Origin of the sequence: Nostoc sp., assembly GCF_036917555.1 — a bacterium.
GTDB lineage: Bacteria > Cyanobacteriota > Cyanobacteriia > Cyanobacteriales > Nostocaceae > Nostoc.
In genome coordinates, this window is sequence record NZ_JBALDD010000011.1 from 1 (window position 1) to 52,487 (window position 52,487).

The 52,487-nt window shown below is 41.8% G+C and carries 47 protein-coding genes and 1 pseudogene; 28 read left to right on the forward strand and 20 right to left on the reverse strand.

Features of this window, described 5'->3' with window-relative positions; all coding sequences use genetic code 11:
• The 8 genes from V7K60_RS04170 to V7K60_RS04205 form a co-directional block, all read left to right on the forward strand.
• Window positions 1–181 (forward strand): hypothetical protein (locus V7K60_RS04170; protein ID WP_334923178.1); only part of this gene is annotated, 181 nt, incomplete at its 5' end.
• 94 nt (window positions 182–275) lie between these two features.
• Complete coding sequence (locus V7K60_RS04175; protein WP_334923180.1) at window positions 276–494, forward strand: hypothetical protein; 219 nt, start codon at window positions 276–278, stop codon at window positions 492–494.
• Window positions 495–818: 324 nt separating this feature from the next.
• Window positions 819–1,043, forward strand: a complete 225-nt coding sequence (locus V7K60_RS04180) for a hypothetical protein (RefSeq protein ID WP_334923182.1) — start codon at window positions 819–821, stop codon at window positions 1,041–1,043.
• Window positions 1,044–1,475: 432 nt separating this feature from the next.
• A complete protein-coding gene (locus V7K60_RS04185; RefSeq protein ID WP_334923184.1) occupies window positions 1,476–1,733 on the forward strand; it encodes a bacteriocin in 258 nt (85 codons plus the stop codon).
• A gap of 79 nt (window positions 1,734–1,812) precedes the next feature.
• The gene (locus V7K60_RS04190; RefSeq protein ID WP_334923186.1) at window positions 1,813–2,976 is read left to right on the forward strand and encodes a phosphotransferase; all 1,164 of its coding nucleotides are present in this window, start codon (window positions 1,813–1,815) and stop codon (window positions 2,974–2,976) included.
• A 568-nt stretch (window positions 2,977–3,544) separates the two neighbouring features.
• Window positions 3,545–4,645 carry a T3SS effector HopA1 family protein gene (locus V7K60_RS04195; RefSeq protein WP_334923188.1) on the forward strand — a complete coding sequence of 367 codons (1,101 nt, stop codon included), beginning with the start codon at window positions 3,545–3,547 and terminating at the stop codon, window positions 4,643–4,645.
• A complete protein-coding gene (locus tag V7K60_RS04200) occupies window positions 4,642–5,682 on the forward strand; it encodes an aldo/keto reductase (RefSeq protein ID WP_334923190.1) in 1,041 nt (346 codons plus the stop codon). Before V7K60_RS04195 ends, V7K60_RS04200 begins: the two co-directional genes overlap by 4 nt.
• A gap of 33 nt (window positions 5,683–5,715) precedes the next feature.
• Window positions 5,716–6,492, forward strand: a complete 777-nt coding sequence (locus V7K60_RS04205; protein ID WP_334923192.1) for a peptidylprolyl isomerase — start codon at window positions 5,716–5,718, stop codon at window positions 6,490–6,492.
• A 444-nt stretch (window positions 6,493–6,936) separates the two neighbouring features.
• Here the strand turns inward: V7K60_RS04205 and V7K60_RS04210 are convergent, their stop codons facing one another.
• Together V7K60_RS04210 and trmB are read right to left on the reverse strand one after the other, a co-directional pair.
• Entirely contained in the window at window positions 6,937–7,119 is a 183-nt protein-coding gene (locus tag V7K60_RS04210; RefSeq protein ID WP_334923194.1) for a hypothetical protein, read from the reverse strand.
• Between the two features lie 405 nt (window positions 7,120–7,524).
• Window positions 7,525–8,160 carry a tRNA (guanosine(46)-N7)-methyltransferase TrmB gene (gene trmB / locus V7K60_RS04215; RefSeq protein ID WP_334923196.1) on the reverse strand — a complete coding sequence of 212 codons (636 nt, stop codon included), beginning with the start codon at window positions 8,158–8,160 and terminating at the stop codon, window positions 7,525–7,527.
• 400 nt (window positions 8,161–8,560) lie between these two features.
• Here trmB and V7K60_RS04220 point away from each other — a divergent pair, with 400 nt between their 5' ends.
• The 3 genes from V7K60_RS04220 to V7K60_RS04230 all read left to right on the forward strand — a co-directional run bounded on the left by V7K60_RS04220 (window position 8,561) and on the right by V7K60_RS04230 (window position 10,739).
• Window positions 8,561–9,289, forward strand: coding sequence for a MotA/TolQ/ExbB proton channel family protein (locus V7K60_RS04220; protein ID WP_334923198.1), 729 nt, complete (start codon window positions 8,561–8,563; stop codon window positions 9,287–9,289).
• 42 nt (window positions 9,290–9,331) lie between these two features.
• Window positions 9,332–10,024, forward strand: coding sequence for an ExbD/TolR family protein (locus V7K60_RS04225; RefSeq protein ID WP_334923200.1), 693 nt, complete (start codon window positions 9,332–9,334; stop codon window positions 10,022–10,024).
• Between the two features lie 352 nt (window positions 10,025–10,376).
• Entirely contained in the window at window positions 10,377–10,739 is a 363-nt protein-coding gene (locus V7K60_RS04230) for a phage holin family protein (RefSeq protein ID WP_334923256.1), read from the forward strand.
• A 132-nt stretch (window positions 10,740–10,871) separates the two neighbouring features.
• Here the strand turns inward: V7K60_RS04230 and psb29 are convergent, their stop codons facing one another.
• The gene (gene psb29, locus V7K60_RS04235; protein ID WP_334923202.1) at window positions 10,872–11,579 is read right to left on the reverse strand and encodes a photosystem II biogenesis protein Psp29; all 708 of its coding nucleotides are present in this window, start codon (window positions 11,577–11,579) and stop codon (window positions 10,872–10,874) included.
• Between the two features lie 209 nt (window positions 11,580–11,788).
• Here psb29 and V7K60_RS04240 point away from each other — a divergent pair, with 209 nt between their 5' ends.
• Complete coding sequence (locus V7K60_RS04240) at window positions 11,789–12,394, forward strand: chromophore lyase CpcT/CpeT (protein ID WP_334923204.1); 606 nt, start codon at window positions 11,789–11,791, stop codon at window positions 12,392–12,394.
• Window positions 12,395–12,482: 88 nt separating this feature from the next.
• Here V7K60_RS04240 and V7K60_RS04245 read toward each other — a convergent pair whose 3' ends face one another.
• Window positions 12,483–12,851 carry an STAS domain-containing protein gene (locus V7K60_RS04245; protein WP_334923206.1) on the reverse strand — a complete coding sequence of 123 codons (369 nt, stop codon included), beginning with the start codon at window positions 12,849–12,851 and terminating at the stop codon, window positions 12,483–12,485.
• A gap of 266 nt (window positions 12,852–13,117) precedes the next feature.
• On the reverse strand, window positions 13,118–14,164 hold the full coding sequence (gene hemF, locus V7K60_RS04250) for an oxygen-dependent coproporphyrinogen oxidase (protein ID WP_334923208.1): 1,047 nt from the start codon (window positions 14,162–14,164) through the stop codon (window positions 13,118–13,120).
• Window positions 14,165–14,613: 449 nt separating this feature from the next.
• On the opposite strand from hemF, the gene V7K60_RS04255 reads away from it, so the two are divergent.
• The 8 genes from V7K60_RS04255 to V7K60_RS04290 all read left to right on the forward strand — a co-directional run bounded on the left by V7K60_RS04255 (window position 14,614) and on the right by V7K60_RS04290 (window position 24,320).
• Window positions 14,614–15,138, forward strand: a complete 525-nt coding sequence (locus V7K60_RS04255) for an SRPBCC family protein (RefSeq protein WP_334923209.1) — start codon at window positions 14,614–14,616, stop codon at window positions 15,136–15,138.
• A 272-nt stretch (window positions 15,139–15,410) separates the two neighbouring features.
• Entirely contained in the window at window positions 15,411–16,481 is a 1,071-nt protein-coding gene (locus V7K60_RS04260; RefSeq protein ID WP_334923211.1) for an Mrp/NBP35 family ATP-binding protein, read from the forward strand.
• A gap of 160 nt (window positions 16,482–16,641) precedes the next feature.
• The gene (gene rodA, locus V7K60_RS04265) at window positions 16,642–17,955 is read left to right on the forward strand and encodes a rod shape-determining protein RodA (protein ID WP_334923213.1); all 1,314 of its coding nucleotides are present in this window, start codon (window positions 16,642–16,644) and stop codon (window positions 17,953–17,955) included.
• Window positions 17,956–18,057: 102 nt separating this feature from the next.
• Window positions 18,058–18,255, forward strand: coding sequence for an NAD(P)H dehydrogenase subunit NdhS (locus tag V7K60_RS04270; RefSeq protein ID WP_100898602.1), 198 nt, complete (start codon window positions 18,058–18,060; stop codon window positions 18,253–18,255).
• Window positions 18,256–18,418: 163 nt separating this feature from the next.
• A complete protein-coding gene (locus tag V7K60_RS04275; protein WP_334923215.1) occupies window positions 18,419–19,075 on the forward strand; it encodes an HAS-barrel domain-containing protein in 657 nt (218 codons plus the stop codon).
• Between the two features lie 145 nt (window positions 19,076–19,220).
• Window positions 19,221–21,359 (forward strand): cation:proton antiporter domain-containing protein, encoded by a 2,139-nt coding sequence (locus V7K60_RS04280; RefSeq protein ID WP_334923217.1) that lies wholly within the window; start codon window positions 19,221–19,223, stop codon window positions 21,357–21,359.
• A 469-nt stretch (window positions 21,360–21,828) separates the two neighbouring features.
• The gene (locus V7K60_RS04285) at window positions 21,829–22,779 is read left to right on the forward strand and encodes a UDP-glucuronic acid decarboxylase family protein (protein ID WP_334923219.1); all 951 of its coding nucleotides are present in this window, start codon (window positions 21,829–21,831) and stop codon (window positions 22,777–22,779) included.
• 149 nt (window positions 22,780–22,928) lie between these two features.
• The gene (locus tag V7K60_RS04290; protein ID WP_334923221.1) at window positions 22,929–24,320 is read left to right on the forward strand and encodes a UDP-glucose dehydrogenase family protein; all 1,392 of its coding nucleotides are present in this window, start codon (window positions 22,929–22,931) and stop codon (window positions 24,318–24,320) included.
• Window positions 24,321–24,488: 168 nt separating this feature from the next.
• Here V7K60_RS04290 and V7K60_RS04295 read toward each other — a convergent pair whose 3' ends face one another.
• On the reverse strand, window positions 24,489–25,283 hold the full coding sequence (locus V7K60_RS04295; protein WP_334923258.1) for an LmeA family phospholipid-binding protein: 795 nt from the start codon (window positions 25,281–25,283) through the stop codon (window positions 24,489–24,491).
• Between the two features lie 202 nt (window positions 25,284–25,485).
• Here V7K60_RS04295 and V7K60_RS04300 point away from each other — a divergent pair, with 202 nt between their 5' ends.
• The 4 genes from V7K60_RS04300 to V7K60_RS04315 all read left to right on the forward strand — a co-directional run bounded on the left by V7K60_RS04300 (window position 25,486) and on the right by V7K60_RS04315 (window position 28,546).
• Window positions 25,486–26,949 carry a hypothetical protein gene (locus tag V7K60_RS04300; RefSeq protein ID WP_334923223.1) on the forward strand — a complete coding sequence of 488 codons (1,464 nt, stop codon included), beginning with the start codon at window positions 25,486–25,488 and terminating at the stop codon, window positions 26,947–26,949.
• Window positions 26,950–27,119: 170 nt separating this feature from the next.
• Window positions 27,120–27,722, forward strand: coding sequence for a Uma2 family endonuclease (locus tag V7K60_RS04305; protein WP_334923225.1), 603 nt, complete (start codon window positions 27,120–27,122; stop codon window positions 27,720–27,722).
• A gap of 289 nt (window positions 27,723–28,011) precedes the next feature.
• Window positions 28,012–28,176: a hypothetical protein gene (locus tag V7K60_RS04310; protein ID WP_334923227.1), complete on the forward strand. Its 165-nt coding sequence runs from the start codon at window positions 28,012–28,014 to the stop codon at window positions 28,174–28,176.
• Window positions 28,177–28,291: 115 nt separating this feature from the next.
• Complete coding sequence (locus V7K60_RS04315; RefSeq protein WP_334923228.1) at window positions 28,292–28,546, forward strand: hypothetical protein; 255 nt, start codon at window positions 28,292–28,294, stop codon at window positions 28,544–28,546.
• A 65-nt stretch (window positions 28,547–28,611) separates the two neighbouring features.
• Here the strand turns inward: V7K60_RS04315 and V7K60_RS04320 are convergent, their stop codons facing one another.
• From V7K60_RS04320 to V7K60_RS04345, 6 genes are all read right to left on the reverse strand, one after another.
• Window positions 28,612–29,862, reverse strand: coding sequence for a competence/damage-inducible protein A (locus V7K60_RS04320; RefSeq protein WP_334923230.1), 1,251 nt, complete (start codon window positions 29,860–29,862; stop codon window positions 28,612–28,614).
• A 172-nt stretch (window positions 29,863–30,034) separates the two neighbouring features.
• Window positions 30,035–31,318, reverse strand: coding sequence for a serine hydroxymethyltransferase (glyA, locus tag V7K60_RS04325; RefSeq protein ID WP_334923232.1), 1,284 nt, complete (start codon window positions 31,316–31,318; stop codon window positions 30,035–30,037).
• 387 nt (window positions 31,319–31,705) lie between these two features.
• Window positions 31,706–31,957 (reverse strand): hypothetical protein, encoded by a 252-nt coding sequence (locus tag V7K60_RS04330; RefSeq protein ID WP_334923234.1) that lies wholly within the window; start codon window positions 31,955–31,957, stop codon window positions 31,706–31,708.
• 2 nt (window positions 31,958–31,959) lie between these two features.
• A complete protein-coding gene (locus tag V7K60_RS04335) occupies window positions 31,960–32,835 on the reverse strand; it encodes a hypothetical protein (RefSeq protein WP_334923260.1) in 876 nt (291 codons plus the stop codon).
• Window positions 32,836–33,001: 166 nt separating this feature from the next.
• On the reverse strand, window positions 33,002–33,778 hold the full coding sequence (locus V7K60_RS04340; RefSeq protein WP_334923236.1) for an RNA polymerase sigma factor SigF: 777 nt from the start codon (window positions 33,776–33,778) through the stop codon (window positions 33,002–33,004).
• A gap of 750 nt (window positions 33,779–34,528) precedes the next feature.
• Entirely contained in the window at window positions 34,529–35,362 is an 834-nt protein-coding gene (locus V7K60_RS04345; RefSeq protein WP_334923238.1) for a photosystem II manganese-stabilizing polypeptide, read from the reverse strand.
• Window positions 35,363–36,147: 785 nt separating this feature from the next.
• On the opposite strand from V7K60_RS04345, the gene V7K60_RS04350 reads away from it, so the two are divergent.
• Window positions 36,148–36,495, forward strand: a complete 348-nt coding sequence (locus V7K60_RS04350; protein WP_334923240.1) for a hypothetical protein — start codon at window positions 36,148–36,150, stop codon at window positions 36,493–36,495.
• Between the two features lie 110 nt (window positions 36,496–36,605).
• Here the strand turns inward: V7K60_RS04350 and V7K60_RS04355 are convergent, their stop codons facing one another.
• The gene (locus tag V7K60_RS04355) at window positions 36,606–41,654 is read right to left on the reverse strand and encodes an nSTAND1 domain-containing NTPase (RefSeq protein WP_334923241.1); all 5,049 of its coding nucleotides are present in this window, start codon (window positions 41,652–41,654) and stop codon (window positions 36,606–36,608) included.
• A 103-nt stretch (window positions 41,655–41,757) separates the two neighbouring features.
• Window positions 41,758–43,089, reverse strand: coding sequence for a P-loop NTPase fold protein (locus V7K60_RS04360; protein ID WP_292778960.1), 1,332 nt, complete (start codon window positions 43,087–43,089; stop codon window positions 41,758–41,760).
• Window positions 43,090–43,994: 905 nt separating this feature from the next.
• Between V7K60_RS04360 and V7K60_RS04365 the strand changes: the two genes are divergently transcribed.
• The 3 genes from V7K60_RS04365 (at window position 43,995) to ftsZ (ending at window position 47,223) form a co-directional block, all read left to right on the forward strand.
• Window positions 43,995–44,828, forward strand: a complete 834-nt coding sequence (locus V7K60_RS04365; RefSeq protein WP_334923243.1) for a cell division protein FtsQ/DivIB — start codon at window positions 43,995–43,997, stop codon at window positions 44,826–44,828.
• A 730-nt stretch (window positions 44,829–45,558) separates the two neighbouring features.
• The gene (locus V7K60_RS04370; RefSeq protein WP_334923245.1) at window positions 45,559–45,846 is read left to right on the forward strand and encodes a hypothetical protein; all 288 of its coding nucleotides are present in this window, start codon (window positions 45,559–45,561) and stop codon (window positions 45,844–45,846) included.
• A gap of 60 nt (window positions 45,847–45,906) precedes the next feature.
• Window positions 45,907–47,223 carry a cell division protein FtsZ gene (gene ftsZ, locus V7K60_RS04375; protein WP_334923247.1) on the forward strand — a complete coding sequence of 439 codons (1,317 nt, stop codon included), beginning with the start codon at window positions 45,907–45,909 and terminating at the stop codon, window positions 47,221–47,223.
• A gap of 618 nt (window positions 47,224–47,841) precedes the next feature.
• Here ftsZ and gshB read toward each other — a convergent pair.
• From gshB to V7K60_RS04405, 6 genes and pseudogenes are all read right to left on the reverse strand, one after another.
• Window positions 47,842–48,816, reverse strand: a complete 975-nt coding sequence (gene gshB, locus V7K60_RS04380; protein WP_334923249.1) for a glutathione synthase — start codon at window positions 48,814–48,816, stop codon at window positions 47,842–47,844.
• 231 nt (window positions 48,817–49,047) lie between these two features.
• A complete protein-coding gene (grxC, locus tag V7K60_RS04385) occupies window positions 49,048–49,320 on the reverse strand; it encodes a glutaredoxin 3 (protein WP_334923251.1) in 273 nt (90 codons plus the stop codon).
• 363 nt (window positions 49,321–49,683) lie between these two features.
• Window positions 49,684–51,429, reverse strand: a complete 1,746-nt coding sequence (hflX, locus tag V7K60_RS04390) for a GTPase HflX (protein ID WP_334923262.1) — start codon at window positions 51,427–51,429, stop codon at window positions 49,684–49,686.
• Between the two features lie 168 nt (window positions 51,430–51,597).
• Window positions 51,598–51,852, reverse strand: a pseudogene (locus V7K60_RS04395) (UPF0175 family protein).
• A gap of 27 nt (window positions 51,853–51,879) precedes the next feature.
• Window positions 51,880–52,158 (reverse strand): hypothetical protein, encoded by a 279-nt coding sequence (locus V7K60_RS04400; RefSeq protein WP_334923252.1) that lies wholly within the window; start codon window positions 52,156–52,158, stop codon window positions 51,880–51,882.
• 61 nt (window positions 52,159–52,219) lie between these two features.
• On the reverse strand, window positions 52,220–52,487 hold a 268-nt coding region (locus tag V7K60_RS04405), incomplete at its 5' end, for a tetratricopeptide repeat protein (RefSeq protein ID WP_334923254.1).

Consider the following 52,487-nt stretch of genomic DNA (forward strand, 5'->3'; position numbering starts at 1 on the left):
CTCTGAATTGTTCCAAGATTCTGAAAGTTTCCTCAATGAACTAAACGAAAAAGAAACGTTGTCATTAGTAGGAGGAGCATTCACAGTTGTAGGTGTATCATTAACTGCTCAGACTGTTGTTAGTATTAATGGCAATAGTATTAATGGTAATACCTTTGGTAACGTTAACACAGTTGGATAATCTTTTGTGCTGATCTCAAAAGAAGATTAAGCTTTATTATGCTTAGTCTTCTTACAAAAAAACCATAAATTATTGTTGTTGAAGGAGAAATCTCATGGCTTCTATCAAAATTTCTGAACTCCGTCCTGCTGGCTCTGAATTGTTCCAAGATTCTGAAAGTTTCCTCAATGAACTAAACGAAAAAGAAACGTTGTCATTAGTAGGAGGAGCATTCACAGTTGTAGGTGCATCAGTAAGTTTTCAGACTGTCGTTAGTGTTAATGGTAATAGTTTTAATGCTAATACTGCCTTTAACGTTAATACAGTTAGATAATATTTGAATGTGAAATAACTCTATTATAGCGGTTCCCGATCTGGTGAGGTACGTTTTCAAAGCTACTAACTTTGTTAAACAACATTTGTATGTACCTCATTAGACTAGGAAACGCTATAAAAAAATACCCATCTTTTGCCGATTTTTTCTGGTTTAGCATCCTGAAGCTACAAACACATCTTAATTATTGAAATGCTTGTATATAAGGATTTTGGTCATGAATTTTAATTTTAGATTCTGAAACCATTACTGGAAAATGCGGACAAAATTGGGATGTGTTTCCCTTGCATCGTAATTGACTCAATATCACAAGGATAAAAGTAAATGTCCAATATCAAAATTTCGGAACTATATCCCCTTGGCTCCGATTTATTCCAGGATTCAGAAAGTTTCCTGAATGAGATGAGTAATGATGAAATACAGGGTCTTATAGGAGGTAAAAGAGGCGGAGGAATAGTTATCAACATAGGTAGCATTGTTATAAATACGGTCTTTAGTGCTAATACCAACACAATTAATGCAAATTCAATAGGCAATAATAATGGTTAATGATTAACTAAAACAATCATCTAATACCAATAGGCTTACTTTCAGAGACAAAAGTAAAAAATTATGGCTCTACCCATCCCCTTATGGTAGTTAAACCTCAATCAAGGTGAAAGTATTATAAAGCAAGGCTTGTCAATATTAAGCATATTATTTTGGTTAAAATGCTTACAGAGTAAAGCTTTTAAGGATTTTCAACCCGATTTTGTACAAAGGGAGGGGTAGAAGCAAATTTATTAGGCATAATTACTAGAGTTATGTCTAATAATTTATCCTATGACATTTGACTTTTAAGTTTACAAGTGGCGATAATAATTAGGGAACTAGAATTAAGTTTTTGAAAAATAGATAGATTATTCAATATTTAATAAACTTTTAGATAATTTTTTTTAAAGGTCATTATTGTATAAACTGTCTTTAAATTAGGAGAAATCAATGAACATAATTAAGCTTGAAAACCTGTCTAATGCTGGCTATCTTCTCTTTGAAGATTCTGAAACATTTCTCAACGAGTTAACAGAAGATGAGCTAAGTTGTGTAAAAGGAGGATTCATTGATATAGGAATATTGTCTCTAGCTTTTATTGAGGGAATTTTTAACAATTTAGCAATACCTGTCGAACAAAACGTAAGAAGTATTAATGGGCAAAGTTTTAATGCTTACACACAGAATAATATCAATACCTCTCCATAATTACTGATTAAACTATTAAGTAGATATCTTAATAGTCTGATTGGTATATTATAAAACGTCAAATTTTAGTTAGCGAAATATGACCTTCTCTTTGAGTTCTCAAAACATTTTTGATTATTTAATTAAGCTTGATCTTTGTACGCCAGAAGATAAAGAACATAGCCAAATTGAACCGAAATACGCCAAAAACTTTAATTTATTACTGACTTTCCCAAATGAACGTAAACTTCTGATCAAACAAGAACCTCTTAATCAAGAAGGAAAAGCATCTGGTGAATTCTTCCGAGAATGGCAAATTCAAGAATTTGTCCAGAAATTTCCAGAATTAAATCAAATGCACGATTGGATATCAGAAGTAGTGCACGTTAATTTAGATGATTCCATTATTATTTTTAATTACCTGGATAACTATCGTGATGTGATGGCTTTATATGGCAATGAAAATACTTTCTCCACAGAGATTGCCTCTGCTATAGGCACAATTTTAGCCAGTATTCATAGCTTCACTTTCAACCGTACAGATTATCAAGCTTTTTTCACTCAAGAACAAGGGAGTCAATCTTCTAAAAACCTTCCCCATTTAGTTAAAAAGCTGGGACGAATCAGCCCAGAAATTTTTGGTTCTGTTCCGGCTGATGGTCTGAAATTCTTTGCTCTGTATCAACGATATGACAGTTTAGGTCAAGCCATAGCGGAACTGGGAAATTCTTTAAAACCCAGTTGTCTAACACACAATGATCTGAAATTAAATAATATCCTATTAGCTGATGATTGGGAGCAAGGTTTTGGCAACAGCACGATACGATTGATTGATTGGGAGAGGTGCGATTGGGGAGATCCGGCTTTTGATTTAGGTACGCTCATCGGTAGCTATCTACATATCTGGTTGAATAGTATGATTACTAGCAAAACCATGAGTATTGATGAATCCTTACGGATGGCGACAACGCCCTTGGAGATAATCCAACCTTCTATTGCTGCTTTAGCGATCGCATATTTAAATCACTTTCCAGAAATTTTAGAGCATCGTCCTGACTTTTTACAGCGAGTCGTACAGTTTGCTGGTTGGAATTTGATTATCGCTATTCAATCAACCCTGCAATACCAAAAATCTTTTGGTAATACGGGTATCTGTATGCTGCAAGTGGCTAAGTCTTTATTGTGCCGTCCAGAAGCATCGATTCCGACAGTTTTTGGAATGCAAGCATCAGAATTTGTATCCACAAGCTTGTCTACCCTTTAACTTAAACCAAAACAAGCCTCTTACTTATCCTGTAAAGAGCGTGTCCCATTGGTGCAGCGGTTGGTTGACAAAGCATCAAAATCCTACCCCTGAGCAATATTTGATTTCAATCAGATGAGTGATGGGCTAGGTGAAGAATCACCAATTTATGTGTTATTTCTGGTAAAATACTTGTGGTTTGCTTCACCCACATTGGTGTCTGATAAACCTCTGTCCAGTTGTATAATGACTACTGGCAAGCGACTCCGTTGCACAGCATTCAAGTAAGTCGGTACATCTTTATTATAAGTTAGTCACCAATTGGTTTGAGGTGTAGCGTAAATAAGCCACCATATCATTTAGGGCAGTAAAACTTGTAGGATACAAGGTAAGAAATTCATAGTCTGCGGTAAGGCATTCCGTGGACTTTAAACAAAGCTCAACGCCTCCGTTTGCATAAGTCTCCGTAGGAGAAGCTGTCTTCTGGATTGGTTGAGAAGCCTACACTGTACAACTTGCTGTCGGTGTAAGAGTATATCAAAAAATGGCATTTTTCTTCCCATCTCCCCTTAGTTAAAGGCAAGCACCTATGCAACTACTAGATCCGTTGCCAATACAACTAGCAGCTATTCCAGAGTCATTGCAGCATTCATTGCAAGATATAGTTAATAAAATTCACATAGAATCGAAATTTTGTATTAGCCATCCCGACTACAAACCCGTAGAAGTACCAGCTGAGACACTCCCACGCTTTCAGCAATTGCCTTCAGATGTACAAAATAAATATTTAAACGCCCAACTATCTAATTTTCTCTACGGCATTTATTACAACGGTTCCCTCAAAGGTGTCTTAGCACTTGATGGGGAGACAACAAATTTAGCAGTCAACCAAAATTTAGAAAATAACACCTTTCTAGGTGTGGATGTAGTGTTTTACAATCGCCTCCATGAAAGCAACAAGGGTGAAGGCTACTTTAGTCCCAATTGGCTGGTGGTGAAAGAAGAATCAGATGGCGCTTTAGCAGTACACAAAGGTGGTTTAACTCTGCATATTGAGCGCAGTAAACATTTACAACTGCAAGACGAAGCTGTGACTGTGGGGAACCCAGTTGCTATCAAACTGCCCAAGAATTTGGTGCAAAACGGTTTTTACATGGCAGTTAGTAATGCAGGCTCTTACAGTGGTGAGGATATAGTACGAGTCTATTTCAACTTAACTACTGATGGTGCAGTTGCAGTCATGGAAAGCTTGACTACCCAACTTAATGCCATCGCCCTGCCTTTCAACTTTAAAGCGTTATACAACCCTTCAGATTATGGGCGTCATGACTCAGCGGTGCTTTACTTTGACAAAAACAACTATGAAGCTGTCCACCCAGTATTAGAAAAGGTGTATGCAGAACACAAATCCCATTTTTGTCCAGAAGTGCCTTTATTTACTAAACTTATCGCACCAGGGTTAGCGATCGCTGAAGAACCAGACCAAAAATTTGGCGAAAAAGAAAGCTTTGGCATGAATCGCTGTCAAATTGTAACCAATGGTTTGATAGAAGCTTGGCAGCAAGAGGATAATTCGCCAGAAGGTCGGATGGCATCAATTTTGGCACAATTCTCCGCGCTGGAAATTGACCTGCAACGTCCTTACCTCAATGCCAAATCTGAAGATATTTATCCAGCTTTAAAGTCATGAAAATTACTAATCTTGCTCCTGATATTCAGACTCCTGATTTTCAGCCACAGTTAACAGCCGCCGAGGAACTTGCCCTGGCTAATAGTAGATTTGCTCAATCAGATCTACCTTTTTACCGCAAACTTGGGCGGACTGACTTAACTGTTAGTTGTTTAGGACTGGGAGGTGGAGGTCACATCTCCAGTGAAGATACCCTTTACGCCTTCGACCAAGGCATCAACTACTTTTTCTACTCCAGCGACTTACATCAATATCTTTATAGTTCCATGCGTCCTGCGCTCCGTCAATTATGTGGACGCGGTTCCTCAATTCGTGAGAAGGTAGTTCTGGCAACTGTCAGTTACATGATTAGAACCCCAGACACAGCATTCACCTATTTATTCGATCAATTTATCGACTTGGGTATTGACTACATTGATGTGTTTTTCTGGGGCTGGATTGATGAGCATAATCATCCTGCTTTTGAAAAGTGTATTAGCGCCTCTGACGATATCCGTGGTCCAGGGTCAGTAACTCAGCGCCAAATAGAAAGAGTGTTTGGTGTTTCCGAAAAGATGAAAGAAATGGGTGTGGTGCGCTATATTGGTGCTTCTTTTCACGACCACGATTTAGCAAAACAGTGGTTGAATAGCCCTTTGTTAGATGTTGTCATGGTAAGGCATAACGTGGCACACCGTACAGCCCAAAAAAAGGTGTTCCCCAATTTAGATGCCAACGATCCTCATCGACCAGGGGTTGTCACCTTTAAGTCAGCGGGTATGCTTGGTGCCCTCTGGCAACCCCCATCTGGTCTACCAGCTGGATGCTGGCAACCTTCAGTCCCAGATTTATATCGCTATTCTTTAAGTCAAAACTCTGTTGATGTTGCCTTAACAGGTTTGCTAAACCATGAACATGTAGATGCAGCAATTCAAGGTGTGCAAAAGGGCAAACTTACCCCTGAAGAAATCGACTACCTCAATCTGTATGGTGACTTGCATCGCAACCGCATCAAACCTCACGAAATTCCTACAGAACGTTTGCTTGTTGGCAGATAGAAATAACAAATATTACTTAGATATCATCAAGCTATGACCGAACAATTAGAACAAACTTTACCACTCAAGGTTTTAACCAACGAACCCGTGCCAGGCCATCCAGCAACTGATGCAGAAATCCTGACATATCTGCGTCGTTCTGCTAAGTTTGCAGAAATTGCGATCGCTGCTGAACATGAGGCATTAGTTTTAGCCAACTGCAACCAGTTGGGAATTGAAATATCTGATGATGAATGGCAAGCTGCTGGCGATGCTTTTCGCTTGGAACACAAGTTATGGGGAAATGCAGAAACTAGTGCATGGCTGGAGGAGCAGCGCATTAGTGTAGACGAGTGGTCACAAGGAATTAAAGTAGTACTGTTAGAGAAGAAGCTTAAAGAACATCTGTTCGGTGCAACAGTGGATGGCGCTTATGTTTCTAAACGCGACAACTACAAACGGGTAGCGCTATCGCAAATTCTGGTTACTGACCTGGCAACTGCTTGGAAAATCGTGCAAATTCTACGCGAAGGACAAGCTTCTTTCTGTGCTTTGGCTTTGGAACATTCTAAAGGTAAGCAGTCCCAAGAAAATGGTGGCTTTGTAGGAATTCGCTATTTAGTAGAACTGATACCAGAAATTGTCAAACCTCTTACTGAAGCTAAGGAAGGTGAAATTATTGGCCCTGTGCAAACAAAAGTGGGGTATCACGTTATGAGAGTGGAAAAGTGGTTCCCCATAGAATTGAATCAAGCAGTGAGAGAACAAATTATGGATTCGTTGTTTCAAGTGTGGTTGCAAAATTTGAAAAATTCCAACCATCAGGCTTAATACGCTTGCGGGGTGACAAAAAGGGCTAGGATGCAGAAAGGAATGGCATCCTTTCAGGGTATTTTGTCTCCCTACAAGGATATGGAGACACTAAGACACCAAAGAGGAAACATAGCCTTAAAATTTCCTCCAATGCTCCTGAGGCTGCTGTTCTTTTCCACTTAAATGCTTGACTTCACCTTCATCATCGGTAGACGCCAACAATTGAACGGTATATTCTTAATACTCTTCTAGAGTGAAATTGTAGCCAGCAACTTTAACTATCTGGCTACATTCTTCTTTGCTATTAACGCCTTAAGTTTAATTAAGAAACAATTCATAATTTATTAGCTTTTCACAAAAGCTTTAATACGTTCTGGAGACATAATTTTCTGCTCCTGAGATTACTTAATGAAATCTTTGTTAGAAGTTTTTTTACCTGATAAACCTAATCTGTAATTGTGCTTAACTAACAGATATTTTTGACACTTGAATTTCTACCTTATATGGATTGTAGTTATCTGTAATAACTTGTGGACAACGCATACAAGCTGCTTTGCCTTCTTGCTGCCACCAGCGACAATCTCGGCGTATGGAATAGGGGGGTAGTGCTTCTGCTACTGGTAGTAACTTTTCTACAATTCGCATTGCTAGACGGCAATCTTGTCCATCAAAATGCTGACAACCTTTAGTAGTACAAGTTGCCGCTGTCCGAAAAATTTCAGCAGGTGTAATTGGACTAGCTTTTGCTATCTAGTTGCTCGTTTGATCAGGGTTTTATGTAAAATCTTGTTCAGGAATCAGACAGGAGTCCTATATCATTTACTCAAACTGTAAACTCTTGCATCCCAATTTGAATTTGATATTTTAGGCAGTTTCGGACATTAACTCAAACATTTATGTCCCGAAAGTATTGCCAACTGACAGAGGATATCTAATGTCCAGTTGACTCCATATCAACTTAAAAAAAGATAGAAACTCTAGAATGTCAAAGTAAAAGACCATATTTGCCATAGCGCTAAATGATCACTATCACTACCCCTGATTTACAACTTATTGCCTGATAAACAAAGCTCGATAAACAGGCTCACCCTTTTTTTGCGTACCTATTTCCCGTTCTGTGGGTACTGGGAGTGGATTTTCGGCTAGCCATTCTTCTGTACCAACTTTCTGAAAAGCTGAATTAGCTGCAAAGCGATCGCGCATTTCCACAGCAACAAATTCCATATCTGATTCCAGAAATACCAATCCCCCAACTGCAAGATAATTAGCTAAATCTGCCACTAGTTCTGGTTGGACTACACGACGTTTAGCATGGCGGGTTTTAAACCAAGGATCGGGGAATTGAATTGTAACGCGCTGTAAACTTCCTGAAGGGAGGGAAGATAACAGTGAGTGCAATGAGTTATTCACATTACAAAATAAATAGTGCAGGTTTGTTAAACCTAATTCAGAATGTAACTTATTCGCCTCCACCACCAGCGGTTCCCGAATTTCCAAGCCGAGAAAATTCCAGTTAGGTTCTATCTTGGCCATATTCAACAAAAACAGCCCCTTAGCACAGCCAATATCTAAATGTAGTGGTTGATTTGGCTTTGCATAAATTTTTTCCCAGTCTTGGGGACTTGCTGGTGTTTGATACTTTTTACCAAGTGGATTAACATGCTGGCGGACTCGGACTGCTGCCAAAATTTGTTCTCCTTTACGTGAAAATATTCTGTGGTAAAACTTTAAGTTATATCAATTCAAAAAATTTTTGTGACCAGACACCCCACCCTCACTGACGCGCACCCTCCCCAAAGCCTTGTAAAGGGTTCGGTAAGGTCTTATCTATGTATTGCATTCTTATTTTCAAATTGGTATTACAAGGAAGTCTAGCAAAAGTATGCCAAAAATTATCGGTCTATTATTCAATTGCTTACCCAGCAGCAAGTTTGTACAGCAGTCTCAGTCAAATACGTCATCCTTGCACTGTTTTTTTAGGTTATCGAGAAATTTATATTTTGGAAGTCCCTCATTTTGCATTAATCTCTAGAATTAAAATGCCTTAACACATTTGCTTTAGTCGTGGAGGGAGGAAACTTAAACAGTGGATATTTTAGATTTGTTTTATAAGGGTGGGCCAGCGATGTGGCCAATGCTAGTTCTGTCGATTCTGGCTTTGAGTGTGATTTTCGAGCGTTTGTGGTTCTGGCTGCGAATTTTGACTCAAGAAAAGCAGATAGTTGATCGCATCCTGGATGCTGCCCAGGATAATTGGGAAGTAGCTGCGGACATCGCAAAACAAGCAAGCCATCAGCCTGTCGGGCGTTTTCTCTACGCCCCTCTACGTTTTGCCAAAAGTGATGCGGAAACCTTTCGACTAGCACTGGAGGCTACGGCAGAAGACGAATTAGCTGGGATGCGAAGGGGCGAAAAACTTTTAGAAGCCGTAATTGCCCTAGCGCCGTTGCTAGGATTGTTGGGCACGGTTTTGGGTTTAATCCACTCTCTGCGCTCAATTCGGATTGGCGATTTGGGAACTGAATCTACCGCTGGGGTGACTACTGGTATTGGTGAATCTTTAATTAGTACGGCAACTGGGCTAATAGTTGCCATTATTAGTTTGGTCTTTTACCGCCTATTTCAAAGTTTTGTAGTCAACCAAGTCAAAGTTTTTCGGAAGGCAGGGAATGAGATGGAATTGCTTTATCGCCAGTCTCCTCCTGACTTTAGCAATAGGACATCAGCAATTGTGCCAGAAAATTTCACTCCACCCCGCAAGCCAGGAAAGACTAGAGTTTCTGAACCTCCTGAACCCCCGAATACACCTAATTAATAGTCAATAATTCAACCCCTGAACCAGGCTTGAGAGTGAGACATGAAAGTTAATCTACATACTCCAATTGAAGAAGTCCAAATTCAAATCATCCCTTTAATTGATGTCGTTTTTTGTATACTGACATTTTTTTTATTAGCGGCTTTACAATTTACACGGCAACAGGCAATAAATGTTGATTTGCCTAAAGCCAGCCCCAGTACAGTCTCTGGAATCACATCACAAGGTGGAAGTCTGATTGTAACTATCGATGCCGTTGGCAATACTTACATAGAAAAACAGCCTGTAAAACAGGAAAATTTGAGACAGAGCTTAAAACAGTATCTGCAAGCAAACCCCAGTGCCGTTGTCGTGCTGAATGCTTCGCGCACCGCAACTTACAATGATGTGATTGAGACATTGGATTTGCTACGACAAGTAGGGGGCGATCGCGTTTCTTTGGGAATTATTCCTGGCCCATCTCAACCATCCATAAACTCACCTAACCTGCCTACTGTCCCCTCTTTCCCAATCAATCCTGGTGCTGCACCAGTTCCAGGCATCAATCCCGAAGGGAATATTACCCCAAAATTCCCCTTAGCACCTAATTCTGTACCCTTTCCTAGCATCACTCAGCCTCCAACTGGGCAACGCATCAGTCCTATTAATCCTGGTATTTCTCCCGTGGTTCCTAACTCACCAGCGCCTCAAGCGCCTGTAGCACCCAAACAAACCCAACCTCCTCTTAAAAGATGAGATAGGGGAATGAGGAATTGGGGATGGGCATTGGGCATGGGTTATTCTCCTTGTCTCCCTTGTCTGCCACTCATTACTCCCCATTCCCCCTTCAAGCCTTTTCCGAAACCTAAAGATATCTATAACAAATCTTGGCTAGATAAAAAAAAACTGCTAATTTACAAATAATTGGTTGAGCTTTAAAGATTTTTCCACCTATAAACTGAGCAATTCTTCACCAATTACCATCCACATTTCATACCAAAATTGGGGAAGGATATCCAAATAGGTTAACAGATTGAAAAGCGCTTATATCAAGCGTATTTCAGTGTGTCCTAATTACAAATTACTAATTAGTATCAGGGGTTGTGGCATGAATATCGTGACGCTTTTAATTGTTTGGATCGTAACAGCTATCAGCTTATTGATAATTAGTAAGTTGCCTTTGGGAGTTGAAATTGATACTCCTGGTAAAGCGTTTCTTTCTGCCGCAGTGCTTGGTATCATGACGGCAATAGTCAGACCGATTTTAAGCCTCATTTTTGCAGTACCAAATCTACTCACATTGGACTTATTATCCGGCATTTTCACATTTATGATTGCCGTGGTTTGTTTTAGTATTGCTGCTTGGTTAGTAGAGGGTTTTCGCTTGCGTTATGGGATTTGGAGTGCTGTTATTGGTGCATTTACGCTGACTATAATTAACAGCTTAATCTACAAAATATTGGGCGTCTAAAGCTAAGAGTTAGGAGTTAGGAGTGATGAGTTATTAGTGACTCTAAACTCTGGCAATTTTAGATTTATAATTTTGGATTGAAGTAAAAATCTCAAATCTAAAATTGAATAACTCCCATCTCCTAACTCTTAACTATTCGTTGGAACTTGGGGGAGCAACTGGGGTAGTTGATTGTTGTTTACGTTGCTCGCGTTTTTTGCGATCGGCTGAGAGTATATCTGCCATCACCACTAGCGCTTGCGCCATTTTGTCTAGGTTAGAACGGTATAACTCCAAATCCTTGTTGAGTTTGTCATCAGAAAGATGCAAGCCAGCAGCGATCGCTTTCAGCGCCTCAGTGAGTTGCTTTTCGTCTTTGACTAATTCGGGATCTGACTGTTCTAATAACGAAAATACACCAATTGCGAACAGACGGTTGTATTTAAAGTTAGGATTGTTGGCGATCGCTTGTAGGTTTGCTTGCAAGTCAGCATCTCTATCTAAGTAACTAGTTTGGCCTAGCCATGCAATTAAATCTTTAACTGGCAAACCTTTAGCTACAGCTTGCAATCTCTGGGCATCCTGTCGATAGCGTTGCGGATCTTGTTCTATAGCCTGACATAAGGCGTTAAAAATTGATTCTTGATCTCGTTCTGGTTGATAGCCTTCCATAAAGCGATCAAAAGTAGTGACGACACCCAAGGCATAAATTGAATTGTAGCTAAAATCGATATTTACTGACAGCAGATGCATTTCCACCATCAATTCTTCTACTACCCGACGATAAATAGTGTTGATCGGACGGGTGTGAAGATTGTAGAAAGTTCGCTTTGTATCAGAGACTGTACGGACGTTATTCACAAAGAAAAAAGAAATGTTAAGGGCGACGTATCTTTATTTTCTCGCTTAAAGGCTACTTTGCCAAGTTGAGCTTTTAGCAGGTTACGGTTTCATTTACAATATATACACATTAGAAGTATTTTATAAGCTGGTAACTACAGCAAATAAGACCTTTTCTCCTCAAAAACTAGCCAAAAATTATTATCCTTAATGATTTATTTATTGTAATTATGAACTTGTCGCCACAGTTAATTGCTTTAGGTGAGTACCTAGCTGGTGAATTTGATAATCGAGAACAAGCCATAGCAGAACCAGTTTGGTATGTCCACCTGTGCCTGTGGCAAAGACCAGTTGATCTGTTCACAGAAGATAGCATTACCTTATTTGCCGAACAAGCTAACGTTATTACCCTAGATCAACCTTACCGCCAGCGAATTATCCGGTTGCGTCAAAGCAGCGACTCTGACGCAACTGTGGAAGTACAATATTATATGCCTCAAGATCCAGGTGCATTAAAAGGTGCAGGTGATAACCCTGCTCTACTAAACACACTGACATCTGAACAATTAGATTTACTACCAGGTTGTATCCTAACAGTTACTCAGGAGCAACTAGCTGACGATCGCTATAAGTTTACCGCTACCCCACTACCAGAGACTCGTTGTAGCTTTACTTATCTTGGCAATAGCATCTATGTTTCTTTAGGTTTTGCAGCTACAGCGACAGAATTTCACAGCTACGACAAAGGAATTGATCCCGCAACTGGAAAAGCAACCTGGGGAGCGATTATGGGGCCTTATCGCTACACCAAGCGAAATCAGTATTCAATAAGATAAAGTTATGAGTTATGAGTTCTTGAGTTATAAATTAACTCCTGTACAGACGCGATTAATCGCGTCTGTACTCCTAACTTCTAACTCTTTTTTAGCTGGCAATGCTACGAGGTACACCTTCTAAAGCTTCCTCTTCTGTTTCAAAGATTTCAAAAACAGTATCCATCATCGTCACTTCAAACACGAGTTTGGCTTCTGGATGTACATTACAGATGCGGAAACTGCCCTTGACTTTATCAGCATCACGCATTCCAGCTACCAAAGATGTAAGACCAGAACTATCAATAAAATTTACCTCAGCCAAATTTACAACTACATGACGACTGAGCTTGGAAATACACTCTTGTAACTTCAGGCGAAATTGCCAAGCAGTCGTGATATCCAGACGGCCTGATGGTGTCAAGACGATAACAGTGTTTCCGTCTTGGGTTGTATAAGTTTTTTGGTCTATATGAATCACTAAAGCCCTCCCCGTGGCATTCCTTTTAAGATTAACTAGTGACAGAATTTTCTAATGCTGTCACTTGAGATTAACAAGCTATAGCTAAATTTGTCACCTTTTTCGGCTAAGTGCTTAACTTTAGTAGTTTAACTCGCCAAAACAGTGGGGAGTGGAGAGATGAGGGAAATGAGGGAGTAGGGGAAGCAGAGGGAGAAATAACTCCTAACTCCTGTACAAACGCGATTAATCGCGTCTCTACTAACTCCTAACTCCTAACTCCTAACTCAGCACTCTTTTGGTGTCCAGTTGATCCAATCTTGAGGTTTAAGGAAGGTTTCATACAACTCGGCTTCGGGGGAATTGGGTTCCGGTTGATAGCCGTATTCCCAGCGCACTAAAGGTGGTAGGGACATGAGAATTGATTCGGTGCGTCCGTTGGTTTGCAGACCAAAAATGGTGCCTCGGTCATAAACCAAGTTAAATTCTACATACCGTCCTCGACGGTAGAGTTGAAAATTCCGTTGGCGATCGCCATACTCTATCCCATGTCGCCGTTCTACAATCGGTACGTAAGCTGGTAAAAATGCTCTGCCACAGCCTTGTATAAAGCCAAACAAATCTTCCCAATTCCGGGTTGCTGGTGTTCCTACCTGATTGCTATAAATGGCCGCTTCTCCATTGGGATTTGGCCCGCGATATAAAGCACCCTGGCCATCTTGGTAATCAAAAAATAGACCACCGACACCCCGTGTCTCATCACGATGCTTGAGGTAGAAATATTCATCACACCATCGCTTAAACACTGGGTAATACTCTGGGTGGTGTTGGTCGCAAGCTTGTTTTAATGTTTTGTGTAAATGTGCCGCATCTTCAGCAAAAGGGTAATAAGGCGTCAAGTCAATACCACCACCAAACCACCACACTGGCCCCGCTTCAAAGTAGCGATAATTTAGATGAACTGTAGGCACATAAGGATTGTGAGGGTGTAATACCAGTGAAGTGCCTGTGGCATAAAAGCCATGCCCTGCGGCTTCAGGGCGTTGGGTTAAAATTGAGGGTGGCAAATGGGAACCCTGAACTTCAGAAAAGTTTACACCTGCTTGTTCAAATATTGCACCATCTCGCAGTACGCGCGATCGCCCTCCACCTCCTTCTGGGCGTTCCCAACTATCTTCATTAAACTTAGCCACACCATCTAGTTTTGCCAATGATTCGGTAATTTCGTCTTGCAGTTGTTTCATAAACTGACTGACTCTAGTCTGAGCGTCAGCTGCTGGCAAAGACTTGGATGATTCTGCTGCTACAGTTGGTATTTGCGAGTTGGTCAACATAGATTCCCGAACCTAAATTACAATTTCCAGAAAGCCACAAATTTTTCATTTTAAAATTTGGGGAAACATGCGCCAACAATCTAGCTCTATTTGCCCAACCCGCTTTTTTCTTACTGGGTTAAGCATTTATACGATTGATGGGCATCACTAGAGTTATTTTCCCTCAAATGCGTATAGGCTTATATATTGAATTAGTTTTTTTTGAAATTCTTAATTGGAATATTCTGGTATAAAGACTAAATTTTAGTCTTAAGCTTGAGGTATTAAGGATTTGACTGGTCTACTCAGAACTTTTTTGCCATATTGCTGATGTTGGCTGTTAGGGTCTGTACCGAATCGAGGCTTTCTATGTTTAGGTCCTTTTTGAGAAAGTTTTAATTTAGCAGTTGATTGTAGTTGCATACCATACCAGAGTTACCAGAAAATATCTAGGGAGGAGGATTAGGAAAATGCAAGGTTGGTTATCCAAATTCATCCGCCGCAAACGTCGTCGGTTTTGTGCTTCTCTGGTGTGGACATATCGAGAGATTAGTTCTGCTTCTGTAGATGAACTGTGGCAAAAAGTGGTTGACTTAACAGACGTTTCCTGGCATCCACAACTTAAGAGTACTAATGTCCCCCACGGATTAGTACCCAAACCAGGATTAATTTTTCAAGCTGTAACACGCTTTTCGCCGATTCCCATCAGAATTTTTGTGGAACGCGTCAATCCCAGAGAGATGCTGAGTATCCGAGTGATGGCGATTCCTGGAATAGAGGAACGGCTAACTTACCAAGTAGAGTCAACAGTTTGTGGTACTTGTTTATCTTATTCTGTAACTCTACGGGGTTGGTTATCGCCCCTAATTTGGTCTTTATCCCGTCCTTATGCAGACCGCGTTGCACGATCTTTAGTCGAGGCAGTAGAAAAGACGGCATTACCAGCGGTATCTGGTAATAAAAAATCCCTTAATGACAGTTGTTTTGATTTTTAGATACTGAGGATTGGGGAAGCAAGGGAGTAGGAAGCAGGGAGCAAGGGAGAAGAGTTTTCCCTCAGCAAGAGCAGCACCCTGCCCCTTTGCCTCTTTTCAATGCCCAATCCTCAAAGAAAGTTAAGATTCTATTAGGTAATAATGCAATTTGCTAAGTTTTATCACGGCAGTGACAGTGATAACACTAAGCTGACCTTACTTAAAAAGGCATCCAGTTAATAGCTAAGATGTTCCCCACAAGTGTATTTATTCATTTTCAATTTTGAATTTTTATGTACGATGTCCTCGATTCCCGCTCTGTCTTAGAAGTTTTGCGACCAGTAGAAGACCCAGAACTCCGTAAAAGTCTGGTAGAACTGAATATGATTCGCAATGTAAAAATTGACGGTGGTAAGGTTAGTTTCACTTTAGTGTTAACCACTCCTGCCTGTCCTTTACGTGAATTTATTGTCGAAGACTGTCAGAAAGCTGTCAAAAAACTCCCAGGCGTTACAGATGTCAGCATAGAAGTGACGGCAGAAACTCCGCAACAAAAAAGTTTACCCGACCGCACTGGCATTTCTGGAGTCAAAAATATCATTGCTGTTTCCAGCGGCAAAGGTGGCGTTGGTAAAAGTACGGTGGCAGTGAATGTAGCAGTGGCTCTAGCCCAAACTGGGGCGAAAGTCGGCTTGCTAGATGCTGATATTTATGGCCCCAATGACCCTACCATGCTGGGTTTGTCTGATGCTCAAATTACTGTGCGTTCTACTGAAACAGGTGACATCCTGGAACCGGCTTTTAATCACGGCGTCAAATTAGTTTCAATGGGCTTTTTGATTGACCGAGATCAACCAGTAATTTGGCGGGGACCTATGCTCAATGGTGTAATTCGCCAGTTTCTCTATCAAGTGCAATGGGGAGAACTGGATTATTTGATTGTAGATATGCCACCAGGAACCGGAGATGCTCAGTTAACTTTAACTCAAGCAGTACCAATGGCAGGGGCAGTAATTGTCACCACGCCGCAAAACGTAGCCCTGTTAGATTCTCGCAAGGGATTGCGGATGTTCCAGCAGATGAATGTTCCGGTATTGGGGATCGTGGAAAATATGAGCTATTTTATCCCCCCCGATCAACCAGATAAGCAATATGACATTTTTGGTTCCGGTGGTGGCTCGAAAACAGCTGCTGAATTGGGAGTGCCACTGTTGGGGTGCGTGCCGCTAGAGATTTCCACACGAGTTGGTGGTGACAGCGGTGTGCCGATAGTTGTTGGCGACCCAGATTCAGCTTCAGCAAAAGCATTAACAGCGATCGCTCTTACTATTGCTGGTAAAGTATCAGTTGCTGCCCTGACATAATTATAAATTTTAATTTCTATCTACTTCCTGGGCTATAGCTTGGGAATACTAGGGACTGGGTGTTAGGGGGTGGGGAAGTTGGGGAAAAATAACTATTGATTATTGCCCAATTTCCAATTCCCAGTTCCCAACAATTAAAGCTAAAGTCTAAACTGGCACAATGTTGTTAAAACGATCGCTCCCCAAAATTCGCTGGAAGTCTTGGGTTAAGCCCTGGCAGCATGTAGATTGGCTACTTTTTTGTTTGCCGATTGCTGTCAGTATCTTTGGCGGCCTAATGATTCTCAGTACGGAACTGAAGCAGCCAGTGACTGACTGGTGGTGGCACTGGATGGTAGCGGGTATCGGCGTGCTTATAGCCCTGTTTTTATCTCGCATCCGTTACGAACTCTTGATGCAGTGGCACTGGGTAACATACACGCTGACAAACTTCAGTTTAATCGCCGTGATGATTGCTGGTACTAGCGCCAAAGGGGCGCAGCGGTGGATTAGTATCGGCGGCTTTAACGTCCAACCCTCAGAATTTGCCAAAATCGGCATGATTATCACATTAGCAGCCTTGTTACATAGGCGGACTGCTTCTAGCCTCGAAGGTATTTTCCGCGTTCTAGCAATCACCGCTATACCTTGGGGATTAGTATTTTTACAGCCAGATTTAGCAACATCACTCGTATTTGGTGCGATCGTCTTAGGAATGCTTTACTGGGCAAATGCTAACCCAGGCTGGTTAATTCTGATGATTTCTCCGGTGGTTGCCGCCATTTTGTTTAGTATATCTTGGCCTTTAACAGAGCCGATAGTTTTATTCAAAGAACTATCTTTTGGTCCATTAGGACTAATTTGGTCAGTTGCAATGGCTATTGTGGGCTGGCAAACTCTTCCCTGGCGTCGATTTGGTTTAGGTGCTATCGGTGCATGGACTCTTAATATACTGGGTGGCGAATTAGGAGTCTTCGCTTGGAACCATGTTTTGAAAGAGTATCAAAAAGACCGACTAACTGTATTCATGAATCCCGATCACGATCCACTCGGTGCTGGATATCACTTAATCCAATCTCGCATTGCTATTGGTGCTGGTGAAATTTGGGGATGGGGTCTGTTCAAGGGGCCAATGACACAACTGAATTTTGTACCGGAACAGCATACAGACTTTATTTTCTCCGCAGTGGGAGAAGAATTTGGTTTTGTCGGTAGTTTGGTAGTGCTATTTGTTTTCTGCTTAATTTGCTTGCGCCTACTACATATTGCCCAAACCGCCAAAGATAACTTTGGTTCCTTGTTGGCTATTGGCGTTTTGTCCATGATTGTCTTCCAGGTGATTGTCAACATTGGCATGACTGTTGGTTTAGCACCTGTGGCAGGAATTCCCCTACCTTGGATGAGTTATGGGCGTTCTGCGATGCTGACCAACTTCATTTCCTTGGGAATAGTAGAATCGGTAGCAAATTTCCGGCAAAGACAGAAGTATTATTGATTCGTCATTTGTCATTGGTCATTAGTCATTTGCACTTCTCTAAAGACAAATGACTAATGACAAGTATTAAGCTATTAAAAGGAAACAAGCGAGGCTAAAAACATGATTCTGCCTGGAGCAACTGTTCGCGTCAAAAATCCCGCAGATACCTATTATCGCTACGAAGGACTCGTGCAACGACTTACTGATGGCAAAGTAGCCGTATTATTTGAAGGTGGTAACTGGGATAAATTAGTTACCTTCCGCCTGAGCGAATTGGAACTCGTAGAGACCACTGCCGGACGTAAAAAAGCCAAATAATATTAGTCATTAGTCATTTGTTCTTTGTCATTTGGCAAAAACTAATGACTAATGACCCTTCGGGTGACGCTCGTGCCTCGCTAACGCTGCGCTAACGCCAGTTGCTCATGGGGGAAACCCCCAAGACCGCACTGGCTCACCAATGACTAATGACTAAATTACTATGCGCCTCCCCCTGCCACAGTTTGCCACTGGCGATCGCCATCCGAACCACATTGCGGAGGTGATTGAAACTACCAGTATTGAATTTTTAGCTCAGTGTTTAGAGCCAGAAGATTTAAGCTTTCCCTCGATGCCACCCTTTGGTAGCTGGGTCTGTTCTGTAGATGAAGAATCTGGCAATAAAATTTATGCTGTAGTGTATTATGCCACAACTATGCCCATAGATTCCGTACACAGGGCGAGAGCGTTAGGGTTGTCCTTGCAAGACTTACGGGAAGAACAACCCCAAATATTTGCCATGCTCCGCACAGAATTCCGGGCTGCGATCGTGGGATTTGAACTATCTTTGCAAAATCAAAGTTATAACCAAAGAGTATATCAGTATCTTCCACCTCGTCCCCCGCAAATTCATCAAGCTGTTTATCGATGTGAACCAGAAGCTATCATTAAATTTACTGAAGAATTAGATTTTTTACGGACACTGCTATGTATAAATGGTGCGCCAATAGAGTCTTTAACCGCAGCTGCCATTCGAGATGTATACCAGTTACGCAAAGCTGACCGAGAATGGCTAATTAAAGCTGGACGTAGCTTAAGTGTGCTACTGAAAGACGACTATGATCGTTTACGGTTCATTTTGAGTCAAATCCACCCGTAGCTAGTTAATTCTTAAATAATTGCCTAGTTAGTGTAAATTAAGATTTTTGATTTTTCGTCAGGTGGCTTCTCTATTTATTCATATTGATCGGGCGATCGCCCCCAAGGTAATCGCTGTTTTACCATAGCCCCTTCAATTCCTATATATGGAACTAATATCACAAGTTCTTGTTCTGGAACCAACTTCCCAAATTCTTGGCAAAGAACCAATTGTTCCCTTTGCTATTTTGCTGGTGGTCATCTTAGTTATACCCATCATGTTTGAGCGGCTAAGATTACCAGGATTAGTGGGTTTGGTTTTCTCAGGGCTAGTACTTGGGCCTTCAGGTTGGAATCTTTTTCAGTCTGACTCACCGATGATTAACCTACTATCAAACATTGGGTTAATTTATTTGCTGTTTGTCGCCGGGCTAGAAATTGATCTAGAACAGTTTCGCCGGAAAAAAAGTCGTGCCTTTGGGTTTGCTAGCTTGACTTTTAGCGTACCCCTAGTCCTGGGAACCTTAATAGGGCTGATTTTAGGCTATGGGTGGAATACTTCAATCTTAATTGGCTCTTTATTCGCTTCCTATACCCTTTTGGCATACCCTATAATCAGCCGTTTGGGAGTAGTAAACAACGAAGCTGTTACTGTCACCATTGGAGCTACGATTTTTACAAACATTGGCGCAGTACTGATATTAGCTGTTTGTGTAGCTGTCTCTCATGCTGGAGTGTTCAGCTTTGCAAAACTACTCACCTTGTCGGGTTGGTTAACTATTTACTCTGTTGCTGTTGTTACAGGCTTTGATTGGGCAGGCAAAGAATTTTTCAAACGGTCTGGAGACGATGAAGGAAACAAGTTTTTGTTTGTGTTGCTTTCTGTATTTCTGGCAGCTGTGGGCGCTCAATTGATTGGGGTAGAAAAAATTGTTGGTGCCTTTTTAGCAGGTTTAGCGGTGAATGAAGCTGTGGGTGAAGGCCCAGTCAAAGAAAAGGTGGTATTTATTGGTAGTGTACTGTTCATTCCCATTTTCTTTGTTGATCTTGGACTACTGATCGATCTACCCGCCTTTGTGAACAATTTAAACACGCTCAAGTTAACGCTGTTGAGCATAGTTGGTTTGATTGTCAGTAAATTGATCGCAGCTTTGTTGACAAAACTGGTTTACCACTATAAATGGCAAGAAATTCTAACGATGTGGTCGCTGTCACTTCCCCAAGTTGGTACAACCTTAGCAGCAACTTTAGTGGGATATCGGGCTGGGTTGCTGCCACTAGAAGTATTACACAGTGTGATTGTCTTAATGCTTGTCACATCAACCTTGGGGCCGTTGATGACCAGTCAAATAGCTGTTGGTTTGAATTCCCCACCAGCCGAAGATCCAGCACCACCCCTAGCTGAGGAGAACGCATCACAAACACACAGTGCTTTTACTATAGTCGTACCTGTGTATAATCCACAGACCCAGCAGTATTTGATTGAAATGGCGGCGTTATTAGCGCGTCAGTCTCAGGGCAAAATTATACCCTTGGCGATCGCTACTGCTGCTGCTCAGATGGATGCGCCCCAGTTAGAAGCGTCTCTACAACGGAGTGAGTGGTTATTGAATAAAGCCACGACACAAAGTCGAGCCTTGGGCGTAGCCGCAGAACCAGTGCTGCGAATTGATGATGCCTTTGCTCAAGCAATTAGCAGAGCGGCTCGTGAACAAAAGGCTAATTTAATTGTTATGGGTTGGGGTAAACGGACTGGGTTACGAGCGCGTTTATTTGGGAATGTGATTGATGGTGTGCTTTGGGCATCCCATTGTCCAGTAGCAGTGACACGTCTAGTAGAATCACCAAAAAAAATTCAGCGGATCTTAGTACCAATAGAAAACTTAACAGCACCGACATTACAACCTGTACAATTTGCCCAGATGCTAGCAGAGGCAAATCAGAGCCACATTACTGTGCTGAATGTGTGCGATCGCCGCACTAGTTCTAGTAAAATTGCTTGGAGGCGATCGCATCTCTCCCAATTGGTATCTAAATTGGCTTTGGCCAATACCCCAGAAATTCAAATTATCGCTCATGAAAATGTTGCTCAAGCAATTTTGCAGGCAGCAAGATTATATGATTTAGTAGTTTTACCTTTTATACGTAATCGTACCAGTCCTGGAGGGTTAGCCATTAGCGATGTCACAACTCAGTTAGCCAGACAACTCACCTGCTCAATTATCATGCTTGGAGAACCCCAACGCACTCAAACTACAAATTTAATTATGTCTACCACGGTTAGCAGCATTACATCTGCTGTATGATGTTAGGCAGAATACAGTTGAAGTAAGTAGACTTGGGCTGCGTTAGCGTAGTCCGCTGGAGGCATCAAATTTCCAAAAATCTTGGCAATAAATGAATCGCCTGTAGGAATATACATCTGTATTATTGGCATGTATTTGTAGCACGAGTGTCACCCCGATCTCGACTAATTTTTTGTATCCTAATAAAACCTCAATAACCGTAAAAATACTTTATATTTTTGAAGATTTGATAAAGTTAGGCTAAACAACAAACAATTTTTAAGCAATTTTTGTTATTTTGCTAATTAAATTCTTAAAAAAACAGGTAAAAATGTAACAAAACTACAACTGTGAAAAAATAGGTAAGTTCAACAACATTTTTTGATTGAGCCTTGTTCTTTTTTTTTGGTTTGTATTTTTGGACCCAAGGTGGGTAATCTAAAAGTAAGTGCAATAGCTACTGAAAATATTTGTAAGTAACTGGGAAACTATGAGAATTTTGGTTACGGGCGGTGCTGGGTTTATTGGTTCCCATCTCATCGACCGACTAATGACTGCTGGGCATGAATTAATATGCTTGGATAATTTTTACACTGGTCATAAACGCAACATTCTGAAATGGTTAGGCCATCCGTACTTTGAATTGATCCGCCACGATATTACCGAACCAATTCGGTTAGAAGTCGATCAAATTTATCATTTAGCTTGTCCTGCTTCACCAGTACATTACCAGTACAACCCAGTTAAAACCGTTAAAACTAACGTGATGGGAACACTGAATATGTTGGGGCTAGCTAAACGTGTGAAAGCGAGGTTTTTCTTAGCTTCCACTAGTGAAGTATACGGAGATCCAGAAGTTCATCCTCAAACTGAAGAGTATAGAGGTAGCGTCAATCCCATTGGCATACGTTCATGCTATGACGAAGGTAAAAGAATTGCTGAGACTCTAGCATTTGATTACTACAGGCAAAATAAAGTTGATATTCGAGTTGTTCGGATATTCAACACCTACGGGCCGAGAATGTTAGAAAATGATGGTCGGGTGGTGAGCAACTTTATAGTTCAAGCCTTGCGGGGTAATCCTTTAACCGTGTACGGTGATGGTTCGCAAACTCGTAGTTTCTGCTACGTTTCTGATTTGGTAGAAGGATTCATCCGACTGATGAATAGCGACTACATTGGTCCAGTCAACCTGGGCAATCCTGGTGAATATACGATTTTACAATTGGCACAAACTGTGCAAAATATGATCAACCCAGACGCGCAGATTAAGTTCGAGGCACTACCTTCGGACGATCCCCGACGTCGCCAGCCGGATATCACAAAGGCAAAAACTTGGTTAAATTGGGAACCTACCATTCCTTTGCAAGACGGTTTAAAACTGACAATAGAAGATTTTCGCGATCGCATTCAAAGCGATGTCAATAATTCAACCACCTGAGTGACGTCTAGCGTTGCTCTAAATTTTCATGCAGGCTAACCCGATTGGTAGCTAGTTTATATTAGTTGCTGAGTTTTATTAAGTGTGTAAGTGTAAAATTGAGAACTTCTTTTTGAAAATTAAGCCCAGAAAAGTGAGGAGTTAAATAAATGCGTGTTTGCGTTATTGGTACTGGTTACGTTGGTTTAGTTACAGGTGCTTGCTTGGCTCATATTGGGCATGATGTGATTTGTGTAGACAACAACGAAGAAAAAGTTAAGTTAATGAAGTCTGGGCAGTCTCCAATTTTTGAGCCGGGACTCTCAGAAATTATGCAGTCTGCCATTCAAACAGAGAAGATTCATTTTACTAGCGATCTTGCTGCTGGAGTTTCCCACGGAGAAATTCTGTTTATTGCTGTGGGAACGCCACCTTTACCCACTGGTGAAAGTGATACTCGTTACGTCGAAGCTGTAGCCCGTGGGATTGGGGAAAATCTCAATGGTGGTTATAAAGTCATAGTGAATAAATCTACAGTACCCATTGGCTCAGGTGACTGGGTGCGGATGCTTATTCTGGATGGTGTTGCAGAGCGGCAGAAAACACTCATACCCGCAGGTGGAGTACCGAGTGATGAGAAATTATCTGAGTTTGCAGCCGAGTTTGATGTAGTCAGCAATCCAGAGTTTTTGCGCGAAGGTTCGGCAGTTCATGACACCTTCAACCCCGATCGCATTGTACTAGGAGGCAATAGTCAAAGGGCAGTAGCCTTGATGCAACAACTGTATGCCCCAATTGTCGAACGCAAGTACGCAGAAGATCAATCTTTACCCCCTGTGCCAATTCTGGCAACAGACCTGAGTTCTGCGGAGATGATTAAATACGCCGCTAATGCCTTCTTAGCTACTAAGATTAGTTTTATTAACGAAGTTGCTAATATTTGCGATCGCGTCGGTGCTGATGTCACGCAAGTAGCCAAAGGTATTGGTTTAGATTCCCGCATTGGTAACAAGTTTTTACAAGCTGGTATTGGTTGGGGTGGTTCTTGTTTTCCCAAAGATGTCTCCGCTCTGATTCACACTGCTGATGACTATGGTTATGAAGCCCAGCTACTGAAATCTGCTGTCAGTGTCAACGAACGTCAGCGGTTGATTGCTTTAGAGAAACTCCAACAAGTTCTAAAAATTCTCAAAGGCAAAACAGTTGGACTACTCGGACTGACTTTCAAGCCCGATACTGACGATTTGCGAGATGCCCCAGCACTCATCCTAATTGAGCAGCTAAACCGACTGGGAGCCAAAGTCAAAGCCTACGACCCTATTGTTTCCCAAACAGGTCTACGTCATGGGCTTTCTGGTGTGTTAGTAGAAACCGATGCCGAAAGACTAGCTGATGGCTGCGATGCTTTAGTACTCGTCACCGAATGGCAGCAATTCAGCACTCTGGACTATGTGAAGATGGCAAAATTGATGGCCCACCCCGTTATCATTGATGGTCGTAACTTCCTTGACCCTGAAACAATGATACGGGCTGGATTCCAATATGTAGGCGTGGGACGATAGAGAGTTAGGAGTTAGAAGTGAGAAATAAAAATTAATTACAACCTATAATTAATAACTCCTAACTCCTTTCAAAACCTAAAGATTTAAATACCGCCTAGAATTATCTAGGCGGTATTTAATTTGTTTAAAGCTTCATTTTACTTGAATTTTTTTGCGTGTAATCTTGCATCAGGCACTATGTGGAATACGTTCAATTTCAGCATATCCACTGAAAATAATTTTTTGCCCTTCAGTTTCTAATCGGTTGAGGCGCATTTTCACTCCATCAAGGTCAAAACGATCCAAATCGACCATATTATCTAAAATTTCTACCAGCGCTACGCTCAAGGTTTGCGAGATTTCCCGTTGTGCTTCTGGCACTTGGTCAAGTTGAATTTTCGGATCTTTGAAAGAAACTCGCCGCCGTCTTTCAATACCTACAGTTAAAATCATGCTCAGGGGTACGAGTTCGCCATTATTTAAATCAGCTTTTGCTACAAGCTGTAAGCGATTTTCTGGCAATAGCTGTACCTGAACATCTGTAAAGGAGACTGGTTCACCGCCAGATAATTCTGTCAGTGATGGTACGGTGAGGTTAAGCAGGCGCTTTTTCACCAGTTCCGCATTAAAGGCTTGGTTTATGCCTGCTTCTGATAATATGACTTGAGCGATCGCTTGAGTGGGTTGCTTAAGGCTGAGTTTGCCACTTAAAACCGATCCGAAGTCAATGGCAACCGCATCAGTTTCAAACGACATCTCCTCTACCGCGAAATCTCTCCGAATTACTAAGCCACGACCGCTCATTTTGAAGCTATCAATGCTGCCTTGCAAGAGCTTGCTGGAGGGGTAGCAGCGCACAAAGACTTCTACTGACTCGCTTTGGGTAAACAAGTGGCGAATCGTTTGGCTGGCGACCGTGTTGAGCATCCGCTCTCCCCAATCTGTGCCTTTAGGATCTTTTAAACCAGTAAGTCCGCCGAACATGTGGTTTTGGGTCTCTAGAAGTTCTTTGTACTTTTGTAACAAATCGTGAAGAATACAGCAAGCGATCCCGTGATTAATTGTGCTGATGGGTAGGCGTAAGATAGCTGATGGTTATAAGTCCACTGTGTCAAATATTACTTTTGTTTTAGTGAGTGGGAATAATTGAACTAAGTTATTGCTAAGACTCTCACCAGTACTAAGTATGATACAGCTAAATATTCTAGAACTTGCCAAGCAGGGTGATACAAATGCGATTAACACTCTGGTAAGTCAGTGGTTAAATTCACCTAGAATTACGTCAAAAACTAGTTTCAAACAAAATTGTCTACAGATAATGCTGGAATCAATTGAAGTTCCAGCACAACAGTTAGTAGTCCCAGTTATTTGTAATGGATTAATTAATTTAGGCATCCAATCTTTTAATAATGTCAAAATATACGGTAGAGTAACAGGTGAAGATTTTCCTGATTGGCAACAAGAAATTGAGTTAGAAGCATTAGTAAATTCAACTGTATTAACGCCTCAAACAAATATTGAAGTGGAATCTTCAATTGCCATTACTAAAACAACAGATGATAAATTAACTGTACGAAAATCATCTTTTTTGGGTTCATTGTTTGGAGGAATAACAGGAACAGCCGGAGTCGTTGGAGGTGCTGCTGTTCAAGCAGGTAAAGCTGTTGCAGGAGCGGCTGTAAGCATCAGTGGGACGATTGGAAGTGCTGCTTTTCAGGCAACACAAATCGTAGGGCAGGCACTAGCAATTGTTGGTAATAATCCCCAATTGCAAGTAGCAATAAAATCTCTAAATCAAGATTGGTTAAATCCTTTAATTCAACAGGTTGATTTAGTTAAAGCCGAGGCTGCTGTCAGAAAGTTACAGCAAGAACACCCAAATGAACAACCAGCACAAATTGCCCATCATCTTATGCTGGAAAAAGCTGTTTTAGCAGGAGGAACAGGGCTTGCTAGTAGCCTTACACCAGGACAAGCAGCCACAATGTTTGTAGTGGATTGGGCTGCTACATCTGCATTATCGGTGGAGTTAGTCTATCAAATTGCTGCTGCCTATGGAATGGATTTAAATGATTCCGAGCGCAGAGGAGAAGCGGTAGCAATTTTTGGTTTAGGGGTAGGTGGAAAAACAGCAATCAAAGCAGGTTTGGGTTTACTACGAATTGTACCAGTAGCAGGAGCCGTCATTGGTGCTAGTTCAAATGCAGTGATGATCTACGCATTAGGCTATGCAGCTTGTCAGTTTTATGAAGCAAAGCAGAATCCATTAACTTTAGAAGCGACTTTAGTAGATGCTCAACTAGAGAGCAGAAAATTTCTCGAAGCCGCTATTTTTCAAGAAAAGATTATGGATCAGATTTTGGTTCACATTGTCTTAGCAGGTAATTCAGATAAGTCTTGGGAAGATATTTTACCAGAATTACAAGCTGCGAATCTTAGTCCTGCTTCAATCGATGCGATCGCTTCTCATATCAAATCTCCACCATCTTTAGAAACCTTACTTGAGCAAATTAATAGTGATTTTGCTGTACCCTTACTGGCTCAATGTCAAAAAATTGCTTATTTAGACGGGGTAATTACGCCAGCAGAAGCTCAGGTTATAGATTCTATTAACAAAAAGTTAAACTGTAATTTGGCTGCTATGAAATAACCTGAATATTGGTGTTAATATTTTTTACCAAAGGCGATCGCAACCTCAATAAAAAGTGCGATCGCCAGTTCGCCATAGTGACGCATTTACTTTAAACTATGGAAATGAATGCAAATCGTTTTTAGAATCTATGTAGAGCTTCCAAATAAGCGTAGGTTTGAGACGAAACAGTGACACAAGCCAAAACACCTCGAGCCATTGCAGTGAATATTCCACCAACGCTAACACTTACAGTCACCCACGAGCAGTTAGTTGAGTTGGCGATCGCTAACCGGGATTTACAACTAGAACGAACTGTGACAGGAGAGCTAATTGTTATGGCTCCAACTGGAGGTACTACAGGAAATAGGAATTTAGATATCGAAGGACAACTATGGCTCTGGAACCGTCAAACAAAACTTGGTAAGACATTTAACTCTTCGACAGGTTTTCACCTCCCTAACGGAGCCGATCGCTCTCCCGATGCAGCTTGGGTAGGTCAAGACAGATGGGACGCACTTACTCCAGAACAGCAAGATGGATTTGTCCCTCTTTGTCCTGATTTTGTACTAGAACTGCGTTCTAAAAATGACAATATGAAACCCCTACGAGCCAAAATGAGGGAATATATGGAAAACGGAGCTTGTTTAGGTTGGTTAATTGACCGAAAAAACAAAAAGGTAGAGATTTATAGGCAAGGCCAGTCCGTGGAAGTTATAGATAATCCCGTAAGCTTGTCAGGTGAAGATATCTTGCCTGGGTTTATCCTAGATTTGACCGAGGTTTGGAAATGATTTTGAAAGTGCTATCTAAGCCAGTGCCTTTTCATACACTTTGTTGAGTATCACAGTCAAACAAGTTACTTTGGACTGAACACAGAGCCAGCGCTCGCTCTGATTTAACTTGCCTTTTAAACAAGTGCGATCGCTTTTAAAATATTTGATACGCTTCTGGTGTAGTAAATGAGTCAGGATTGGAACCTAGGTGATCCGTTGCCGAAGGCAGAGGATGCCGAGATAGACCCTCGCAAATTTGAAGAATACTCCCTGAATCCAAATAAATCCTGGCAACCAAAAAAAGTGGATGGCATTCGCAGCAATCGGCTACGATGTACAAAATCCTGAGGCTCGTAACGCTGCAACAGGCGATGTAATCAGACAACTGCGTGAAGGTCTTGCCAATGCACCAGCCGTAAAAGGTCAAACAAGTATTTATGGTTTTCGATTTCAGGTAAAAGTAAGGATTTAAGGATTAAATAAAAGAGAGGGAACTCTTGTAACTAACTGGCAGATTGATAATGGAAAAGAGATTCCCCGACTAATCACAAACTGGCTGGAAGTAAACCAACGAAAGGAAGATAACAATGAAAGCTAAACTTTACGATCAAATAAAAACATTGGTAGAAGTACAACCAGACTTTGCCGACGAGATGATTCCTAAAAATACACTGGGAACAATTGTAGAATGCTACAAAAATCCCGAAGGTTATGCAGTAGATATTGCCATCCCCAATCAAAAGTTAGTTGGAAGCTATGAATACGTAAATGTCATTCTTACTTCTGACCAATTCGTGCTTGTCAATACTGTCTCGCAACCACTGAATGTTATTACTCAGTAATGGCAAAACCTGATGAGGTCATCTTTAGGAGGATAGAGTACGCGGATACCGCGCTCTGAAGTTACCTACCTCGTCAACAACTTCCGCCGCAGATTATCCAACGCTGCATTCGCACTCACATGACGAATTAGAGCGCGTCCTCGCACTGTGCCAAACTGATACTCAAAACTTGTCACTTCATCCTTTGGTCCAGCTAAACCAATGTAAACTAGACCCACCGGCTTAGTATCTGTCCCTCCAGTTGGGCCAGCAATACCAGTGATACTCAGTCCCCAAGTTGTTGCAAGGCGGGTTTTGACTCCAACAGCCATTTGCTCTGCAACAGTAGTGCTTACCGCCCCAAATTTATCTAAATCTTCTGGGTTGACCCCCAGCAGCCCAACCTTCACCGAATTGTCATAAGAAATTACGCCACCCCAGAAGTAATCAGAACTCCCAGAATTCTCAGTCAACATTTGCCCTAAACCGCCACCAGTGCAAGATTCTGCCACTGAAAGTGTTTCTTTTGATGCCCGCAACAACTGACCAACTACGGAAGCAAGAGTATCATTATTAACGCCGTAAAAATCCAGTCCGGCAATTTCTTTAAGTTGTTTTTGAATGGGCGCAATTAGGGCTTCTGCGGCTGCTTCTGAATTTGCTTTTGCAGAAACTCGCAATCTTACTTCCCCCTTACCTGCATAAGGGGCAACTGTGGGATTTGACAACTTTAAATAGGAAGCAACCTTTTCCGCTAAAGCAGATTCACCAATACCCCAAAACTTTAAACTCCGGCTGTAAATAATTTCTTTACCCCAACCTTGACTTTTGAGAAATGGCACAGCTGTTTCTTCCCACATCGGGTGCATTTCACTGGGAACACCGGGAAAGGTAAAAATCGTGATTTCAGGACTAGGTTGCCAAATGATACCGGGTGCTGTTCCAGTGGGGTTGGGTAGAATTTCTGCACCTTGGGGAATTAAAGCTTGCTTGCGGTTACTTGGTGACATAACCCGACCACGTTGGGCGAATTTCTGGGTTATGTCTTCAATAATGTCAGAACGTTCTACCAACGGGACTTTAAAAAAATCGGCGATGGTTTCGCAGGTGAGGTCATCTGGTGTCGGGCCGAGTCCACCAGTGAAAATGAGAATTTGCGCTCTGGAAATAGCAATTTCTATAACTTGCTTCAACCGTTCTGGATTATCCCCAACCACTGTTTGATAGTAGTGGGGAATACCTAGCTGCGCTAATTGTTGCGCTAAAAATTGAGCATTGCCGTTGAGGATATCTCCTAGCAATAGTTCAGTACCAACACAAATAATTTCTGCACTCATTGGATTGGGGAAGGGAAGTAGGGAGTGGGGAAGGTGGGGCCCCCTCTGGGGATAAGGGGTAATGGGGAATGGGGAGTGGGGAAGGTGGGGCCCCCTCTGGGGATAAGGGGTAATGGGGAATGGGGAAGAAGAACTATTGACCAATGCCCCATGCCCAATGCCCCATGCCCAATTATGCTAATGCTGGTACAGGAATTTCCAGGTGAGGATATAAGGGAAAGCGATCGCACAATGCCGCTACCCGTTGCCGACAATCTTGAGTTACTACGTCGGAATCTGGAGAAAGCAGGCGATCACTAATAATATTTGCAATCTCAGTAAATTCTGCTACTCCTAAGCCCCGTGTGGTCATTGCTGGCGAACCTAACCTTAGACCGCTGGTAACAAATGGCGATTGCGGATCAAAGGGAATAGTATTCTTGTTAGCAGTAATATTCACAGTACTGACTAACTGATCTGCCTGCTTACCAGTTAGACTCACAGAACGTAAATCTACCAGTATTAAATGATTGTCAGTGCCGTTAGATACTAACTTTAGACCACGATTTTGCAGTTGTTCGGCCAAAGCACGAGCATTTTCAATCACTTGGGCAGAATAAGTTTTAAATTCAGGCTTGAGGGCTTCTCCAAAAGCTACTGCCTTAGCAGCAATAACGTGTTCTAATGGCCCGCCTTGGCTGCCAGGAAAAACAGATTTATCTAGCTTTTTACCTAGTTCTACGTCGCCAGTCAAGATTAAACCACCTCTAGGCCCGCGTAGAGTCTTATGTGTAGTTGTTGTTACTACATGACAGTGAGGAATGGGATCGGGATGAAGACCACTAGCAACTAAACCAGCAATGTGAGCAATATCGGCAAGTAAGTAAGCGCCGATTTCATCAGCAATACTACGGAACTTTTCAAAGTCAATTACACGAGGATAAGCCGAATAACCACAAATCAGCAGCTTAGGACGCTCCCTCAGCGCCAGCTCCCGAATTTGATCGTAGTCAAGTTGTTCTGTTTGTTGACTGACACCGTAGTGGCTAACTTGGAACCACTTACCTGAGAAATTTACAGGGGAACCGTGGGTCAGATGTCCCCCATGAGATAAATCCATCCCCATAATTTTGTCCCCTGGTTCTAGGAGTGACAGGAACACAGCAAAATTGGCTTGTGCGCCAGAATGGGGTTGCACATTCGCATGAGCAGCACCAAATATCTGTTTAGCGCGATTGATCGCTAATTGCTCAATTTTGTCGATAAACTCACAACCGCCATAGTAGCGTTTACCAGGTAAACCCTCAGCATATTTATTTGTCAGTACCGAACCTTGAGCCGCCAGTACAGCAGCAGACGTAAAGTTTTCACTAGCAATCAACTCCAAATGGTCTTGCTGACGCTGTAGTTCGTCGTTGATTAACCCTGCGATCGCCGGGTCGCTGGAGGAAAGAAAGTCTGAATTAGTCCTAGTCACTTCAATTATCCTTATGGAAATTTGTACAACGGCTGATTTTGGTTGAACGCAGCACCTAAATGTACAATCAAAAACCATTGCTCTTGACTGCTGTACAGAGGCGATTAATCGTCTCTGTACTTTGGAGGTTTATTTGCGCTAACTTATTTATTATTAGACCCAAGCTCGATTAATGCATTAATTATCATAACGTTGCTTTTTGAAATCCTCACCTTGCAGCGTGTTGTGAGGTCGTTAGACAGGATTCTTTATGAACCTATGTTAAATAATGCTTACTGTGATCGCTGCTCTGTGGAATGAACTTCAGAATGATTCGTGAACAACAAGAACCCCGACTTCTTTAATAAGTCGAGGTTCTGCGGGTTGCAATTCTCACTAATCAAAAAATCAAATAGGATTCATATAGCGATTTTGATAGTAAGCCAAAATCTGGTTAACTCGTTGCCGACTTTCTGAACCAGAGTTTGCTGTCCACGAGACGCTCAAGCCAGCAATTTGACTTTGATTGTAATCAAACTGTTGGGATGACTGGGGAATTAAATCCACTTCCACCCCTTCGACTTGACGTAAATGAGCTGCTATTTCTCTATAAACAGCTAAAGGCAAACCAGCAAATTCAACTTTTTCTTTAGTCTCCATCTTTATGAAGCTCCCACATTAAAGGTATTTTGGGGGGGCGTTGTCACTGAAATAGGATTGCCGCTAGCAGATGCAGCTGACGACGTTGATTTGACAGTCCCTTCCCCTACCATTTTGGCAACTTCAATACCATATTGTTCCAAAATCACGATGGGGTTGTAGCCCTGATTCATTTCAATACGTTTAATCAGTACGCCATTTGCTAATCGCTGTCCCGCCTGTACATACCGACTTGTTGGTTCATCTGGTACTTTGATAATTGCCTGTGGTTCCTTACTAATTAGAACTACACCAGTCACAACCACTGCCCTTGCCAATTCAGGCTGTGCTGGCGGTGGCAATACAGAGACTAAAGTGGGGTTGGGGACAACTTGAGGCAAAACCTTAGGCAATACTGAAGTCAGGGTAGGATTGACTTTTTTAGTCAAAATAGGATTGACTTTTTTCGGTAAAGAAGAAACGTTGTTTTTCTTTGGATTTAAAGCAATGCTGCGTGTTGGAAGTTTTAGTTTTACTATGGTTGCAGTAGGTAGCTTAGGCAACACGGGAACTGGTCTTCCAGATGTTTTAGCCATTCCAGGAAGAGTCTGCCCAAAAAGTTGTGTAAAAGGATCGCTTCGATCTTTTGATACCACAAGTTCTCGTGCACGCTCTGTAGCATTAGTGGATTGAATCAAGTTAACAGATGCAAGATTAACTTGTGAGACCTGTTTGGCAGGTATCACTGGATTCTTAAAGGATTGAGCCGCTGGTGGCGACTTTTTTGCTATTTTGGGAATTGGCACAGGATTGATAGCTTGTTGTGTATCTTCAGAAGCACATCCAGCGATCGCCAAAGTTAGAATAGCTGCAATTGTAATTTTTGAAGTTCTGCCCATGAGCCTTTCTAAAAAGCCATTGGAAAATTGAGAAGTGGAAATCAACATGCCTAAAATTTGGATCAAAGGCAAAGTATGTTCCCTTTATAACCTAATTTTTTACATTTTAAGGGTTATTTTTAGCACTGCCTACCCAGTATAACTGCGGCTTGGTGTTTGCTAGTAGTCAATCTTCTGCCACACCCATAAGCTCTTTCATCAAATCCAGTCCTTTCTTGACTCGACGGGAAACTGTTACTACACTGATGCCCAGATGTTCTGCAACTTGTTTTTGGGTCAAATCTTGCAAAAACACACATTCCAACACGTCGCGGGTGCGTTTTTCTAGCTGAACCAACGCTTGTTGTAAGCGAAGTTGGTCTTCTTGTGCCAGTTGAAAGCTGCGATAGTGAGGATCTGGAACTAATTCTCCCAAGCAGGTAGAACCTTCTTCTCCATCTTGGATTGGCACATCAAGACTCAAAGGAGCGCGATTGACCCATGCTAATTTAATTTCTTGCCATTCATTTGGAGAAATTTCCAGTGCTGCTGCTAATTCCGAGTCGGTTGGTTGACGATTGTATTTTTCACGCCAAGAACGTGATACTCCTATTGCTTGCTGTTGGAGGGCTAACCATCTCCGAGGAATTCGCACGGTGACACCTTTATCTCGGAGATAGTGTTGAATTTCACCCCGAATATAGGGAAGAGCGTAGGAACTGAAGGCATGTCCCTTAGAAATTTCAAATCTTTCAATAGCTCTGATTAAACCCAAACATCCAACTTGGAGCAAATCATCATAGGTTTCATGACATTGATTTGTCCAATAGTGAGCTTCTTTTCTCACCAGTCCAAAATTGAGTTTTACCAGTTGATTGCGGATATTTTCTGACGGAGATTGCTGATATTCTCGCAACAACTGCCAAATTTCGTGCTTTAGTTCATTGGTGACTGTGGTAGGCATAGCACCGGGTTTATTGAGCAAATAAAGAATCAATTATTCGCTTTTAAATTAAGCTGCGATCGCACGATATCAAAGGTGATATTGCGATATCTTTCCTAGCAAATACTATGGTAGATAATAAAGAGCTTTTCTCAAAATTCCATAGTTTGCTTGACAATCGAGCAAAATTTAAATGGGCGAAATCGCTATTTAGTTTGTTATTTATCTTTGGTATGACCTGTAGCTGTTTTAGAACTACATAGAAATAAAATATAAAATTAATCACTAAATATCAAACCGAGATTGTACTTAAATTGAATTAATTAATGATGAAGTTAATTTAGAGAAACAAAACAACAGTATTTGAGCTTTTATTTGATAAGCAAAAGTTAAATTTACAGTGAAATTACGTGCTCTTTCATCTGAGATTTATCCAATGGTTATAAATTACTAATAATTTCAAAAAATACTATGTATATTTACGCAAGCCAATAAAAAAAGGGCATCTCACCCTTTTTTGTACTTAAGTCTATAGTTTTTTAATGAAAGGAAAAGGTTAAAGGGATGAATCAAGTGACCCACAAGACTGAGGGATCAAAATTTTCCCAATTGCCAAAGCTATTTTGCTCAGATTTAACTTTTCCCGATTTTTTTAAAAAATCTATCTACCCTCTTTTTTCAAGAGGGTAGATAGGTTAACTTTTGCGATCAAGTCTGATACTTACAGAATTGTCGTTCTGAGTGCCAGTCAGTTTCCTTACTTTCAAGGATTTAGCCACGAGTCGGTTCAACCCGTCCATAAAATAGACCGCGAATCTTGACTTCTTTAGGTTCGCCAGCACCCAAATCTGTATCAGATGGCTGTTCACTCTCGAAAGTACCAGCAATTTCACCACTAGAGCCGTCTATTTTAGCGATTTGTAAAGAAATCTTGCCATTAAGATTTTCAGCACGCTTGACGTTAGTGCGGGTAAGCTCTTCATCATCTGCTTGGGCGGGGAGAGCCACGGCATTATCGTAGCCACTGACGACACCACGACCTTTGGGATCTAGGAAGGCAGCACCACGATAGGAAGGAACTTTGAAAGTGCCTTCAAAGTCCGTAGAGGTGTTAATGCTGGTCAAACTGGGTTGGGTTTGAGCAACCAAATTTTTGATAGTGAAGAGGAAAGGTACTCGCTCACCACCAGGAAGTTGCACAGTGATAGCTTGGAAGTCAAGACCATCAGTTTCTACAAAGGTCAGGCTATTATCTGAGTTGATTTTTAGATTACCTTGCACCTGGTCAATGGTGGAAGTGTATCTGGTCAACAATTTGCCAGCAACAAATTCTGCTTCTTGGCGTTTATTAGCAGGTTCTTCTTTGATGAAGAAGCTAGTTGGTTCCAAGCAAAGTTCTTTGATGGCATAGGACTGGCTAGAATCAATGGGAATAGAGCCACGGCGTGTTTGTGTTAGTTGGGGGCATTTGTTAGCCAAGCCAGTCCCGCGAATTTGATCGTAAGTGAGTACATCTCTACTGCTAGTAGCAGGAGCATCACTACAAGCAGTTATTAGCCCCAGGCACAAAGCCAAGAATGCAACAATTAAAGCGCGATACCTCATGGTCAACCTCAATCTCAAAAATTAATATCTAAGTTGTAAAACTGCATCGAAGCTTTGATCTCTGATGAGAAGCCGCTACTCTGCGAGAAGCTACCTTTGGTCGGACACGGCTTTGCTCTGATTGCCAGAGTTAAAACAAGTGTCCGGGGTCTAGGTTGTCAGCCGCCGCTCAAACTTTTCTGTTGCTAAACGTACTTAAACGTGTTGCTCTCTGGATCTTCGGGTGTAAGCCTCAGACTAAGTAGCACACTGTATCCATTTTGGATGTGTGTAACTAGGGGAGCAAAAAACCAGCAGTTTCACTGTTGGTGGCATTTGTTAGATTTGGGCGCGTGGATGAGTAAGCCCCACACAGAGCGGCATAAGTGCTTACCTCGAAGAGTGCGAACAGGGGTGTCTGCTTCGCACTTTGCTTTTGCCATCAGCAAAAGCGGCGTCGCCCAAGTCTTTTTGTATCATGTATGTGACGCCACTACATACAGCCCATTGTTTGATGGGTAAATCAGCCAGATCATACGATTTTTTTTAACTCAAAATCAAAGTTCTCAAAATCCAAGAAAGTCTCGTCCTGATCGCATCTAGCTTCTGTAGAGCCTATGCTAAAGGTTACTACGCTCTTTTTGGAGCGATCGCAATTACTTTTGATAAAGATACAAATCTAGTTATACTCACCCCTAACTAGGGTAAGTGAGGAGATACGGTAACAGGGAGACAACTGACAAACTAGGGAAAATTAAAAATCTCCGGTAAATTTGAGTTGACCTCATTTATACAGAAAGGGTGGCATGAACGATCACAAAAATATTGAATCAGAGAAGTTGTCTGGTAAACTGCAAGCGATCGCAACTGTGGTGTATGATGCCGCTACAGCTTGTGAAGGCGATACTGTAGCTCTTTTGGCTTTACTGCGGCAATTAGAGCAGTTACACCGAGAGATCCGGGATGGGGTTTTTCAAGAGAGTTTGCCTGTTAACCGTCGCCAACTTTACTCACTGCTGAAAGATATTGAGTCTGAGGGAGGCTGGCCTTACATTGAGCGCATGAGGCTACAAGCCTTTTTAACGAATTTGCCACAAGAGGCTCCTGAGGAAAATAGCCATGAAGTTTTGGAGAGTGATCGCTCATGCGGCTGATTAGCTTGAAATAAATTTCGATATCTGAATTAATGACTCTAATCGCCTTATCAACCGCTAAACCAAGAGCAGTTGCTCATTGAGGCTTCAACCTAATTCGTAATTCGTAATTAAAAAGGGTTTGTACGGATTATCCCATCACAAAGAAGGCGATCGCGCTCTTCAAGATTGTGATTGTGTTTGAGGTAATCGCCCACCCAGTCGCAACCACGAACAAGCAGATTATCAAGATCTAAATTCCACAGAATTATCGTGTTGTCAGTACTTGCTGATGCTAGTGTTTGACCATCTGGGCTAAAACTGACACTTAATACCCCGGCGCGATGCCCATTAAGACTTTTAATTAACTTGCCTTCAGGACTCCAGAGTTTCACTGTACTGTCCCAACTGGCGGCGGCGAGTAATTCACCATTGGGGCTGAAAGTCACGGCATTGACGCTATCGCTGTACCCTTTTAATAAGGTTTTTAATAACGTCCCATCCCGTCGCCACAGTTTTACGGTGTTATCCCAGCTGGCAGAAGCCAGTAACTCATCAGTGGGACTAAAACTGACACCTGTCACCCTGCTGTCATGGGGCGAGAAAGTTTTTAACAATGTACCATCCCGTTGCCAAAGTTTAACAGTTTGGTCATCACTGGCAGAGGCTAAAACTTGACTATTGTGGCTGAAGTTTACGCTATTTACCGAATCCTGATGCCCCACTAAGGTTTTGAGCAACTTACCCTCACGGTTCCAAAGTTTCACTGTTTTATCTTTGCTAGCTGATGCCAAGAACTGACCATCAGGACTGAAATTCACGCTCATCACACTATTGCTATGCCCGTGGAGAGTCATGATTAAAGTACCGTCCAACCGCCAAAGTTTCACTGTTTTGTCAAAACTTCCTGAAGCCAGCATTTCACCTTTGGGGTCAAAACTGACACTAGTAACTTCATTAGTATGCCCCACTAAAGTTTTGTAAAGTCGGGTTTTAACCTCGCCACTACTGGTGTATCGTTGCCAAAGTTTTACAGTGCGATCGCGACTACCAGAAGCTAGCATCCGGCCATCGGGACTCCAAGCAACGCTTAAAACTCGCTTCCGATGCCCTTGAAGAATAGACGGTGTTGGTGCATCTAAACTCCATAGTTTCACGCTTTTGTCGTAACTTCCTGAGGCTAGCAATTTGTTATTTGGACTAAAAGCTAAACTGACAACATAATCGCTGTGTCCTTTGAAGGTTTTGAGTAAAGTACCAGTAATACTCCAGAGGTTTATGGTTTTGTCTTCACCTGCGGAAGCTAACTTTTTACTATCGGAACTAAAGCTCAAACTCCACACTGTTTTGCTATGCTGCCGTAAAGTTTTGTAAAGACGAAAGTCAAAACCGTCTTTAGTGCTGTTACTTTCCCTTTGCCAAAGTTTCACTGTTTTATCTAGACCTGTTGACGCTAACAATTTACCGTCTGGGCTGAAAACAGCTACAGTCACACCTTTTTGATGTCCCTGCAAAGTTGTAACAAGGCTACCGTCCCGTCGCCAGATTTTCACTGTCTTGTCGTCGCTGGACGAGGCAATGAATTGACCATCAGGACTAAAGTTTACCCAGTTAACTGACCCTTGATGTCCTCTCAATATTTTTACTAAGCTACCGTCTTTGCGCCAGAGTTTTACGGTTGTATCCTTACTGCCAGTAGCTAACAATTCGCCATCAGGACTGAAATTAACGCTATAAACCCAATCACCATAACCTTTCAAGGTTTTATATGGCTTGGGGTCAAATTCACCTGTAACCGAGTTTTTGTGCCAGATTTGCACTGTTTTGTCGAGACTAGCGGAAGCTAGGGTTTGACCATCGGGGCTGAAACTCACACAATTAACAGCATCAGTGTGACCTTTGAGGGTTTGGAGTAAGGTTCCATCAGGACGCCAAAGTTTCACCGTTTGATCTAAGCTACCTGATGCTAGCAACTGACCATCCGGGCTAAAAGTTACTCCCCAGACAACATCGGTGTGGCCTTCCAATCGGTTAACCTCCGTTACCCCATAAACTGCTTGTTGCAAGGCTGTCACTACCCGCATTCGGGTATCTGGCTGCACGATCTCTGCTTGTTTAAGTCCTCTCCAAGCCCGCAAACCTTCTAATAGGGCATCAAATTCTTTATTAGAGGCAAACAAAGCTTCGCTAGCAGCAGCGATTCCACTAATTTTCAAGTTGGTTTCACTGCTTTCAGCTCGTAGAGTTTGGCGGACTGCTGCTCTTTTTTGTAAGTCGGCTTGCCACCATAACGCTGCTATTGTTCCCCCCATAATTGCTAGGATTGCACCTGCTATCCGTGCTTCCCGCAGTCGTCGTTGCAATACTAAATTAAGTCGCTTTTGACTAAGTTGTTGGGCTGCTTCGGCTCTAGTTTTTTCAAGTTTGATTTTTTCTAATTCGGCGAGCATACCATAGTTGTTCTTTTGGCGAATTGGTTCAACTAAATAATCGTGAACCAACTGGTAGCGATCGCCTAACTCTTCTCTAACTCGCAATACCAATCCTGAACCCACCAATATTTCTAAAATCAGTTCTCCAACTTTATCAAAGCTTGATATCGTATCTATATCATAATTATTAACTAATGCAGCCGCTAAATCAGCTTTAGTTTTTAAAGGTCGCGTCCCCTTTTCATCAGTTAACTCAAATAATAATTTCCAACTTAACTCTTCGTTCTCCTGACCGCAGTCTTTGATAACTTCCCCCAGCCAGCGTTCCACCAATTTTGTTGAGCCACCACAAAGCTTATATTCTGCAAGTGTCGTAATGTTTTCTATTTGTAGTTGAGCACCGACTATTTGTAATTCAATTGGATGTACTTCGTCTAGTTCTCCTGTCAAATCCTGGACTAATCGGTTAATTAATTCCTCACTTAGTTCATAATGTGAACGTTGAGTAAGACTATGAATTATGGCTTTGGCATCTCGGCTAGAGAATTTTCCTAAATAGTAGCGAATATCCTTATCAAGAATATTTTTATTAATTACTCCTAAATCATATAAACCAGTACTATTTTTCTGACTCAAACGTTCAAACTCTAATAAATGGTGTAAGTAATCTTCTCGTAATGAAAGAATAATTTTCACATAAGAAATATTTAAACATTCACTAAAAAATTTATAGAATTCTATTCTTTGTGTAGAAGGATTACTAACAAAGAAAAATTCTTCAAACTGGTCTAATATGACAACTATCGTATAATTGCGCTCACATGCTAACCGAATTCTTTCTAGTATTATGGTGGGTGTAGAGTCAATATTAACCGATATTCCTGTGTATGCTAGCGCTTGGTTGATACTGCTGCTCAAGATTGTTATCCAATCAGTATAAACAGACAAAAAAATCGGTATAGGAATGCGTTCACCGATGACTTTTCCCTTGAGTGCTGGGACTAAACCAGCTTTGAGGATAGAACTTTTACCTACACCAGATGGACCATAAATAACTGTGAGTTTGTAGTCAGCGCGGGCAATTCTTTCAATTAAGCGATTTACATCTTGTTGCCGTCCAGAAGCAGATATTTCTTGAGCAATTTCTTCAGGAATAAACGGTATTTTGTGAGATTCTAGTACTGGGTTAATTCTGGGGCGTTGTGGCTGTAATTGACTTGCTCCAATAAAGGCACGAAAGCCATACTGATGTTCTATTTTAATTTTTTCTTGCTTCAGCTTAAAGGCTTCTGTATAGTTATGACACTCAAAAAAGTAAAGCGATCGCAGTTCCTCTAAAATCTCTAAGTAAAGTAATGGCTGATGTTGTAGCTCACAAACTACCCTCGCCCATTCCAAGTTATTGATAGCTTCCTCGCACTCACTCAAATGCCGTTGTGTGCGTGCTAGCAAGAGAAGATACCAACTTTCTTGTCGTCGTCTTTGCAAAGCGTCTCGCAGAGAAACTTGTGTTACTTCTTCAGAGATAGAAAGTGCTGTATTTGCTAATTCATGAGCCAGTACCCAATTCGATTCTGAAGCCGCCACATTTGCCAAAAAACCATAATTTTGAGCAACTTGTGCGGGAGTTCCATAAGTTTGATGTAGGTCTAATGACTTTTGAGCTAATTTTTTTAAGTCATCCCAGGCTTGTAAGCGTTGCAGCATTTCACAAGCAGGCAAAATGAATTTAGCAACTAAGTCTGCTCTTTGTACCTCCTCCAATAGCTCCAAGCATTGTTTAAACCACGACAGAGCATGTTCGCAATAGCTACTAGTATTCTGGTATAAGTCTGCCATTCGGTGATAACAAAGCCCCAGGTGGAATAGTACTATTGCTTGCTTGAGTAAAGATGAGGAGGGCATAGGTTGAGGAGATGAGAGAGGCAAAGAAGAATTACTCTCCCACTCTGCTACTCTCCTCGCTTCCTGCTGCCATAATGCTAGGCTTCTTTGATAATTGGCTAAAGCACCATTAATTTGATCGTTGGCGTATTTATCTCGCCCCAACACAAATTCTAAACTAGCTTCTAATCCTGGTGTTAATTTAACGCCATATAGGCGTAGCAAATCATTACGGGCAGATTCTATTTCGTGGCGGTGTTGCGACTTAGGATCTAAATCTAGGAAGGCATTAGATAAAAATGTTTCAGCACCTGCTTCTAAAACTTTGGCAAATAGAGATTCTTCCTCTTGAGAGATCAAAGCAATTAAATCTGCTTTGGCCATTTCAAATTTAATAGTGGTTGCAGCCCAGCTTTTGAAATCAGGCGCTAATCTTGAAAGCAATGATGCTACTTCATCTTGTAGCCACAATACAACTGGAAATGGAAAAGTAGCAGCATAGATATCTCGTGCTTGGTTGATGCCTGTAAGTAAGTTTTCTAGGTCGGTAGTTGACTCAATACCGAAAACCATCACAGCAGATGGCAAAGTGTCTGTAAGGACGGCAGGATTATCTAAAGATAGTTCTGAGATTATTGTGCTATGTAAAGAAGTAGTTGATGGATTGAGAACGATTTCTCTAATATTAATTTCTTTAGTGTTCGAGCGAATATTCTCTAACATTTGCTCACGTAATCGCCCATAGTTGCATCGAACTAAAATCAGAGCAAATTGACCTTCGGAAAGTGCGATCGCTCTAATCAATCTTTGTAAAGTATGCTGATTTTCTTTGGTGTAGACGCGTAGCTGTTTGTCATTATTCATTGGATATGAAGCTGGGCATTGGATATGGGGCATTAGGCATTGGATATGGGGCATTGGTCATTAGTTCACTAACAAATGACCAATGACAAATGACAATTGACTGTTACTTGTTTTGTTGCCAAGCCAAAACTTTTTCTGTTTCTGCCAAGGCTGGACTGATGCCAAACCAGCGCCCCACAGGATCGCGATATTCAAACAAATACATACTTCTTAGTAAGCTCTGATAGTCAGACTCACCTTTAACTCTCTGCTGCTGTACTACTTCAAACAGTAATTCCCACTGGGATTCATCAATAGCTAATAGCAGATCGTCGCGGTAATCCTTAATCACGGCTTCTAAGCAGTCTCTAGAAAAAGGCGGATCTTGTCGTTGCAGGCAGCTATAAAGTAAGCCCAATAAGTTACGAATGTGACCACCGCTAACACGACATAGACGATCCAAGGTTTGGGAGTGATCGAATAATTCTGTAATTAATAACAGTCTGCTATTCAAAGGAACTTCTGGAAAAGCTCTAGCTAGAACTAACTGGCGCACTAGTGACATTCCTGGTTCATAGTCACTGCCATCTCTTTGCCGCACTAATACCATCGGTAGTACTTTTGGTGCAATCCCTCCCCCCAGACGATTTTTTAGTGTCTCATACTCATTGGAGAAAATTAACGTTAGGGGAATTGTGTAAACTAGGTGGCATTTAAGTCGGCGTAACTGTTCGCCTCGGTCAATGAAGAGATATTCTGGTTGCGATCGCCCGGATGCTAAGGGACGCATATCCACTCGATCCAAATTATCTACAATCACTACCAGTCCTTTTTGACCCCTTAGCTTTAGCTGTTCAACAGCCTTTTCTAAAATCTCTTCGTTAATCGCTTGCAAAATACTATTGGTACGTGGTTCCAGATATTGCCTCAGTTGATTCCGCATCTGGGTGCTATCTTTAGTTTTGGCGGTAATTTTGGCAATACCCAACGACAACTCCGCTTGTCCAGAAAGCTCTATGGGGCTTTGCAAAAAATCGCCTACTTCTTTAAACAAATTGGTAAAGTAACCAGGTTTGAGTTTGATGCTAATCCCTTCTAAACTGGCACTGACTTGACGGGCTACACTCAGCAAAATATCGCTGATATCAATATCTGCCATGTCTAAGTCTTGACTGGACTCAAAATAAACCACATGAAATCCTGCCAATTCTAGTTCTGTCTTAAGGCGCTGCAATTCCGTTGACTTACCGCAGCCGATATGACCCGTAAATAACTGACAGGTTGGCTCGTCAGGAGAAATCCGAATAATAGTCCGTTGCAATTCTTCGACAATCTTGCAACCACGTACATCAGCAAAATCTATGTAATATTGCCGATCTAGTACGTTACTTATATTTAGCGTGTAGCTAGGGTTACATGCTTTATAAAAACGTGACAAATTTAATGTCGTTTTCATGTATGTAGAGGTTTATTGTAGATGCAGTTTAGTTTGGATTTTTTATACAATTAATCCCTATCTAGGATGTAGACACAGGATTGACTCGCAAGGTGGTAGTGTCTTGCAAAAGACAGCACTTGTTGCCAGATTACTGTCAGTAGTATGGTAGAGATTTAATTGACCCTAATAGCGAATGGCACTAAGATAATGCAAACCCATTATCTGCAAAGCTTTTGGGTGTGGGGTGTAGGGTGTGGGGTATAGTGATGTTCGCGCCAGCGTTGCGTAGCAAAGAAATTTATTTATGTTCGCACTCATTTTTACTTTTCTTGATTTTTTCCGAACTTACACCCTACCCCCTATATCCATACCCAGCAAGGATTTCATCTTTTATTCGTACCATTCAACCCGTCAGGTCTTAAACATATCTGTCCTTTTTACACCTGCTATTGAGGTTTTGACAATCTCTCCCTTCTGTTTGACCTGCCACAAAATTATATGGCTTAGAGAGTAAGTAAAAAAAGCTACAAATTTTCATAGTTCTCAGTTTGGATAGCTGATGGGTGTGACTGGTATGAATTATAGCAAGGTATACAGAGATATAGGAATACTTATATATCATTTCACATTCTATTTGTCAAGAAAGCAAAACCCCACACATCTCAATTAATATTTTGTAATCTTTAAGGAAAAATCTTCAAAAATAACTTGTCAAAAAGACTACAGTCAGTTAAAAAAGGACACCATAAACTTTAATAGCAATAATGACTAGCGCCATAATCCTTGTGTAGTTACTGTAAAGTGTTACTAAAAATAAAAAAAGTCTTGAGGAGAGCGGCTAAAAGATGCCAGCAGTGTTTACTGAAATTAATAATGATACAAGCTTGTCAAGGAATTTAGATTGCAATCAAAAAGGGGTGTGAATGGCTGGCATAATATCAGTTTCTCGCACGCATCTAGCCCAGCGTCGTCAGAAGTTGCGTCGGCAGCGGCGGATGAGAATTATTCAAGCTATTTGGCGAACCTTTGCCATTACTGGTTTGGCGAGTGGATTGTTGTGGGTGGCAGTTCAACCGGTGTGGATGCTAAAGGCTCCCAAACAAATAGTGATGAAATCAGGTAATAAATTGCTGTCGGATCAAACAACTCAGTCATTGTTGGTGCTGTCTTACCCTCAGTCTTTGTGGCGGATTGAACCGTCAGCGATCGCTAACTCTTTGAAGAAACAGCCAACTATTGCCCAAGCGATCGTCAGACGCCGCCTATTTCCTCCTGGATTAATCATTGAAATCCAAGAACGAGTACCTGTAGCGGTAACTCAAACACGTGGCAACAAAAAAGTAACAATTGGCTTGCTAGATGCAAGTGGGGTCTGGATGCCTTTAGAAAAATATACATCACTGAATCCCACTAGAAAATTACCCAATCTCAGAGTAATTGGTTCGCCAAATCAATACTGCCTCGATTGGACTCAACTCCATGAAGCTGTGAGCCAAAGTCCCGTGAAAGTGATGGAAATTGATTGCCAAAATCCAACAAACTTAATTTTGAAAACAGAATTAGGAAATGTGCATCTCGGTGTTCCAGGCCCCCAGTTATCTGAACAAATTAAGGTACTCGCCCAAATGCGCCATTTAGCAACAAAATTTAATTCCGGTCAAATAGAGTATATTGATCTGAAAAATCCCGAATTTCCATTAGTACAAATGAACCAAAAAGACCAAAAATTAACTCCCAAAATCCCTAAAAACATTTAGCATGTTTATTATTTTGATAACTCCTAGTAAATTAAGAAGCTTTATGCTGATAAATATATTTATTATTTTCAGTTTTCCAGCAAATCGCACGAAAATCGGCATTGACTTCTAATTAAAATGAGAAGATCAATCATAAAATCTCCATTGGGAGTAACAGACCCTCAATTGTTACCCTAACATCTAATAGTAGGGTGCAAGATGTCAGACAATCTAATGATGGTCTATGGCGTGCAAAACGCCTTCTGCCCATACATTATTTGACTAAACCCAGTGCAAAAAACAGAAAGTGGCTTGAGCTTTTCATTCAGATTCAGATTCGTGAGCACAGGGCACTAATGAGAACGGTTTACACCGCCATTCAAGTGCAGAGGCAAAAAGGCTCTGACTTTGGTCTGTTGAGGACACTTCCAAAGACAGTTTACCGAAGTTTCAATCTGTAACGAAAAATGCCACCAAAAGTTGCGTAAGCATTACTTTTGGCCAATAAGTTTAGACTGCTCTGTGCTGTAATTCCTATTAGGTGACGAAATCTCTTAGGAAATCTTGATTTGTTGGTCGCACTAGTCAGGGTTCTTGTAGGATAGGCTATTGCTCCAAGAAAGTGTCCATTAAGACCACCCAAACAACAAATTAATCAGGTATAGTCTGACAAGTAAATTCTTGCTTAGTTTAACCTTAAAAATAAGTAAGTAGAAGGTAAATTTTGTGTCTAAAGTTCCAATCATCCCCAATGGTGAAACCTATTAACAATATTATTATTGAGGCAGAGAAGATACGCTGTAGTGTGTCTTTACAAATTATGCCCTCTGCTGAGAATAATGAAGAGATTAATGTCTGGTTGAAGTTATACAGGTCAGTTTTAGATAAATATAGGTATACTTCTCTAAAATTGGCTGTGCGATCGGCTGTGTTAAAAGCTTATCCCATAGCAAATTTTCGCACTGCCAATTCTGTTAGGCTTGGCAGTAGTGAAAACAATAAAGAACAACGCCATAGTATTGTGGCATTGTCAAACTAAAGTTGACTCTTAGGTGAATAACACCTGAAAAAGTCGTTTATCTACCCTTTCACAAATCCAATGACACTTGATAATAACCAAGGACTTAACTATAAAAATTCCCAATCTACGGGACAGCCGGGGTTCTCTCTGGCAGTTAACTCGACCAATCCCTTTAATAACTCTGGGCTAAACTTCGGGCAAAATCACGATAATAAGAAAATTTCTCCGGAAAATAGCCGAATTGGCGAAATTGTTCCTGGTCGGGTCGCCAACATTAAAGTGATTGGTGTCGGTGGTGGTGGTGGCAATGCTGTTAACCGTATGATCGAGTCTGATGTCTCTGGGGTAGAGTTTTGGTCAATTAACACTGATGCCCAAGCTCTTACCTTAGCTGGCGCTCCAAGTCGATTGCAAATTGGGCAGAAGCTAACACGGGGTTTAGGAGCAGGTGGTAATCCTGCTATCGGTCAAAAGGCAGCTGAGGAATCACGGGACGAAATTGCTACGGCTTTAGAGGGTGCAGATTTAGTATTTATCACTGCTGGTATGGGGGGTGGTACTGGGACAGGTGCAGCTCCAATCGTGGCAGAAGTGGCCAAAGAAATGGGCGCTCTCACTGTTGGTGTAGTCACACGTCCATTTGTTTTTGAGGGACGCCGCCGCACCAGTCAAGCAGAACAAGGTATTGAAGGACTAAAAAGTAGAGTAGATACACTGATCATTATCCCCAACAACAAACTGCTGGAAGTGATCCCCGAACAAACACCTGTGCAAGAAGCTTTTCGGTATGCAGATGATGTGCTGCGTCAAGGGGTGCAAGGTATTTCTGATATCATCACGATCCCCGGTTTGGTAAACGTTGACTTTGCTGATGTCCGAGCAGTTATGGCAGATGCGGGATCGGCATTGATGGGAATAGGTGTTAGCTCTGGAAAATCTAGAGCTAGAGAAGCTGCGATCGCAGCTATTTCTTCACCATTACTAGAGTGTTCTATTGAAGGTGCTAGAGGAGTTGTATTTAATATTACTGGTGGTACTGACCTTACTTTGCATGAAGTGAATGCAGCCGCAGAAGCAATCTATGAGGTAGTTGATCCCAACGCCAATATTATTTTTGGGGCTGTAATTGATGACAGGCTCCAAGGTGAGGTAAGAATTACTGTAATTGCCACCGGATTTACAGGTGAAGTGCAAGCTGCGGTACAACAAAGCGTGGCTAACGTTCGAGTAGCACCTAATACCTCGAAGCGTCCAACAACACAGCAACCTGCAGTTAATCCCCCAACTTCAACTCCAACTTCAACTCCAACTCCAACTCCAATTCCAGAACCAAAAGAAAAACCTGGATTAGATATACCTGATTTTCTGAGAAACCGACGTACACCAAGGAATTAAAAGATTTTGGATTTGAGATTTTAGATTAACTTAGCAGTATCAAGTCAGGCTGAATGCTGTATAAAATCTGCTACTTCCACCAGGGTTTTACCAAGGGCAGGGATAAGCAATCTTTTGCCGTACCCAATTTTGCTAATTGGTAAAAAAACTTGTCAACGCTACTTTATAGAATGAATTTGGGCAGGAGTCTACTGGCTTGCATGTCCAGCTATGCTTTCAGAACAAAACAATAGAAATACCTGCCCAACTATGGATGCATCACCGATAGCGCAGCGTTACCGAGTCTTCTCCCAGAGGGAGACGCTTTAGCGCATAGCGCAGCGTAAAGAGCCTTCTCTTCCCTGAGGGACGCACTCGCGTTCGCCAACGGCATGGCAACTCTTAGAGACGCATTTGCGTTCGCTTAGAGCGAGTCATTGAGCGTCACGAGCGTCATAGCTGGTCATAGTCATCAATACATTTACCTCTCGCAATCCCGCGATCCACTAAACTCATATTCCGTACAAGTAAATATATTTACTTAAAACAAGTAGCGTAGGCAACCAGCCCACGTAAGTGTCTGAAAGAGGTCTGTTTACTGAGAAATAGAACATTAAACAAAAAATAAATAAATGTAAACTATTTTTGGATTTCTAGTGTCTGTTCAATCCATTGAATAACCTGATGACCAAGGCAAGTACCATCTAGGCGGTCAATCTCACGAATGCCGGTAGGACTAGTGACGTTAACCTCAGTTAGGTAGCCACCGATAACGTCAATACCTACAAAAATTAAGCCGTCTTGGCGTAAGCGTTCGGCTACTTGGGTACAAATTTCATACTCTCTTGAGGTAATTTTGGTTTGAGCAACTGTACCACCAGTTGCCATATTATTGCGAAAATCAGTTCCGCTAGAGAGGCGATTGAGCGCACCAATTGGTTCGCCATTGAGCAGGATAATTCGCTTGTCTCCTTCTTTTGCCTCCGGTAAATAAGTTTGTACCATTACTGGGACTTTACCTTGGAAGGTACTGAGTTCAACAATGGAGTTAAAATTGCGATCGCCTGATTGCAAAAACAAAATTCCTTCGCCAGCTTTGTTACCCAGCGGTTTGAGAACCCCTGCTCCCTTTGCTTCCACAAATTGCCGGATAAACTGCTTATCAGCACTGACAATCGTTTCTGGAATCGCTTTGGTAAACTGGAGGGCGTACATTTTTTCATTTGCCCCTCGGATGCCACTGGGACTGTTAATCAACAGAGTTTTATTTTGGTCAATGTAATCGAGAATATAGGTGGCATATAGGTAAGAATCATTGACAGGTGGATCTGTCCGCATAAATACGGCGTCCATTGCCTCTAAAGAAGTTAAGAAGGAATCACTCAACTTATACCAAGGATTTACCGCTACCCAGCGTCCCTCCACCAAATGCACTGGTACAAGTTCGACTCGCTGTAGGACAGCCCAAGCTTTGCCCTCCACCACACTCAGCAGATTTGCCTGAGTCACCCAGACTTCGTGTCCCAGGATTTGCGCTGCTTCAATTAGGGCAACACTGGTATCATGACACGGGTCAAGTAGATGGATGGAATCAATGATAAAAGCCAGTTTCACCCTTTATACCTCAATCACCAAGAAATTAAATGGTTATTCAATTATTATCTCTTGATGCTCTCACCAATTGACGTACATGTGTACTGCTGAGTGGAACTTGGAGGGGAAAATTTTGTGGACAGATTGGTTTTGTGAGAAAGCCCGTAGACAAGGCAGCGCGTTGTTTTTCTAGAGTTGTAGCGACTGCCGTGTAATTTGCAGCGGCTTGTCGCTAGCGCAATACTTCTGAATCTATACGCTATTGCTAGAAGTTAGTAACTCATCCAGCTTGTCTTGACTATCTAAAGCGTGAATATCATCACAACCACCAATATGATCGTCATTGATGAAAATTTGCGGTACAGAGCGCCTTCCATTTGCTCTTTGAGCCATTTTATTTCTGGCTGTTTCATCTCCATCAATACTGTATTCAATAAATTCAACACCCTTGCTTTTCAGCAAACTTTTGGCACGAATGCAAAACGGGCAAGTCCTCCAAGTGTAAATTTCTACTTTTGCAGCCATGATGTCCTCAACTTGATTTAATACTTTTTAATTTTAGAGCTTTGCCACTGACTGTGGCTGCTTTATCCCTTCATAACCTAATCTAGAGAAGCCATTGATGTAAGTAGGCAAAAATAAATAAAAGTCGTGTTAAGTAATGTAAAAAATATTGATATTAGTTTGTAGTGTACCTTTTTGGGGAAGCAAGCTACGCGTAGCGTCTCTACAAACCTTTAATTATTTATAATATTGTCATTTAGCAAATTCCACATAATCCGATAAATCTTTAGTAAAGTAGAAATATCTATTATTTTCAATAGAAAATGCCGTAGTTAATAGTAACTACGGCATTTTCAACTAGAAATTAAAAATTTATTTCAGTATTTACTGAGAATCAACGGCGTATTCAATCAGCTTGGCAAGGCGCTGACGCAGGGTTTCTAATCCCAAGCGCTGACTGGCTGAAATAAATACCGCTAGGGGGAATTCTTCTCTAGCTAAAGCTAGTGTCTCACTATTGGCTTGATCAATCTTGTTAAAAACAACTAGCGCAGGACCAGGAGTTATTGGCATTTGTGCCAAAATTTCTCTGACTGAGCGAATATGACGCAACCAAGCGGGGTGAGACAAATCTACCAAATGTAGTAGGGCATCCGCTTCTGTAACTTCCTCCAAGGTGGCGCGGAAAGCATCCATTAACGATGCAGGCAGTTCGTGTATAAACCCTACCGTATCTGTAATCAGAATTTCCTGATGTTCATTTGTTTCGCCATAAGGAATCGCCAGACGACGCGTGGTGGGATCGAGAGTGGCAAATAACTGGTCGGCTGTATAAACTTCAGCATTAGTGAGAGCATTCAGCAAAGTGGACTTACCAGCGTTGGTATATCCAACCAAAGCGACTGAAGGAACTTCTTGATGCTGTCTTCGTTGCCGTAACCGGGAACGATGGGCCTGCAATTGGTTCACTTCTTTTTGCAGTCGGGAAATACGCTGCCCAATTGCACGGCGTTCAGTTTCCAGTTTGGTTTCACCAGGGCCACGAGTCCCAATACCACCACCCAATCGAGACATGGTGCGACCTCTACCAGCCAGTCGCGGTTGCATGTATTCTAACTGTGCTAGTTCTACTTGCAACTTACCGGCACGGGACTGAGCGCGTTGGGCAAAGATATCCAAGATAACTTCGGTGCGGTCAACCACCCGGATACCAATTTGCATTTCTAAGTTGCGGACTTGGGAGGGTGAGAGGTCGCGGTCGAAGACAACGAGGTTGACTCCTAGTGTTTGGGCAGTTAGGGCAATTTCTTGCACCTTACCTTCGCCAACTACGGTTTGGGGATGAACGCGCGATCGCTTTTGTTGTATTGTCTGTAATACATCTCCCCCAGCAGTATCAACTAACCGTGCCAATTCCACTAGGGTGTCTTGGAATTGTAGGGGAGTCATCTCACTGGTCATCAGCCCCACAATCAGCACGCGATCGTGGTCAGCATCTACTTCCTGGGCGATAAATTCGCGCTGGAATTCCGCTTCCAGATTTTCTACCAAGTCTACTAAATCCTGGTCTGCCAGATCGTCCAAGTCAAGAGGTGGCGATATATTCCAACTTGGGGTTTGGATTTGGCTTTCCCCTACTTTGTGAGCAGCAGGACTAGTAATCAGGGTGCGAGACTCTTGGGGTGTCAGATGAGCTAGATAAGCTTCTTTGACATACCCAGTCGCACCGCCTCCCCGCCGTGTAAATCCGGTTCCGGTAATATTTAGGACAACTAGGGCATCTAAGCGTTGCAGTGCCATCGCCGTCAGCGCCGCCTCATTGGGCGGTTCTGGCTTGAGATGGGTGGCAATACAACGAATACCACTGAGTCGTTCTGCACCGTAACGGGGCAATTCCATCGGTGGTATTTGCGTTTGACGCGGTGTGCCTACCCCGACGCGAATCACTTGTCCGCGACGGTTGATGTAGGCACACACAGGCTGATTGACTTCTGTGCTAATTGCTGCCATACGCTGGGAAAACTCAGGCGTGGTGATGCGATCGCCTGGTATGCGCTGGTGATACAGCCGCTGTAGTTGCTTCAGCTGGCTGGACTTCAGACCTTGGAGATTTCCAAAAATAGTTTCTATAGGCGTTTATGACCAGTTAAATGGCCCCCCGAATTCTTATATGTCTATTTTACAACAGGGTTTCGGCTCCTATCTCTCTCCTTTGAGGGATGCGTTAGTAATTAGTTCACGGTGGGTATTTATTTGAAGCTATTTTGGTGATACTAACTCACAAATCGAGCATTAGTTTCAAGCATTCGTTAAATCAGATATAAGTTCCTCTTCTGTGAAATCAATCATCGCTACACCATAACGGTGTAAATTAAGTCAAAAAGTTACTCTATCTATACCTGCTAATTGTGCAGCTAAACCAGAAGAAATACGTTTCATTTCAAATAGTTTAACTGCCATCGCCATTTTTGCTTCTTTTTCAAACTGTTCTCGCGTTTGCTGTAAGGCATCTGGTAAAGTTTCTGGATAGTCAATTTTAAGTTGTGACATGATTTTTATCAAGATGATTGCTTTTAATTTTCAGTCGTCATAAAGTCCTTCGTCTTCCGGTGCGTAGCCGTTCAAAAAAGCGTTATGGTTGCGGGTGCTTTCGAGTTCTTCCACATGAATTATGTTGTCATTCTCAGTTTCCCAATCTTCACCATCTAAAACTGAGAATTCTGTTGATTCAGGGTCGTTCAAAAAATCTTTGGCTGTGGCAGCTATCAAAGGTTCTAGTATTTTGTGACGTTCTGCCAAAGATAGGCTAGCAATTTCTTTGAGAGATAGCTGTTTTTGCTCTTGGGTGTTTTCTGACATTTGATTTGTGTTGCTGAAGATGAGTTGACCTTAATATCTGATAATTATCGCCACTCTTAAATCAATGCTTAAAACTAATCAGTTGCAGAAATCCTGTCACAGCCTGAGTTAATTTTTGCCATTTCAATTTTATGACGGCAATTCTCCTATTGTTCCAAGCTTGGTGGTCATCTGGTTTAAATTTCAGTGCTTGGTCGTAGGATGCGATCGCTTCTTCAGTGCGTCCTAAATTTCTTAGCGCAATGCCGCGATTGTTCCAAGCATCGTTGTAATCTGGTTTAAATTTCAGTGCTTGGTCGTAGGATGCGATCGCTTCTTCAGTGCGTCCT

Bases quoted from the DNA above. Each gene is read 5' to 3' on its own strand.
- V7K60_RS04175 (WP_334923180.1), top strand. From the start codon at position 276: ATGGCTTCTATCAAAATTTCTGAACTCCGTCCTGCTGGCTCTGAATTG.
- V7K60_RS04180 (WP_334923182.1), top strand. From the start codon at position 819: ATGTCCAATATCAAAATTTCGGAACTATATCCCCTTGGCTCCGATTTA.
- V7K60_RS04185 (WP_334923184.1), top strand. From the start codon at position 1,476: ATGAACATAATTAAGCTTGAAAACCTGTCTAATGCTGGCTATCTTCTC.
- V7K60_RS04190 (WP_334923186.1), top strand. From the start codon at position 1,813: ATGACCTTCTCTTTGAGTTCTCAAAACATTTTTGATTATTTAATTAAG.
- V7K60_RS04195 (WP_334923188.1), top strand. From the start codon at position 3,545: ATGCAACTACTAGATCCGTTGCCAATACAACTAGCAGCTATTCCAGAG.
- V7K60_RS04200 (WP_334923190.1), top strand. From the start codon at position 4,642: ATGAAAATTACTAATCTTGCTCCTGATATTCAGACTCCTGATTTTCAG.
- V7K60_RS04205 (WP_334923192.1), top strand. From the start codon at position 5,716: ATGACCGAACAATTAGAACAAACTTTACCACTCAAGGTTTTAACCAAC.
- V7K60_RS04210 (WP_334923194.1), bottom strand. From the start codon at position 7,119: ATGCGAATTGTAGAAAAGTTACTACCAGTAGCAGAAGCACTACCCCCC.
- V7K60_RS04225 (WP_334923200.1), top strand. From the start codon at position 9,332: ATGAAAGTTAATCTACATACTCCAATTGAAGAAGTCCAAATTCAAATC.
- V7K60_RS04230 (WP_334923256.1), top strand. From the start codon at position 10,377: ATGAATATCGTGACGCTTTTAATTGTTTGGATCGTAACAGCTATCAGC.
- V7K60_RS04240 (WP_334923204.1), top strand. From the start codon at position 11,789: ATGAACTTGTCGCCACAGTTAATTGCTTTAGGTGAGTACCTAGCTGGT.
- hemF (WP_334923208.1), bottom strand. From the start codon at position 14,164: ATGTTGACCAACTCGCAAATACCAACTGTAGCAGCAGAATCATCCAAG.
- V7K60_RS04255 (WP_334923209.1), top strand. From the start codon at position 14,614: ATGCAAGGTTGGTTATCCAAATTCATCCGCCGCAAACGTCGTCGGTTT.
- V7K60_RS04260 (WP_334923211.1), top strand. From the start codon at position 15,411: ATGTACGATGTCCTCGATTCCCGCTCTGTCTTAGAAGTTTTGCGACCA.
- rodA (WP_334923213.1), top strand. From the start codon at position 16,642: ATGTTGTTAAAACGATCGCTCCCCAAAATTCGCTGGAAGTCTTGGGTT.
- V7K60_RS04270 (WP_100898602.1), top strand. From the start codon at position 18,058: ATGATTCTGCCTGGAGCAACTGTTCGCGTCAAAAATCCCGCAGATACC.
- V7K60_RS04275 (WP_334923215.1), top strand. From the start codon at position 18,419: ATGCGCCTCCCCCTGCCACAGTTTGCCACTGGCGATCGCCATCCGAAC.
- V7K60_RS04280 (WP_334923217.1), top strand. From the start codon at position 19,221: ATGGAACTAATATCACAAGTTCTTGTTCTGGAACCAACTTCCCAAATT.
- V7K60_RS04285 (WP_334923219.1), top strand. From the start codon at position 21,829: ATGAGAATTTTGGTTACGGGCGGTGCTGGGTTTATTGGTTCCCATCTC.
- V7K60_RS04290 (WP_334923221.1), top strand. From the start codon at position 22,929: ATGCGTGTTTGCGTTATTGGTACTGGTTACGTTGGTTTAGTTACAGGT.
- V7K60_RS04295 (WP_334923258.1), bottom strand. From the start codon at position 25,283: ATGTTCGGCGGACTTACTGGTTTAAAAGATCCTAAAGGCACAGATTGG.
- V7K60_RS04300 (WP_334923223.1), top strand. From the start codon at position 25,486: ATGATACAGCTAAATATTCTAGAACTTGCCAAGCAGGGTGATACAAAT.
- V7K60_RS04310 (WP_334923227.1), top strand. From the start codon at position 28,012: ATGGCATTCGCAGCAATCGGCTACGATGTACAAAATCCTGAGGCTCGT.
- V7K60_RS04315 (WP_334923228.1), top strand. From the start codon at position 28,292: ATGAAAGCTAAACTTTACGATCAAATAAAAACATTGGTAGAAGTACAA.
- V7K60_RS04320 (WP_334923230.1), bottom strand. From the start codon at position 29,862: ATGAGTGCAGAAATTATTTGTGTTGGTACTGAACTATTGCTAGGAGAT.
- V7K60_RS04330 (WP_334923234.1), bottom strand. From the start codon at position 31,957: ATGGAGACTAAAGAAAAAGTTGAATTTGCTGGTTTGCCTTTAGCTGTT.
- V7K60_RS04335 (WP_334923260.1), bottom strand. From the start codon at position 32,835: ATGGGCAGAACTTCAAAAATTACAATTGCAGCTATTCTAACTTTGGCG.
- V7K60_RS04340 (WP_334923236.1), bottom strand. From the start codon at position 33,778: ATGCCTACCACAGTCACCAATGAACTAAAGCACGAAATTTGGCAGTTG.
- V7K60_RS04345 (WP_334923238.1), bottom strand. From the start codon at position 35,362: ATGAGGTATCGCGCTTTAATTGTTGCATTCTTGGCTTTGTGCCTGGGG.
- V7K60_RS04350 (WP_334923240.1), top strand. From the start codon at position 36,148: ATGAACGATCACAAAAATATTGAATCAGAGAAGTTGTCTGGTAAACTG.
- V7K60_RS04355 (WP_334923241.1), bottom strand. From the start codon at position 41,654: ATGAATAATGACAAACAGCTACGCGTCTACACCAAAGAAAATCAGCAT.
- V7K60_RS04360 (WP_292778960.1), bottom strand. From the start codon at position 43,089: ATGAAAACGACATTAAATTTGTCACGTTTTTATAAAGCATGTAACCCT.
- V7K60_RS04365 (WP_334923243.1), top strand. From the start codon at position 43,995: ATGGCTGGCATAATATCAGTTTCTCGCACGCATCTAGCCCAGCGTCGT.
- V7K60_RS04370 (WP_334923245.1), top strand. From the start codon at position 45,559: ATGGTGAAACCTATTAACAATATTATTATTGAGGCAGAGAAGATACGC.
- ftsZ (WP_334923247.1), top strand. From the start codon at position 45,907: ATGACACTTGATAATAACCAAGGACTTAACTATAAAAATTCCCAATCT.
- grxC (WP_334923251.1), bottom strand. From the start codon at position 49,320: ATGGCTGCAAAAGTAGAAATTTACACTTGGAGGACTTGCCCGTTTTGC.
- V7K60_RS04400 (WP_334923252.1), bottom strand. From the start codon at position 52,158: ATGTCAGAAAACACCCAAGAGCAAAAACAGCTATCTCTCAAAGAAATT.